Here is a 47,350-nt window from a genome sequence, read left to right as displayed (position 1 = left end):
ATAATAACCCAAATCTATGAGATCGAAATCACATAAAAACAAGATACACCTTAAATACAGTAACTTAAAATCAGCCTCTTGCAGTAAAAAACTTAAAGCCCCATCAAAAGCATTAGTTTAACTAATCTCACAATACAATTTTTCTCGTTTGATGAAATATAACGACTCGCCTAAAATGAGCACCAAGTTAAGGAGACGGTCTAGCCAATCCGGTGAAGTAGCCCGGTAAAGACTAACTCCGCTTAAATCATCAATCTATGTGGAGAAACTGTTATGACAAAATTATTCGAGCGTCTAGTTGTTAGCTATCAGCGTGTTTTCGTTGAACTTTATACTTCTAGAGAGCTATAAGTAAGACTTTCTAATGCAAGATTAATCTTGAAGTTTTGTTAGCGCAAAGCGGCCCTCCTTAGCAATAAGGAGGGCTTTTTTATGCCTGTTTGTTTATTCCACAACCCAAATATACGTTTACCACTAAGCTTGTTGATTATGGATAACTTCTGCTTATCCATAAAATGATGAATAGCGGCTTAAAACAATTAATTTAGCATTCAATGAACCACTAATCCCGTTGTAATCTATTGTTTAATCAACCTTGTTTGGCGAACTCTGCTGCTATCAAATATTTCAGGCAAAAAAAAGCCCCTAAAGATAGGGGCTTTTCGTTAGCAAGGCTAACGTCACATCAGCAATAAGTATATTAGCCGACTGACTTTCTCACATTGCGGAACATTCTCATCCAAGGGCTATCTTCACCCCAAGACTCAGGGTGCCATGAGTTAGCAACGGTTCTAAATACACGCTCAGGGTGCGGCATCATAATCGTCACTCGGCCGTCAGTTGAACTCAATGCAGTAATCGCATTTGGCGAACCATTCGGATTCTGTGGATACTGAGTAGCGATTTGGCCATTGCCATCAACATAACGCAGTGCAACCGTACCAGACGCTTCTGCAGCTGCTAACGCTTCAGGCGATGCAAACTCTGCGCGACCTTCACCGTGAGATACGGCGATTGGCATGCGAGAGCCTTCCATACCTTGGAAGAATAACGACGGGCTCTTCTGCACTTCAACTAAACTGAAACGCGCTTCAAAACGCTCAGAACGGTTACGTACGAAGTGTGGCCATAACTCAGTGCCAGGAATAATGTCTTTTAGGTTAGACAACATCTGACAACCATTACACACACCAAGCGAGAAGCTATCGTTACGTTCAAAGAATTGGCTAAACTGCTCACGAGCACGCTCGTTAAACAGAATTGACTTAGCCCAACCTTCACCCGCGCCCAGTACGTCACCGTAAGAGAAGCCACCACACGCCACTAGGCCTTGGAACTGCTCAAGACTAATACGACCGCTTAGGATGTCACTCATGTGTACGTCCATCGCCTCGAAACCGGCTCTGTCAAACGCTGCAGCCATTTCGATGTGCGAGTTAACGCCTTGCTCACGCAAGATAGCCATCTTAGGTGCAGCGCCTTTTAAGATAAATGGCGCGGCAACGTCTTCGCTTGGATCGAAGCTTAAATCAACCGTTAGACCTAAATCACTAGCGTCTTGCTTAAGCTCGAACTCTTCTTTAGCACACTCAGGGTTGTCACGTAACGCCTGCATGCGATATGTGGTTTCAGCCCAAATAGTACGTAGTGAAGTACGCGTTTCAGTGAGAACTTCACGCGCGCCATCAAAGATTGCAATGCTGTCATTGTCGGTCAGTTCAGCAACTTTATGGCAAGGCACGCCAGCAGCAGCAAATTTTTCGCTGATAATCGCAGCGTCTTGACGACGAACTTGAATAACAGCGCCTAGCTCTTCGTTAAACAGGCGTTCAACGTCAGTACCAGTCAGTGCACTTAAATCAACATTTAGACCTATGTGACCGGCAAACGCCATTTCAACCAATGTGGTATATAGACCGCCATCGCTTCTATCGTGATAAGCAATAATAGATTTATCGGCAATCATTGGCTGAATGGTTTCGAAGAAACCTTTAAGCGTTGCAGAGTTATCAAGATCTGGGGCGATATCACCTAGCTCGCTGTAAACCTGCGCTAAACAAGATCCGCCTAAACGGTTCTGGCCAAGACCAAGGTCAAGCAGTAACAAATCTGTGTCACCTTTATCGGTGCGAAGCTCTGGGGTTACTGTATTGCGAACATCTTGCACCACACCAAATGCAGTGATAACTAATGACATAGGAGAGGTCACAGCCTTTTGAACGCCGTTTTCTTCCCAAGCCGTTTTCATCGACATTGAGTCTTTACCTACTGGGATTGTCAGCGACAAATCAGGGCATAACTCTTCACCGATGGCTTTAACAGCCTCGTAAAGACCTGCATCTTCACCTGGGTGACCCGCTGGAGACATCCAGTTCGCAGATAGCTTAACACGCTTGAACGAACCAATGTCGGTACCAGCAATGTTCATAATTGACTCGGCAACCGCCATACGCGCCGATGCACCAAAGTCTAGTAATGCAAGCGGTGTACGCTCGCCAATAGACATAGCTTCACCTGTGTATGAGTCGTAGCTTGACGCAGTTACCGCGCAATCGGCTACCGGCACCTGCCATGGGCCAACCATTTGGTCACGATTAACCAGACCCGTTACCGTTCTATCACCAATGGTGATAAGGAAGGTCTTTTCAGCAATCGTTGGCAAACGCAGTAAACGATGCGCCGCTTCTTTAACTTCAATACCTGTTTGGTCAAGTGCTGCAGAGTTAGCTTTTGCGCTTACTACATCGCGGCTCATCTTAGGCGCTTTACCTAATAGCACTTCAAGTGGCAAATCGATTGGGTGGTTTTCAAAGTGCTCGTCACTAAGGACTAACTCTTTCTCTTCCGTCGCCACACCTACAATGGCAAACGGAGCACGCTCACGCTGACAAATTTGGGTAAACAACTCGATATTCTCTGGTGCAATTGACATCACATAACGCTCTTGTGATTCGTTACACCAAATCTCTAGCGGGCTCATACCTGGCTCATCAGACGGTACTTTACGTAGCTCAAACTTACCGCCACGCTCGCCATCATTAACCAGCTCAGGGAAAGCATTTGATAAACCGCCCGCGCCCACATCGTGAATAAACTGGATTGGGTTAGCATCACCCATCTGCCAGCAGCGGTCGATAACCTCTTGGCAACGACGCTCCATTTCTGGGTTTTCACGCTGCACAGAAGCAAAGTCCAAATCTTCACTCGACTGACCCGATGTCATTGATGACGCAGCGCCGCCGCCCAAACCGATGTTCATCGCAGGGCCGCCAAGAACTACAAGCTTCGCACCAACGGTAATTTCACCTTTTTGCACATGCTCTTCGCGGATATTACCTAAACCACCCGCCAGCATAATTGGCTTGTGGTAACCACGAACTTCAACGCCGTTGTGACTGTTAACTTCTTGCTCGTAAGTACGGAAGTAACCCACAAGTGCTGGGCGACCAAACTCGTTGTTAAATGCCGCGCCGCCTAATGGGCCTTCGGTCATAATATCAAGCGCAGTAACAATGCGATCTGGCTTACCGTAATCTGCTTCCCATGGTTGCACAAAACCTGGGATCTTAAGGTTTGATACGCTAAAGCCTGTTAGGCCCGCCTTTGGCTTAGAGCCACGGCCTGTAGCGCCCTCATCACGAATTTCACCACCGCTACCGGTTGCAGCACCTGGGTATGGGCTAATTGCAGTTGGGTGGTTATGAGTTTCAACCTTCATTAAGATATGCATTGGCTCAGTGTGGTAGCCATAAACGCCATCTTGTTTCGGGAAGAAACGACCGGCTGTAGAGCCTGTCATTACCGCAGCGTTATCTTTATAAGCAGATAACACGTTGTCAGGCGTCTTCTCGAAGGTATTTTTGATCATCTTGAACAATGACTTTGGCTGAACTTCACCGTCGATTGTCCAATCTGCGTTAAAGATTTTATGACGACAATGCTCTGAGTTTGCTTGAGCAAACATCATTAGCTCGATGTCATTTGGGTTACGACCTAATCGAGTAAAGTTCTCAACTAGGTAGTCAATTTCATCATCGGCCAAAGCCAAGCCAAGTTTAGTGTTGGCTTGCTCTAGTGCGACGCGTCCAGCGCAAAGTACATCAACGCTAGTGAACTTTGCAGGCTCTGTGCGAGCAAACAATACGCTTGCATCATCAAAGCTTGGTAAAATGACTTCTACCATACGGTCATGTAGCAATGCGTTTAACGTTTTTAGCTGTTCGCCAGTCAACTCATCGCTCACCACATAGTAAGCAAGACCACGCTCTAAACGTTTAACCTTATTCAGGCCGCAGTTGTGAGCGATATCAGTTGCTTTTGATGACCAAGGAGAGATGGTACCGGGACGGGGTGTAACGAAGTGGAGATGACCTTCTGGCGTGTGCGCTTCGATAGCGGGGCCGTAGGTGAGGATTTTTTCAAGCTGTTGACTTTCAGTGTCATTTAGGGATTCTTTTAAATCGGCTAAATGGATAAACTCGGCATAGATTTGGCGCACTGGCAGTGCTGCCGATTCACAAGCTTGCATCAGCTTCTGTACTCTAAACGCCGAAAGTGCAGGGGCTCCGCGGATGATCTCCATCACGTCTTTTCACCTTATATATTATAATTGCAGGGTCAGATCTGGGCGCTATTATAGGGAAATGTTTGTCACAAATCATCAGCAGTCGCTATTGAAAACAGTGTTTCCCGCACAGGAAAAAGTGGCTTAAAAACTTTTGCACTCCCAAGGGGATATTCCCAGCAAAAACTTCATTTAGGTTCATACTAAAATCAACACTTACCAATAAAATGTCAGTTTTTTTACGTCAACCAAGTTTGTGGTATAATCGACGACTATTTCATTATTTTTCTTATAATTTAAGTTAAGCGCTAACACTATATAATCGATGAAAAAACTCTTATTTGCTCTATGCTGTATCACCTTACTGGCTGCCTGCCAGAAGGTTGTCGTGGAGCAAACAAACACGACTCCCCCGCCTAAGCCCACTCAATTAGTGGTCGGTACTTTATATGGCCCACAAATTTACTTTACCTCAGGGCAAGGGGACTCAGGTTATGACTATGAGATGGCGGAGCGCTTTGCTGATTACTTAGATCTAGAATTAAAAATGAAGCCTTTCGCCAATATTAGCGAGCTGTATAACGCTATGCGCAGTGGCGAAATCGATATTATTGCAGCGGGCTTAGCCGATACACCAGCAAGACGCGAGCAGTTTAGACTCGGCCCGCCACTTTACCGAGTTAATCAAATATTGGTTTATCGCCAAGGTACCCCGATCCCAAGAAATATAGATACACTTAAAGGCGAGATCACGGTAACTACCGATTCCTCTTTTGTTGATACTTTAACCGAGCTGCAAAAATCCAACCCGAACCTTGTATGGAATCAAGAAAAAGACAAGGATGCCGAAGAGCTACTCACCATGATAGCCGCCGGAGAGATCCCTTACACCATTGCCGACTCGACCAGTTTAGATATCAACAGACGTTTTATGCCTGAGTTACGGGAAGGCCTAGTTTTAAAACGTAAACAGCCAGTTGTATGGTTATTGCCAGCCACCAACAGCGACAAGCTAATGAGTGAGTTACTGGCGTTTTGGCACATAGAGAAACGCAGTGGCACCTTGGCTCACCTCAATGAGAAATACTTTGCTCACGTTGAGCGCTTCGATTACGTCGACACCCGCGCCTTTATTCGTGCCATCGATAACAAGCTGCCTAAGTATCAAGCCACATTTGAAAAATACGCTGAGGGTATAGACTGGCGTAAACTTGCCGCAACCGCCTATCAGGAGTCTCATTGGAACCCAAATGCACGTTCGCCAACCGGTGTGCGCGGCTTGATGATGCTGACCCTGCCAACGGCGAAACAAGTGGGCATTAAAAACCGCCTAGATCCTCACCAGAGCATCAAGGGTGGTGCTAAATACCTTAACAGTATGCTTGAGCGTCTGCCTGATTCGATTCCTGAGAGTCAGCGTATGTGGTTTGCCCTCGCCTCTTATAATATTGGCTTAGGGCATGTGGAAGATGCACGGAAATTGGCGCAAGCTCAGGGATTGAACCCGAGTGCTTGGCGAGATGTAAAGTCGATATTACCGCTGCTGCAAAAACGTAAGTATTACAAGAAAACCCGTTATGGTTACGCCAGAGGCAATGAAGCGGTGCATTATGTCGATAGTATTCGTCGTTACTATGACACGCTTGTGTGGATCGATAATCAGAATATGCTGCTTGAGCTCAAGAAGAAGCCGCTTCAAACCGCCGAAGCCAATGAGACCGAACAAAATATAAAGAGCCAAGAACCTCTGGCCGATGCAAGCCAGCCACAACAGCCCTGAGCCAGTTTTTATATAGTAAACAGCCCTGAGCTTGTCTTTATATAAACAGCCCTGAGCTTGTCTTTATATAAACAGCCCTGAGCTTGTCTTTATATAAACAGCCCTGAGCTTGTCTTTATATAAACAGCCCTGAGCTTGTCTTTATATAAACAGCCCTGAGCCTGTCTTTATATAAACAGCCCTGAGCTTATCCTTATATAAACAGCCCTGAGCCTGCCTTTATATAAACAGCCCTGTAATAAGTGAATAAACCACCAAATTAAGCTAACAAACGCGCTAGCCCTTCCAGGTAAAGTAGTTCTCGATATAGAGCATTTTATCGCCAGCCGATAGCCTATTTAGCTATTTTTGAACGAATTCATCATAGATTAATCATACTCACGTAGACTTTTATGTAGTAAGTTGATAAAGGTCTTAAGTGAAAATACCAGTGAGGTCTATATGAGAAAAAAAACAATTAATAATGTTGCAGCGCGTCGTCGTAGCCAATTGAAAACACGCCACCTAAAAGTCCTTAACAGACACAAACAGTTCTTCGCATTTATTAAACCTTCGGATGACGCTTTTTTTTAACTCTTAGGAGTCGATAACAAGGCTTGTTGCTTAGCTAAGGCTTTGGCTGCCTTTTTCTCTTTTCTTCTACGCTTGAAAAATGCGCTTAGCTGTTCGCTACACTCGGTTTCAAGCACGCCAGAGCTAACATCAACTTGATGATTAAAAGCACTGAGTCGCACAATGTCGATCACAGTGCCTGCTGCACCAGTTTTTTCATCACGGGCGCCAAATACCAAGCGATTAATTCGAGAGTGTACAATAGCTCCTGCACACATTGCACAGGGCTCCAGCGTCACATACAGTGTGGTATCGAGTAAGCGGTAGTTTTGCATTATCTGCCCTGCTTGGCGCAAACACTGCATTTCGGCATGAGCACTTGGGTCGTGTAAACCTATACTAAAATTAAATCCAGCGCTGACCACTTCACCATTTTTAACCAACACGGCTCCAACAGGTACTTCCCCCTTCTCTTCCGCTTTTATCGCCATATCCATCGCCATTTTCATGAAATGGATATCCTGTTCCTGCTGTGACAATCTACGCCCCTAATATTTATCTATAACCGTTCGATATTGTTAACTTAACCCTGCTTGAAACATCGCATTTGAAATGCTTAACATTTGAAAACATATCATTTGAAAAACATAGCTAAGTAAAAACACTGTCAATCTATGACGCCAGATTATATCAAGCTTTATACTTAAACGAGCCATCAATCGCTCATTGTAGGGCTAAATCTTGCCTAACCAGTTAACCTTATCAACTCGCTCTCCAAAAAACATCGCCCCCGCAACCGTATGGTGTCCGTAATCATAGAAGTACTTCTGGTATTCGTTATCAATGGCATAACAGACTCGCTCGCGCTTATTACACACATAATCCATTCTATCGAGCAGTATCACATCTTGATATTGCCCAGCGAGAGCCGCTAACGTTAAATTAGCCTTTTGAGTAAACTGCTTAAATTCTCGATGAGAAAACTGTTCAAAATGCTTCTGATTAATCTTGAAAATATCTAGGTTAGAAATATTGTCAGTTCCATGTTCCTTAGCTAGGAGGTGAAATAGGAAGTCGGCATAGGTGCGCTGACCAAACTCTTCAAACTCATAGATGTTTTTCACTAAAATTGTTTTTTTATTGTCGGCTAATAGGCGAGCGACTAACACTTCAATCTGGCTAAGGTCCTGCGGTTTATATTGAGACGCCAACATAACAGCATCAGCCAAGCGATAATTCGGCGAACTAAAAAATGACTCGTCTATATGGCCAATTTCGGTGCCAAAGCGCGCAATTTGGAACTGTGCAAGGGTAGCCTCACTACTGGTGAGTACATTAAATAGATCTTTTGAGTGAGAATTGCCGACAATCAATAATTTTTGTCTGTCGTCCTCAACTTCGAACCATTGAGTTCTATCAAAGTTATTCTTATCCACGCCATAATCTTGATTGCCACTCAATGTTCGTAAGTATTGCCAACTATCAGCACCTAGCTCACGGTTATCAGGTTGGTAGGATTTGACCATCAAATCTAAGTAGGCGTCATTTGCCTTATAGAGCTGCTGATTATCAATCCATAGCCCACCTATAACCAATACAGCCGTTAATACTCCACCACTACTAAAGATGAACTGTCGACTGTAGGCCTGCTTGTTTCTAAAGGGGATCTCCACAAAACGCCAGCTTAAATAAGATAGTCCCACTACAGCGGCGCACAATGACAGCATCAGCCAAACCGAGGGCTCAGTAAAGCTGCGGTATTTTACAAACGCAAATACAGGTTGATGCCATAAATAGGCGCTATAACTTATCAAGCCTACACCGACTAGGGGCTTGAAGCTTAAGCAGCGCTGAACCCAGCTCCCCTCTTGGGCAAATACAATAATCAGTACCGTACCGATTGTTGGAACCAAAGCATAAACACTTGGGAACGGCACACTGGAATCGAAGATGAAAATTGAAAAAACAATCAATAACAACCCCAGAATACTGAGACTATTATTTAAGCTTGAAGTCATCCAGTGAGGCAATTGCTGATTTAGGAAAAATGCGGCAAATACACCAATTAGCAGCTCCCAGCCTCGAGTCGGTAACAAATAAAAATTAGCGCTAGGTGCATTGAAAGCCGCCCACTGGGCTAACGATAAACTCAACAAGAAAATAATCGCGAACGCCACTAAAATCACCCGCTTTCCCATACCCCATAGCATCATTAAAAGTAGTGGAAAGAAGATATAATATTGCTCCTCAACCGCCAGACTCCAGGTATGCAATAAAGGCTTAAGCTCCGCCGCGGTATCAAAATAATCACTCTCCAGCCAAAACAGGATATTGGAGGAGAACGTCGCTACCGCCACGATACTCTGAAAGAAATCTTGCAGATCCAGCGGCATTAACCAGAGCCAAGCAAATGGAATACAAACTAGGATAACAAAGAAGAGTACCGGTAAGATCCTTCTTGCGCGGCGCTCATAGAAGTTAAGGATGCTAAATTTTTCTTGCTCGAGCTCGTTTAAGATGATGCTAGTAATCAAATAGCCACTGATCACAAAAAACACATCGACCCCAACAAAACCGCCACTAAACTGGTTAAATCCGGCATGAAACAAGATCACTGGGATCACGGCTAAGGCTCTTAATCCATCAACTTCCGCTCTATAGCGCATAGGCAAACTCCCTTTAATGCTGTTCTAATCGATATAGTCCCTTTAACTATTTATAGTTGAATAACTTATTAACAAGCATAAAAAAACGCGTTCATATTGCTATGAACGCGTTTTTATTATCGATATAAATCAGACCCATGTAGGTCTTAACGTTAATGGGTTAGGCGTCAGCCATTATTCCCATTCAATCGTTGCAGGTGGCTTACCTGAAATGTCGTAAACCACGCGTGAAATACCATTTACTTCGTTAATGATACGGTTAGATACACGACCAAGGAAATCATAAGGTAGGTGTGCCCAATGCGCTGTCATAAAGTCGATAGTTTCTACTGCACGTAGTGATACAACCCAGTCGTACTTACGACCGTCGCCCATTACGCCAACAGAACGTACTGGCAGGAACACGGTAAATGCTTGGCTTACCTTGTTGTAAAGGTCAGCTTTGTGTAGCTCTTCGATGAAAATCGCATCAGCTAAACGTAGCAAGTCACAGTATTCTTTCTTCACTTCACCTAGAACACGTACACCAAGACCTGGTCCTGGGAACGGGTGACGGTAAAGCATGTCGTATGGCAGACCTAGCTCTAGACCAATCTTACGCACTTCATCTTTAAACAGTTCACGTAATGGCTCAACCAGACCCATTGCCATATCATCTGGTAAACCGCCAACGTTATGGTGTGACTTAATGCAGTGTGCCTTACCCGTTGCGCTACCAGCAGACTCAATAACGTCTGGGTAGATAGTGCCTTGTGCAAGCCATTTAGCATTAACGCACTTCTTAGATTCTTCATCGAAGATTTCTACGAATACACGGCCAATGATCTTACGCTTAGCTTCAGGTTCTGCTTCGCCAGCCATTGCATCTAAGAAACGGTTTTCAGCATCAACGTGAACGATGTTTAGACCGAAGTGGTCACCAAACATGTCCATAACTTGCTGCGCTTCGTTAAGACGAAGTAGACCGTTATCAACGAACACACATGTTAGCTTGTCACCAATTGCGCGGTGAAGCAGCATAGCAACCACTGATGAATCAACACCACCAGATAGACCTAAGATAACTTCGTCATCACCAATCTGCTCTTTTAAGCGCTCTACCGCATCTTCAATAATTGAAGCAGGTTTCCAGTTTGCTGGACAAGCACAGATCTCAAGGGCGAAATGCTCAAGCATACGCTTACCTTGACGAGTATGAGTCACTTCTGGGTGGAACTGCACGCCGTAGAACTGCTTGTCTTCATTTGCCATAGCTGCAAAAGGACACGTTTCAGTCTTAGCAACAGCCACAAAACCTGCTGGAATTTCAGAAACCTTGTCACCGTGGCTCATCCATACGTCAAGCAGTGGCTTGCCTGTTTCGCTTACCGCGTCTTCAATCGCTTTGAATAGTGCAGATTCAGTTTGTAATTCAACTTGTGCGTAGCCAAATTCACCTTCGCCTACACCTTGAATAACTTTACCACCAAGCTGCTCAGACATGGTTTGCATGCCGTAACAAATACCTAGTACAGGTACGCCAGCGTTAAACACATATTCTGGAGCACGAGGTGAGTTCTCAGCGGTAACACTTTCAGGGCCACCGGCTAAGATAATGCCGTTAGGAGCGAATTCACGAATTTGCTCTTCAGAAACATCCCAAGCCCAAAGTTCACAATACACACCGATTTCACGAATACGACGGGCGATCAGTTGAGTGTATTGCGATCCAAAATCTAATATGAGGATCTTATGCTCATGAATGTTGCTCATGGGGTACCTTATCTCTATTTTTCTTTATTGTTAACTAACTAAGCAGTGAGTGCTTTTTGACCTTTCTGCTTAGCTTAATTTAAGGGCGACATTATATGTCGCCCTTAAGATTTAAAACACTAATTAAGAACGAGTGCTGTAGTTAGGTGCTTCTTTACTAATCGTCACGTCGTGAACATGAGATTCACCCATGCCCGCTGCAGTGATTTTCACAAACTCAGCTTTCTCATTTAGCTCTTTAATCGTTGCACAACCTGTTAGGCCCATGCATGAACGTAGACCGCCCATGTGCTGGTGAATGATCTCTTTTAGCTTACCTTTGTAAGCTACGCGACCTTCAATACCTTCAGGTACTAGCTTGTCTGCTGCGTTATCACTTTGGAAGTAACGGTCAGATGAACCTTGAGTCTGAGTCATTGCACCTAGTGAGCCCATACCACGGTATGACTTATATGCACGACCGTTATAAAGCTCAGTTTCACCTGGCGCTTCATCAGTACCAGCAAACATAGAACCCGCCATGATGCACGATGCGCCAGCAGCTAATGCTTTAGCAAGGTCACCAGAGAAACGGATACCACCGTCAGCAATCACTGGAATGTCTAAGTGCTTAACCGCAGCTGCAGCGTCTGATACAGCAGTAATTTGCGGAACACCCACACCCGTTACGATACGTGTTGTACAGATAGAGCCAGGACCAATACCGACTTTAACTGCGTTAACGCCCGCTTCAACGAGTGCAATCGCACCTTCAGCTGTAGCGACGTTACCACCAACGATTTGTAAGTCTGGGTATTTAGCACGAGTATCACGAATGCGTTGTAGAACACCTTCAGAATGACCGTGAGACGAGTCGATAAGCAAGATATCAACGCCAGCTAATACTAGGGCGTCAACACGTTCTTCGTTACCTGGACCTGCACCAACAGCTGCACCAACACGTAAACGACCTAACTCGTCTTTACATGCGTTTGGTTTACGCTCTGCTTTTTGGAAATCTTTAACAGTGATAAGACCCTTAAGCTTGAAGTTGTCATCAACAACTAATACTTTCTCAACGCGGTGAGAATGCATCAACTTTTGAACTTCATCTAGCTTAGTGCCTTCAAGTACAGTCACTAGACGATCTTTTGGAGTCATCACTTGATCAACGGTGCGCGACCAATCAGTGATAAAACGTACGTCGCGGCCAGTGATAATACCCACTAACTCGTTAGCGTCGTTTACCACTGGGTAACCTGCGAAACCATTTTTTTCAGTTAGAACCTTAACATCGGCTAGTGTCGTTGCTGGGGTCACTGTCACTGGCTGCTGAACGATACCCGCTTCGTAAATTTTTACTTTGCGAACTTCTTCAGCTTGCTGCTCAATCGTCATGTTTTTATGGATAAAGCCTAGGCCACCTTCTTGAGCAATAGCAATTGCCAAGCGAGCTTCAGTAACTGTATCCATAGCAGCGGACACGATTGGAGTATTCAACTCAATCTTATTCGTCAGGCGTGTTTTTAAAACAGCTGTATTTGGGAGGACGGTAGAGTGCGCTGGAACCAGCAACACATCATCAAAAGTTAACGCTTCTTTTTTCAATCTTAACATGCAACATCTCCCCAAGAGAGTAGGAATTAGAGGTGAAATATTGCGGCGAGATTATACCTTGCATATCTGGGTTGGTAAATGGAAAATAGACACTAATTCGCATTTGTGTGTAAAAAAATTATGAAAACCCCAAAAAACGATGTTTATACCGTCTCCCGCCTCAACGGCGAAGTTAGACAACTTTTAGAGGGTCAGCTTGGCCGAATTTGGCTCAATGCTGAAATTTCAAACTTTGCGGCGCCGGGCTCTGGCCATTGGTATTTAACCCTCAAAGATAATTTCTCACAAATTCGCTGCGCTATGTTTAAAGGCCGTAATCAAGCGGTTACCTTTCGCCCCGCTAACGGCCAACAGGTTTTAGTTAAAGGCAATATCAGCGTCTACGAACCTCGTGGCGATTATCAATTGCTAATTGAGTCTATGTTGCCAGCTGGTGACGGTTTACTCGCACAGCAATATGAAGCGTTAAAGATGAAGCTTGCGGCCGAAGGCCTTTTTGCCAGTGATACTAAACGCCCGCTTCCCGCTAACATTCAAAAAATTGGTGTTGTCACCTCGCCTACTGGTGCTGCTATTCGCGATATTTTGCATGTGCTTGCCCGCCGTGATTCATCAATAGAAGTCATTATCTACCCTACTCCCGTACAAGGCACTGATGCCGCAAAAAGTATTTGCGATGCCATTAATCTAGCTAATTCGCGAGCCGAAGTTGACGTATTACTGGTGACTCGTGGTGGCGGTTCACTCGAAGATTTATGGAGCTTTAACGACGAAGGCTTAGCCCACACTATTTATAACAGTGGTATTCCTGTGGTGTCAGCCGTTGGCCATGAAGTGGATATGACCATCAGTGATTATGTGGCAGACCTTCGTGCGCCAACCCCCTCTGCAGGTGCTGAACTATTATCGAAAGATGCCGACAATAAGGCGCAAAAATTATTAGCACAGCTTTCACGCCTTAAACAGGCTTGGCAGCATTACCAACTAAAGAAACAAAGCCAAGTTCAAACCATAGAGCACCGCTTACAAAAACAAGATCCACAGCGTCGCCTGCAGATGTATGAGCAAAGTTTCGATGAAATGCAGCTACGCCTGCATCAAGCGATGCAAACCAAGTTACATGCTTCTACCTTAAAACAGCAAAACTTAAGTAATAGATTAGCCAATCAATCACCGCAGCATCGCCTGACGCTTGAAACGCAGCGGTTGAGCTACTTAAGCGCAAAGCTCAATGACGCCATCAATGATAAATTAAAGACGAGTGAACAGCGCCTTGCTCACCGCGCACAACAATTAGAAACCGTTAGCCCGCTCGCTACATTAAGCCGTGGTTACAGCATTACGCTTTCAGGTGATGGCAAAGTGGTGCAGTCTCCGTCTGATACCTGCATTGGCGATACACTGACTACTCGTCTGCGAGATGGCAGTGTCACTTCTACTGTGGTTGAGGTGGGTTAGATAACCTTAGGTTTAAGTTTCGCTTAAAGGATAGCGATTCAAACTTCGTTTGAAAATTAATGTCGTGGCACTTCGGCAATTTCGATGGTGAGTTGGTGTTTTCTGTATGCTTCATAACTCAGTTTTGCCCCAAAGTTGGTTAGCCTTTGAAGGAAGGCTGATTACATTTATTTTTGGATCGCTGCTACAGGAGTGCTCATTCTAAACTGTCACTTTAGAGTGGTTAATAGCCTGCCGCGGGTGCTCAACAGGATGTCAGAATGTCGTGTTCACAGGGATGTTAAGGAAGACCTTATGTGCAGACACTGCTGAAGCTCGCCGCTAGTACGTCCGTGTAGGCTCAACGAAAACATCCCTGTTTTCGACGGCTTCAACCGTATCTACACGGGATAATTGGTGTTTCATTTAAAACATCGTTATTTGATGCCTAAGTTGGTAAAACCAGAAGTATGCCCAAAGATAAAACTAAACAATAATTAATAGGTTAGATTTAATTACTTCTTTTATACCAAATGAATTAGTCACTAAAGATATTGCGCTAGACGACTGAAATATTTAGGGTAACCTAGCAACAAAGGTAATAAAGTAGCGAAAAAGGAATAGGCAAACATGGATGAAGTACTTTCAAGAATTGCAGCGATTCACCAACAGCATGCACTAAAATGCTACCTCGCTATTGAATCGCTAAAAGCCCAATTTGATTGGCCTGAAAAAGATTGGCTAAAAATTAACAAGCTAATTGAGTTAGAGGAACCTAGCTTTGACATAGCTATTCTTAAACCCGGTTCAATGCCCTTTGAACCAGTCGCACGCAGACGTCACTGGGTATTAGCGCATGCTATCTACCCCTACGCCTATTTCACCATGCAAGACTGGTTTAATCAAAGTGATACTAGTGAAATTTTTAGCTATTACGTCGAACAATGTGCAGAGAAAAATGAGTATCTCAGCCATAATATTTCAGTACTGATAGCTTTTAAGCTAGCTTGGCCATTAGTAAAAACAGAAAAGCAAAAACTGCGATTTATTGAGCGTTTCTGTGAGTTCGTAACGGCAACTTTCTACGGCAATAACCATCAATCATATCCAGTAGCAACTGATTACAATAAACCGAAGAGTATTGATGAGCAAACAGTACTGGCAAGCGCACTAAAACAACCTGGTTTTTGGGGACATAATCTCATTGCTTTAGCATCTATTTTACGAGTAAAAGACCAAATGCCTGTAGCTACTTTCCAGCAACTGCTAATAAATCTAGATGAACAGTGCTATTGGAAGTTTGAAGATGATACAGATAAACCTCAAATCAGCTATGCTTGTGCTAATCACATATCTAAACAGACTTTAGAGTCTGTCTGCTTTGAACTGCTAATTAACTCGCAGAGAAACTTACATCAAATAACTCTGGCGGAGTCTGCTTGTTACCTGTTCAACTTGGAGTGGGTTTCCACTAAACAGAAGTCACAACTGATAGACGTGATTAACCACTTCTCAAAAAGCAAACCCATTTAGAGTAAACAACTCTACTTCACTCCACAGAAAACACAGACTTCCTATCGAAATCACCAAAAAATCTAATCCATTAGGTAAGCGAAATAAAATACCGCATAGAGACCATGTAAACCTTGTTTTTACACAGACTTACGGTTGATTAATCGTGATATAATTGGCTGAACGTTCATCACTCTTAACACGAAAGTAAGCTTCTGGATAACGAAAGCTACAAAACAAAAGACAGATTAGATTACATGCGAACAAATATGAGCAAAACCATAAGATTGTCACTTGGCCTAGTTTTGGCAGCATTAAACTTCAACGCCTATGCAACACCAGAGAGTGAAGTTGTCATTTCAGACTCTTTTACCGCCGCAGCGATCAAGCATGGATTCAAACCAGAATTAGCCAATCGTTTATGCGAGCCTCTGCCTGATATTGTCAGTATTACTTGTCACCATTCAGGTGAAGACGGCCCCTTTGAAAGCTTAATTGTGCAGTATCGCTACAATACACGCACTACCCATAACGATATGTATAAGCATGTAGAGTTAAACGACATCCTAATTGATTTAAAACATAAACAAATTAACTTTTGGAGTGGTCATCAAATCACTACGCCAGACGGTATTAGCGTCAATCGAATTGAAGGCACCAGTAACTCTTATATTGAAACCGGTGGCATGCGCGGCTTTGTCAGTCGCACCGATAGACGTTTTCAACAACAAAGAGACACGGAATATGAGTTAAGTCATACTTCTGAATTCACCTACAAAGACCTAGGACGAAAAACAGCAATCGATGCGATAACACATTACCAAAAGATGGTGAGCGACAATGACTATGTTGTGGCTTACAAGGAAGATCAGGTGATTGAACCCGTAGCAATAATGCAAGGTGCCAGCTTTACGTTTCCGATAAGCGAGCCATTGAGACAACGACTCATAGATGTTATTCAACAAAGTACAAAATAAGAAAAAGGAACCCTAGGGTTCCTTTTTCAATATCATTCGGCTAGTTCAAGCAAGCTCAAACTAAAACACGAATTAATCTTTATTCTTGTCGCGAATATGGGCTGTCATACGTTTACGACGACGCTCCTGACTCACTGTTAGCTTCTTAGAGTTCATCCCCTCAAATGGGTTGCCACCCTCTTGGAAGCGTAACTGGATTGGCGTACCAATCACCTTCAATGAACGACGGAAGTAGTTCATCATATAACGCTTGTAAGAGTCTGGAAGCTTCTTAACCTGGTTACCGTGCACAACCACGATTGGTGGGTTGTAACCACCGGCGTGAGCGTATTTAAGCTTAACGCGGCGACCGTTAACCAATGGTGGCTGGTGATCGTCTTGTGACATCTGCATGATACGAGTCAGCATAGAGGTACTTACGCGGCGCGTTGCACTGTCGTAAGCTTCTTCGATTGACTCAAACAAGTGACCTACACCTGTACCATGAAGTGCAGAAATAAAGTGAATACGAGCAAAATCGATAAAGCCTAAACGACGATCAAGCTCAGTTTTCACTCTGTCTTTAACGTTTTGGTCGATACCGTCCCACTTGTTGACGGCAATAACTAATGCACGGCCAGCGTTAAGCACGAAACCTAATAGACCTAGATCTTGCTCGGCAATACCTTCACGGGCGTCGATAACAAGCAAGACTACGTTACTGTCTTCAACCGCTTTAAGAGTCTTAATAACAGAGAATTTCTCAACTGTTTCATGAACCTTACTACGACGACGTACACCCGCGGTGTCAATCAATACGTATTCTCGGCCCTGACGTTCCATAGGAATATAGATACTGTCACGGGTGGTGCCTGGCTCATCGTATACAACAACGCGCTCTTCACCCAAAATACGGTTAGTTAGCGTCGATTTACCTACGTTTGGCTTACCGATAATAGCAAGCTTGATTGGCAAGTCTTGCAGACGCTTTTGATCAGCTTCTGCTTGCTCTTCCGTGTACTCGCGCTCTTCTTCGTCGTCATCATTGTCTTCTTCTTTAGTGATCCCCATTGCTTCTGCATATGGCGCTAAAGAATATTCAATCATGTTGGTAACACCACGGCCCTGAGCCGCAGCCATCTGGTAGACTTCACCTAGACCCAATGACCAGAACTCTGCACAGGCAGAATCGGCATCGATACCGTCGACTTTGTTAGCCACAACGAAAGTGGTTTTTTCGCGACTACGTAAATGTTGAGCAATCGCAAGATCGGCAGCGGTTAAGCCCGCGCGAGCGTCAGTCAAAAATAGCACTACATCTGCTTCTTCAATCGCAGCTAGAGATTGCTCGGCCATGCGAGTTTCAATCCCTTCTTCAGTGCCGTCAATACCGCCGGTATCAACTACGATGAACTCATAACCTGCAAGATGTGCTCGGCCGTATTTACGATCCCGAGTTAGCCCAGGAAAGTCAGCGACAAGCGCGTCTCTGGTACGGGTAAGTCTGTTAAAAAGGGTCGACTTACCAACGTTTGGTCGCCCAACTAGGGCCACAACAGGAATCATTTAATTGCCTCTATTACTCATTTCTAATAACTAAAAAGCCCCCGGCATACACATCCAGGGGCCTTATCATCTCTAACGATTTGGCTTACGGAAGTGTGACTCGAACCACTTTTCCACCACGAGTCTGCACATATAAGTTGTCATTAACAACTAATGGCTGACTGTATAAACCTGAGCTATCAACTTCTACGCGTCCAACGATTTGACCGTCAGACTTATTTAAGAAGTGTAGATACCCCTCAAAATCCCCCACAACCACGTAATCTTTAAACGACACAGGTGCGGTTAAATTACGGTTAGCAAGTTCTGCATTATTCCATAACTCTAGACCATTTCGTCTATCAACAGAATAAATACGACTGTGATCGTCGACCACAAATAGGCTTACGCCAGAATAAGCTAACTCATTAAAGCTCGAATAACTGCGTGACCAAACGATACGACCAGTGCGCATCTCCATAGACACTAAGTTACCGTTGTAACTGACAGCATATAGGTTTTCACCTACAAGCAATGGCTTCATATCTATATCGGCCATACGCGAGAACTCATTGCCTCCCGTTGGTGTGTAGATAGCCTGTTCCCATGCAGCCTGGCCATTGTTCTTGATCACAACAGCAATTTTACCATCGGCGGTGCCAACAAAGAAACCACCTGCTTCATAAGAAGCGGCGCCAGTACCACGTAGGGTCAAGGTTGGTAGTTGGTTTTCATATACCCACTGCTGAGTACCGTCTTCCACGTCAAACGCTTCTAACGTACCCGCACCGGTATTAACCACTACCACATCTTCGCCTACCGTGGGGGCTGATAACAACTCTCCACCGGCAACGACATGCCAAACCGCTTCTCCAGTAGCTTCGTCAAAAGCCGCTAGAAGACCGCTTTCGCCGCCCACAAATACCTTGTTGCGTGACGCTGTTACACCGCCCGCTAAACGTGCACCTTTGTTTTTAGCTAACGCATTATCTCTAAATGCAGAGCTAAAATCATTTTGCCAAATACGCTCACCGGTTACTTCGTCGAATGCTTCAACTTTACCGTAACGGTCTGCAACAAACAGTTTGCCGTAATTAGCCGCAGGGCGTAAGCGAGAGTAGTAATCACCGACACCGTCGCCGACGTTTGCGCTCCAGTTTACCTCAGGAAACACGCTGGCTTCTATCTCGGTAAGTGGTGTAATCGGATCTTCCTCTACATCACTCGAAGAACAAGCAGACAAGATGCCTATGCTCATGCCACATGCTAGTAGTGTTTTGCACCAAGACTTCATGGGCAGATTCCTTATGCCTTGTTCAGATTATCAAGCTTCATTTGTAATGTTGGACTAGTCATAGTGCCACCATTGTCTACCGCAGTTTGATAGGCAACCTTTGCCTTCTCTGTTTCACCTTGGCGCACTAAGAAGTCACCCTTTAGCTCATCTTTTTGAGCCTTCGAGGCTGGATCTGTAATTTGTTCAAGGGTAGCAATCGCTGTAGCGTATTGACCTTGTTCTGCCTGTACACGTGCTAGACGCATAGTGGCAATCAACACAATGCTGTTATCAACATTGGTCGCGATAACATTTTTAAGGGTCACTTCTGCTTTAGCTAGATCGCCAGTTTCAACCGCAGACTTAGCCACTAATAGCTCAAGCAGTGATTGATAACCTTTTTGGCCATGCTCTTTGGCAAAATTTTCAGCCGCGGTTAACATTGCCGTATCGGCAGTGTTTTGGCTGCTCAGCGCCTGAAAAGACTCTGATGCTGCTTCAGCTTGCGCTACCTGATGGTCAGAATAATAATTCCAACCGAATAATCCACCTAAACCGACAACGGCGCCAACAACAACTGAGGTGCCGTAATCTTTCCAGAACTGTTTGATAGCATCTACTTGTTGATCTTCTGTGCTATAGATTTCCACTTAAGTCTTCCCCTTTTAAATCAGCTCTGCAATATATGTCGCCAATGCATCACGGGCAACCAATTCTTGTGCTTTATCTTCGCGAAGGTGTTTCACTGCAACTTGATTATTGGCTAGTTCATCTTCACCAATTACCAGTGCAACGCAGGCACCGCTCTTATCGGCTCGCTTCATCTGCTTCTTAAAGTTACCGCCACCACAATGGCTCATCACTTTAGCTGTAGGTAAGCTAGCTCTTAGTTCTTGCGCAATCTTAATCGCTTCAACTTTGCAGTTATCACCCATCGCCGTTACGTATACGTCAACAGCTGGGCCGATATCTTTGTCTAGTTCAAGCGTTTGCAGTAGTAATACGATGCGCTCAAGGCCCATAGCAAAACCAACTGCTGGCGTTGGCTTACCACCAAGTTGACCAACAAGACCGTCGTAACGACCACCGGCCAATACTGTGCCTTGTGAGCCTAGGCTTGATGTTACCCACTCAAAAACCGTGCGATTATAATAATCTAAACCGCGCACTAGGCGAGGATTGATTGTGTATTGGATGCCGACAGCCTCTAAGAGTTCACATAAATGTGAAAAATGTGAACGCGTGTCTTCACCGAAGTAATCCATTAGTACTGGTGCATCGGCTAGAAGTGCCTGCACATCGGCATTCTTAGAATCAAGTACACGTAGCGGATTCGAATACATACGGCGTTGGCTGTCTTCGTCTAATACGTCTTTATGCTGCTCTAAGAAAGCAATCAGGGCGTCACGGTAAGCAGCACGCTCTTCTGTATCACCTAAAGTATTTAGCTCTAGGGTCACATGCTCAGTGATCCCTAGTTTTTCCCACAGCTTGGCTGATAGCATCAAGACTTCTGCGTCGATATCTGCAGTAGGAATACCATAAACTTCAACACCAAACTGGTGGAATTGACGATAACGACCTTTCTGTGGGCGTTCGTGACGGAACATTGGTCCCATATACCACAGACGCTGTTCTTGGTTGTATAGCAAACCGTGCTCGTTACCCGCACGTACCGTTGAGGCTGTGCCTTCAGGACGTAGCGTTAAGCTGTCACCGTTTCTATCTTCAAAGGTATACATCTCTTTTTCAACGATATCAGTTACTTCACCGATAGAGCGCTTAAAGAGATCTGTACTTTCAACGATAGGAGTACGAATTTCGCTATAACCATATGACCCAACAGTGTCACGTAATACGGTTTCAAGTTTTTGCCATAAAGGACTTTGAGTAGGCAGAATGTCGTTCATTCCGCGAATCGCTTGGATCTGTTTTGCCACTATTCGACTCGTCAAATTTGCTATATAAAATTAAAAAACGCCTCGCATTATAGGCGTTTCGAGACTAAACGTACAACAGGTGCATTCACCCATAAAAAATCACAAGCCCACGCAGCAGGCTTGTGATGCAATTGTACTTACTTATTTAAATCTTGAGCCGGAATACGACCCGCTACGATAGCCGCTTTAGCGCGGATCTTCGCCTCTAACGAGTCAACAATATTGGTATTGTCAAAACGCTCTTTCTGGCGAACACCATCGTCGTAATAACCACTCATGCGGTTACCACCAGTAAGGCCAATATCCGACACTAATGCTTCGCCTGGGCCATTGACCACACAGCCAATGATAGAGACATCCATTGGTGTCACGATATCTTCGAGGCGCTGCTCAAGTTCGTTAACCGTTGAAATCACATCAAACTCTTGGCGTGAACACGATGGACAAGCGATAAAGTTAATACCGCGTGAGCGAATGCGTAGTGACTTAAGAATATCAAAGCCGACTTTGATCTCTTCCACTGGATCGGCCGCTAATGAAATACGTAGCGTATCACCAATACCATCGGCCAATAGCATACCTAGACCTACGGCTGATTTAACTGAACCAGCACGTGCACCGCCCGCCTCGGTAATACCAAGGTGAAGTGGCTGAATTATCTGCTTAGCCAGCAAGCGGTATGACTCAACCGCTAAGAATACGTCTGATGCTTTTACACTGACCTTAAATTGATCGAAGTTCATACGATCTAGAATATCCACATGGCGCATCGCAGATTCAAGCAAGGCTTGTGGTGTTGGCTCTTTGTATTTATCCATTAGATCTTTCTCTAATGAACCGCCGTTTACACCGATACGAATTGGAATATTCTTGTCGCGGGCACATTCAACTACGCTACGAATACGCTCTTCGTTACCAATATTACCTGGGTTAATACGTAAGCAATCGACACCGTATTCCGCCACTTTAAGTGCGATACGGTAGTCAAAATGAATATCTGCCACTAACGGCACTGTAGTTTGCTGCTTGATCAGTTTAAACGCTTCAGCGGCATCCATGGTTGGTACTGAAACGCGCACAATATCAGCACCAACATTTTCTAACGCCTTAATTTGCGCAACGGTCGCTTCAACATCTGTTGTGCGGGTGTTGGTCATCGACTGCACTGCAATCGGGGCGCCGTCACCAATAGGTACATTGCCAACATAAATGCGGCTTGATTTGCGTCTGATAATAGGAGATTCGTTATACATCGTTTTGTGCTCTGTGATCCGTTATTGTCCAGCGAGTGGTAACGTCAATCTCGCCACCTTACCGCTAGGATACTGCTCCAAACTAATCGCTTTACCATTAAGTTGGATATTGACTACTTGTGGGGCGCCTAAGGTCACCGAAAACGGCTCGGCCCCTACTAAGTTAATCTCGCTACCGGCTTTCTTAAGATCGCTGACTAAGGTCTTGCCTGTCGCATCAGCGACTTTAATCCAGCAGTCTCCGGTTAGACTTAGCTTAAGCGCTGAGCCTGTATTGCTCTCAGCCGTAACTGGCTCTGCCTGAATCGTTGTAGATGGCGCTATCTCTGCTGATGTAATGTCTGCTGAAGAATTATCTGTTTGAGACGTTTCAGCTAAAACTGGCTTTGAAATCGTCGCAGGAGAGTCAGCGACTTGGTTGTTTTCATTGGTCAGTTGCAAAGTCTCATCAACAGGCTCAGAGATTTGTTCAACACTCGCAGCTTGATTACCCACTAATAATGGCTCAGCTGGACTTGCCTCTGGCAACTGTTCCGATGCAGCAACCTCCTCAACCGTCGGTTGTGAATAGTCTATTGCAGTCTCTAATGACGACTTTTGAAACCACCACCAAACCATTAATGCTAACAGCGCAAACACGATAAGGTAGGTCAACGCCATCAAGCGGCCATCACGAGCCTGACGTGTCGTCTTACGAGAAAAGCTCTGCATCGATGGCTCATCGTCATTCGCAAGCTGCTTATTTAAGCACTCTTGTACGGAAAATGGGTCTGCCTGCACAGCGCGAGCGTAGTTTTTCACATACCCTCGCACATACGTTGCTGCGCCTACCGCCTCTAGATTATCAGCCTCAATCTCTTGCACGATAGTCGGTCGTAAATGCAACTGTGCTGCAATAGCCTCTATCGACAGTCCCTTACTTTCTCGGGCTGTTTTTAGCAAAACGCCCAGTGTGAGCGTCGGCTCATCCACTAGGCTTTCATTGTCTACATTGGGCTCTTGATTCTGTTCATTTTTCATTAATGCATACTAGCCCGATATTCTTTGGCTTGAACAGACTGCGGAAACTTTGCCAGTAGTAAAATACCGAATCGTCTAACCGCTTCTTGGTCATTCAAACCTTGTTCAATTTTAATCCCGAGTGCCAAACTGCCTGCAGATTCTGCAGCCACTCTATGATAACGAGAAAGTTGTTCTCTCGCCTCGGCATATTTGCCCTCTTCAAAATCGATCTCTGTCAGCTCGATTAATGAGGTGCGTCTTCTAGGATCGTAGTTTAGTGCCATCGCAAAATAAGACTGCGCTTTAATCATTTGTCCGGCTTTTCGGCTACAAATACCAAGGTTTTCGTAGGTTGAAGCAGAACGGGTATACAGAGGCTGATCAACCGCTTCTAGAAACATCTTCTCAGACTCGGCATATTTACCTTGCTGACATAAAAATGCACCGAAGTTATTGAATGAATCACCTGATGCATCACTCGCGTTAATCGCTTCTCTATATGCTTGCTCAGTTTTTTCTAATTCACCAACAGACTGGTAATAATAAGCAAAGGCAATGTGAACTTCTTCCAAGTCAGGCGCAAAAGCCAATGCTCGGTCGAGGTTAGCTTTCGCTTGCTCACTATTGCCTTTTTGTAGATAGGTCAGGCCAAGTTGCACTCGCTGACGTGCAGCGGCAACTTTATCCACTTTTCTTTCAGAGACAGGCGTATCGGTACCCGCATAGGTATCTTGGGTAACACACCCTGTTGTCATCACTGACGACAAGATTAATACCAGCGGCAATACCAGCTTACTCTGATTCATTTTTAAGCCCATCTAACAGTCATCTATCAGTAGATACAAAGAGTTAGTTTATTGTGACTGAAATTTGATTTTGTTGCATTTGTTTTTTTGCTAAACGTTTGGTTCTATCGCGAATATCACCCGCTAACTGACCACATGCAGCATCGATATCGTCACCACGTGTTTTACGAACGATAACGGTTAGGCCGTATTCCATCAAGACTTTGGAGAATCTATCTATACGCGAGTTCGATGAACGCCCATATGGAGACCCAGGGTATGGGTTAAACGGAATAAGGTTAACCTTACATGGCGTATCTTTCATTAGCTTAGCTAATTCATGAGCCTGATCAGTACTGTCATTAATATGATCTAACATCACGTATTCGACTGTTACTCGGCCACGGTTAGCATTAGATTTAGCAATATAACGGCGAATACCCGCTAAAAACTCTTCTAATGGATATTTTTTGTTAACTGGAACCAATACGTCACGCAGCTCATCATTTGGTGCATGAATACTCACAGCCAATGCAACGTCTAGTGCATCGCCCAACTTATCGAGTGCAGGAACAACACCTGAAGTTGATAAGGTTACGCGGCGCTTAGATAGGCTAAAACCAAAATCATCAAGCATGATATCCATCGCTGGGATCACATTCTTAAGGTTAAGCAAAGGCTCGCCCATGCCCATCATCACGACGTTTGTGATTGGACGCTCACCGGTATCTTTCACAAAACCAATGAAATCAGCAACGCGCCAAATTTGGCCAACAATTTCTGCAACCGTTAGGTTACGGTTAAAGCCTTGCTGCGCTGTTGAGCAGAAAGTACATTCAAGTGCACAACCCACTTGAGAAGACACACATAAGGTTGCGCGGTCATCTTCAGGGATGTAAACCGTTTCAACTTCTTGGCCATCACCAACGTTAATAGCAAACTTAATAGTGCCATCAGCAGACTTTTGATAACTTGAAATTTCAGGAGCGACGATTTCACATTTTGCGGCAAGTTTAGCGCGCAGTGCTTTGTTAATGTTCGTCATTTCTTCGAAGTCACTAACGCCAAAATGATAAATCCATTTCATCAATTGATCAGCACGGAATGGCTTTTCACCCATCTCGGTAAATAGCGCTCTTAATGCTTTACGATCAAGATCCAATAAATTGATCTTCTTTTCACTCATTTAGTCTAACCTCAAAAAAACCTAAAACCTGCCTGCGGGCGGCGAATTATACAGATCTTAACAAATATTAGCCAGCGGGCTATCACCAAAGTTAAAAACCTGTGCTAGAATCCGCGCAGACTACTTTTGGTCTGCCATTTGGAGGTGTAATTTCACCTTTATGATAACTCTTATCATTATAATATTTGTCGCGATAACTGTCTCTTTTCTTTGTAGTGTGTTTGAAGCTGTATTGCTTTCGGTAACACCTAGTTACATAGCCTCATTATCTAAAACCAATCCTGGTGCAGCTAATAGATTACGTAAGCAGAAAGAGAATGTTGAATCTCCACTCGTTTCGATCCTTACCTTAAACACTATCGCGCACACCGTAGGTGCTGCTGTTGCTGGTGCGCAAGCGGCTAAGGTTTTTGGCGATGAGATGTTAGGCGTATTTTCTGGTGTTCTTACCTTCTTAATTCTCTTCTTCTCGGAGATCATTCCTAAGACCTTAGGTGCAAACTACTGGCGCTCACTCGCTCCAACTGTATCTATCGCATTGGTTTGGATGGAACGTAGTACTTTGCCTCTTATTTGGATGTCTAATCAAGTTACTAAGCTGATGGGCAAAGGCGATGAAGGTCAGTACATTCGTCAAGAAATGAGTGCAATGGCAGAGATTGGTCGCGCATCTGGAGAACTTGATGAGCAAGAGTCGAAGATTTTGACTCAGATGCTGTCGGTTAAAGAGATGCCTGTAACCGCCATTATGACGCCAAGAACAGTGCTATTCAGACTGCCTACTGACTTGACCCAAGATGAGTTTACACGCCAGTATATGGCAAAGCCGTTTACTCGAATTCCAGTCTATGACGAAGAGCCAGATAACATTATTGGTTACGTTAATAGAAACGATATTTTGCTTGCCGAGCGAAACACTCCAAAAGAGTCTATCGCCGTGCTTAAAAAGAGCTTATTGGTGATCCCTGAGACCGCTAAGATTTTGCCTCTATTTGAGCTCATGATTAAGCGAAATACTAAGATTGCTATGGTTGTTGACGAATACGGTTCTCACGAAGGTATTGTAACCTTAGAAGATATCGTTGAATCATTACTTGGCCTTGAGATTGTCGATTCAAACGACCCTGTGGCAGACATGCAACAATTTGCACGTAAGTTATGGAGTCGTCGTATGAAAGATAAAGGCATAGTATTATCTGATGATGGCGATTTCGAAAAAGAAAACCGCTAAAAGCAGTTAATCATCCATAGGATGGCAAAAAAGGGAGCTTGGCTCCCTTTTTTAATACCTTGTTTTGATACCTTGTTTTGATACTTAGTTTTCAGCGCAAACAGACCGCTTTGCCTGCAGCGCAAAAAAGATTCTGCTTGGTATTATTTCATCTCTCCGTGCTATACTCCTCGTTTGGTCCAGAGGAATAAGATGACAACCACCCTACCTAAGTCAGTGCCTACAAAGGCGCAATATAAGTTAAAACTTACCCACATCAATGACACTCACTCACACTTTGATGCAAACCGTATTCAGTTTACGATTTGTGAGCAACAAAAAGAGCTGACTCTTTATAGCCACACCGGTGGTTACGCTCGTATCGCTTATCAGCTCAAACAAGCAAAATTAGCAGCCCAAGATAATCAACAGAGTTTTCTATTTCTACATGGCGGCGACAGTTTTCAAGGCACCCTTTACTACAATGAGTTTAAAGGTAAAGCCAACTCAGACTTGCTGAATATGCTCCAGCCTGATGCTATGGTACTAGGCAATCATGAAATCGACGCTGGTAACGAGCCAGTACTCGACTTTCTTAATGATATTCGCTTCCCATTGCTAGCTGGCAACATGGATCTGAGCCAAGAGTGTCAACAAAAACCGGCATGTCTTGCAAGGCATCCACGGTTACTCGATTTTGACTCGCTCACGCAAACAGCTAAAGTGCTGTTAAAGCCTCTGCAAGATAAGCAAGTGGCGATTATTGGTATCACTTTAGATCAAATGAAAGAGATTGCCCGTCCCGATGAAGACACTCATTTTGTTAGCGCAATTGATACCACACGCCGCACAGTTTCTCATCTGAAGGCTCAGGGCATCGACCACATTATCGTATTAAGTCATTTAGGGCTGGATCAAGATAAGGTCTTGGCCAGTGAGGTCGATGGCATCAGCCTGATTGTTGGTGGTCACTCACATACCCTGCAGGGCGACTTCAGCGAACTTGGCTTATCAAATATGTCCTATGGCGAGCGTATTAACAATACCGCTATATTGCACGCAGGGAAGTATGCTGAAACCTTAGGTATGGCCGACATCGTTTTTGATGAGAAAGGTAAAGTATTAAGCCTCTCTGGTGGCAATTACTTCATGTTAGATCAGCAATTTATTCTGCAAGCTTCCGATGATGTTAGTCCACAGGATTATTTAACGGTTCGCCAAAAATTACAGTCACATCCACTTATCTTATGGGATGAGGAAGACAGCCAAGTACAGACAAGGATCCAGACAAAATACCGTCCTAGTCTAGAAGCGTTAAATAATAAAATTTTAGGCTTTGTCCCTAAAAGTTTGGTTCATACGCGCCTGCCCAGTAAAGCCCTGCCCCATGGCAGCGAAATAGCACCTTGGGTCAGCCGCAGCATGTATCAAGAAACCCGAGAGCTAGGGATTGAGGTCGACTTCGCACTACATAATGCTGGCGGCGTACGTCAGTCTCTCGATAAAGGTGATGTGAGTTTAGCCGAAGTCTTAGGCCGTATTTTACCTTTCGATATCCCATTAGTGACGTACGAGATCCAGGGCCAGTACCTGTTTCAGATGCTAGAGTCTGCGATAAATGCCGCGACCAATAACAGTGTCATTGGCACTGGCGCAGGCAGTTTCCCATACACTTATGGCTTGAAATACTTTTACGATGGCAAGCAAGCTTTGGGGCAACGCATCATCAAGCTTGAAATTCTCAGCCTTGTAGAGGGTAAAAACCAGTGGCTAGAAGTTGATGCTAAGGCTCACTATAAAGGTGTTTCTTCTTCCTATACCGCTTCGGGTAAGGAAGGTTACTACCCAATATTAAAAGCGAATTGGCAAAAGGATATTGAAGGCTTAAGTCTACCAGAGGCGTTTATTCGCTTTATCAGTAAAGCTCAGAGCTTAGATGAAGTAATCGAACCACAGGTTCATTACACCAGCCATAATCTCGTGCCACTGTAATTATGTACTATCTAAGTGGGCAAGAGTCGACCTTTGGCTTTGGCCTTGCCCCAACAACTCCGTAAATAGTTTTAGGGTAATACCAATTGCATTAGTAATTTAATCAATTCAGAAGCGCTCAAGCTTTTCAATTCAAGGCGCATGGACGACAGAATGGTTATTCCCTTGTGAGACCATGCAAAGCAGAAGTGGAATGCTTGAGTGCTTCCCTCTGGGTGGGTTTCAAAGCACTGCATACTGCGCCAGAAACTCTCGATATAGAATAACTATTAGCTTCAAGTTCCCTGCTTGCCTTCAGTGCTTTGAATTCCCACTGAATGAACAGATTATTAATGCAATTGGTATAATTGCTTAATCATGCTGAAGTTCACCAACACTTGATCGCCTTTGTTGTGGCTGTTTTGGGTAATAGTTTCAAAGCCAAACCGCTCAAACACTGGCTTAGCTAAATATGAGGCCTGCACCGTTAACAGCTTAATCCCGAGTGTTAGTGCCTTGTTTTCCAGCTCAGCATATAAAGCCTTCGCGACTCCCATCCCCACAAATTCAGGATGAGTAAACAAGCAATCAACCTCAGCTTCCGCCAAAGAGCCTGCAATTGCCTGTGCGATATCGCTATCGCAATCAACATCGCTAGGTTTCTTGAGGTTAATAAAACCGATAATACCGCAGCTTGTTTCAGCGACCCAAGTTAACGTCCCAGATAAACGCTCAAGCCAAACCTCATCGCTACGCAAGTTTGGTGACCAAACTTTTCGTTGCATCTCACTATAATGAGAAGCGGCACCTTGATTGATACTCAAGTGAAATACCTGAGCGAGCTCTGTGACATCCTTAACCGCAAATGGTCTGACGCTGATTACTGGGGGTTTCATTGGATAAATCCTTTTAATTCGGTAATAAATTGACTCGCTACTTGCAAGACTGACGAACTAAGGCAAAGTTAATTACGCACTCCTAAATCAATTCCTTAAGCATGTAATAACCCATTATGACCACACCTCGTTTCTCTTGATAGCTACGGTGTCTAACTTTAAACCCCACAGACTCGAAGAGCGGCTTCGACACTTTTGAAGCATCGACAGATAGCTCATCAATCTTTTGCAGGCTGGCCCATTGCTCTAACGCTGCATATAACTGCTTTGCAATACCGCGCCGCTGATAGTCTGGATGCACATATAAACTATCGATATAGCCACGACTGTTAAATTGAGTCTCAAGATTGATAAAGCCGCAGCAAACAGCTTTTTCAGCCTCTACATGCTTGTCATACACCATTAACCAAGTTTGAGATTTAGATAGCCTCTTATGCCAGTGATATGCAGATCTTGGCGCAAAAGACCAAGCCGACTTTTCTTCCTCGCTATAAACGCCATCACTTACGTCACAGATAGCAATGTGCGCCAATGTAGCGACTTCTGCTGCATAACTCTTTTGGTATGGGATCAGTTTAAGCATTGGTATTATTCACTTACTTAGGCGATTGAGAATTACGATGGATAAGGCTTTAGCTAGATTTTGCAGCAGTGCTACACAAAAGAAAATGGCGTAGACTCAGTCTACGCCATTTAACACTCTTTGCGAAAGTTCACTCTTAAAAGCCAAGCAGTTCTGCTTAAGGCATAAAGTGACAATTACTTCTTGTCGATACGACCAACGAATAACAGCTCATCGAAAGTACGATTTAGAGTTTTGCTGCTGAAATCGTTCATCCACATCTGCTCTTGAACAACAACAGTGTCGCCTTTCTTAACTTCAATTTGTGGACCAGCAGCCCAAAAAGTCTTGTCAGCTTCTTTGATCTGAACGTAGGTATAACCGCCGCCATTCATGGTATCCATGACTGTACCTTCATGCATAACACCTTGTGCCCATGCGCTTGAGATACCGAGTGCTAGAGTTGCAGCTGCAGCCAATTTCACTAATTTAGCTATCATCGGAAGTTTCCTTTAAATAAGTTATCAATTCACAAGTATTAAAGCATGCAATAGGTGATAAATCTCTAATTAGTCACAAGTATAAGCCTCGGATCTCCAACAATTAGATCCAACTCTCATAACCAAGTATTTTAATCTCTATCACGGAACTTTATTAATTACAGTAGATTTATTGCTCAAATAGATTAATGAGCCAGTTAAGAACGCTTTGCCTCATCTAATATTGGCTGCAACATTCCTTCAAGACCATTTAACTTAACCTCATACATTAACGCTAGTTGCTGGCCCAACTTTCCTTCCGGGAAGCCTTTTGAGTGGAACCAAACTAAGTAGGGTTCAGGCAGTTCAAGTAAACGTCTGCCTGCATATTTACCAAATGGCATCTTCTGAGTAATGGCTTCAAGTAGAAGTTTTTCATCCATCACAAACTAACCTCATTATTAAGATGTTTAACTCATCAACAGTTCTAGTGCCGCATTCTATCAAGTTCTCATAGAAATACTGCACTTTAACTCGCGCAGACTACCGCTGTGACACAATAATTATCTGCTCAGATGTAAAACCATATATATCAATTATAAATATTAAGGTTATCAATTATATCCCATTGGAATAAATAAACATGCTAACAAGCTATAACAACTGCAAACCAAAACAATATTTATGCAGTGAAAACGATTATTTATAAACACGACAAAGCTAAACACCTAATTAAACAAACAAATAACCAGCGAACACAACAATCTCAACTCGGCGTCAACAAAACATCCTTGCAACTCTAACCGTCAAATACATGGCGGTAGTCAAAAGCAATAAAAACGTCAAAAATCATACTGTTGACGGATGATAAGTATCGACCTAAATTAACCTTACAGTAACAGCAGGATAAATATGGATTCCGTTATTAACAAATCCAATGTCATAAGTACGCAAACTGTTACTTACCTCCATTCATATAATAAGAAAGATAAATTCACCGCGTACAAGAGGAAAACAATATGATCATACTCGTCGGTGGCGAAAAAGGTGGTAGTGGTAAAAGTTGCCTAGCCCAAAATATCGCTGTATTTCTAACAGCAGAATGCCAAGCCTCAGTAATTATGGTTGATTGCGACCCCCAACGTACGACCTCAGATTGGATCCATGCTCGCAATAATAATTCAGATTTACCCAGCATTAATTGTGTACAACTTTACGGGAAAATCCGTAATGATCTCCTTAGTTTAGAACAACACTATGACTATGTAATCGTCGATTGTGGTGGCCAAGATAACCTAGCATTACGTGCAACAATGTCAGTCGCTTCACACGTACTTATGCCTCTTCGCCCTAAGCGCCGAGATTTAAAAACAGTCAGCCATATGGATGATATCGTCGCTACTTGTATGATGATAAACCCCAAAATGCGTGCCACATTTGTTATTACCCAATGCCCTAGCCTACCTAACCAGGCCAACCGTATTTTTGAAGCTAAAGAAGTATGTAAGACATATGACATCAATGTGTTAGACGCGATTACCTATAGCCGAAATATTTACGATGACAGCGAAGAGTCTGGTCTGTCGGTACTCGAGATTGAGCCTAAAGGAAAAGCTGCAGGAGAAATAAGAGGCATTGCCTGTGAAATGCTACAGGTAAATAATGCCACTGAAATTCGCAATCGCCTTGCTGAAAAACAGATGAACAAGATGAGAGGTAATTATGGGTCTGGCAGATCTCAAGAAAAACTCTACGCCGTCTAGTTCAACTCATAGGCAGATCCAAACAAGCCAGCTGGCACTCGATGATCTAATTGATGACTTCATTAACGATGCGAGCCGTTATGCTTCAGGGCAAGAAGTACTCGCGTCTAACAAACATAAAGTCATTGACTTAGAAAGTCAGAAAGCTCGCTTTCAGCCTGAATATAGAAGTCATTTACTTAACAGCCAACAAAGCGAAACAGTTTTAACCGTGAAAAAAGGTAATTGCCCAGTCAGAAAGGCGACCTTCACCTTAACTGAATCAGCGATTGCTCACTTAGCCACATTAGCCGATGACTGCGATGTAGCAAAATCAAAGCTTATTCGCTTTTTGATTGAGCATCACTTTAATTTAAGCCCCGAGCAAAGAAAGCTAAAAGAAAAAAGTATCATAGTTGAATAAGTATAAACCTCCCTCCCCCTCCCTTAGCTGGCAGTAAACCGACAATTTAGAATTATTGCACTGCCAGCATTTTTTTACCTTTTTACAAGTCCATTTCCATAAGTAACAAAAACTTTGTAGCCAATAGATAAACGGTAATGGTTGAATTTTGCACTTAAGATCCGCATATCAAAGTTAACTCATTACAAAAATAAAAGGCGCACTATGTTAGCGATCTTTCTTATCCTACTGTTCAGTATCAGCGCCATCGCATGGATTGCTAGTGCGTCATGGCGTGCTCGCTATAGACGCAAATTAATTAGCCAGCAACCCTTCCCTCATGAATGGCGAGAGATCTTAAAACGTCGTATTCCTTTCTTCAGGACATTACCCGCCGATTTACAGCTACAACTTAAGAAACATATACAAGTTTTTATCGCTGAAAAGCGCTTTGTCGGCTGCGATGGTTTGAGAATTAATGATGACATTCGTGTCACCGTAGCCGCGCAAGCCTGTTTGTTATTACTCAATAGAACAACCGATTTTTATCCTAGGTTAAAAGAGATCCTGATTTATCCATCGGTGTTTATTGTCGAAAACCAGCAGCATCACGGTGCAGGAGTTGTGTCTGATCAGCGAAGAGTTCTATCGGGTGAATCATGGCAACATGGCCGTGTAATATTGTCTTGGCAAACAACTAAACACGACGCGGCGGTACCTGATGACGGTAGCAATGTGGTCATCCATGAGTTTGCCCACCAATTAGATCAAGAAGATGGCAATGCAAATGGAGCTCCCATTCTGCAACATAGCAAAGATTACGCTTCTTGGTCTGAAGTATTAATGCGGGAATACCAGGCTTTAGTAAGGGCAAGTCAATACGGCGAGCATTCACTTTTTAGCTACTATGGTGCAACTAACCCTGCGGAATTTTTTGCCGTTGTGAGTGAAGTATTTTTCGAACAACCCCATGACTTTGTTGCCTTACACCCAGCGCTATATCAAGAGTTGAGCTCCTTTTATCAACTCGATCCTGTGAATTGGCACTAACCTTTAAACAAGTATTGGTGTCAGTAAAGCGCCTATATAATGACATGGATAGATATCTTCAATCTAAGTGCCTCTAAAGCCTTAATCAAAACCGCACATGGCTGGAAAATAGCTCAATATCACTTAAGCTTTCCTATCCCTAACGCTATAGCAATTACCCAGCAGATAATCACTGCCCCTAACGAACTCACTCATGGTGTGACAAGGGTTGAAGCTGGCCAATGCCTAAAATTTAAAAGTGCTTTAGCAATTTAACGAGTTAATCAGTTAGCCCGTTATTTCGTTGAGGTAGTAAAACAGACATTTGCCATATCAACCAAATGACTAAAGCTAGTAAAATCATCTTGGGATAAACGCCTTCCTGAACTAGCCCTATCGGCGTACACCACACCAATTGCGGTTTGATCCACAATAAGTGGCGCAAGCATAAAGCCAGTGGCAGAGGTGATGGCTCTAATGTCATCGTCCATAAATAATCGCCATTTAGATGAGCCAGGGTTATCAATAAACAGAGCATGCTTCAGTGAAATACAATCTTGAAATACACTTTTAGTACTGTTCAATGAAATCTTAAACGACGCTTTCATTTGCTCAACATCCTCACCGTGAACAATACGAGGCTGCAATGACTTTCGATTTGGAGCCATTAACAACACGCAGCAGCGGTCTACTCCAACACCGGTTAAGATCCCATTTAATGTAATGGAAAGAACCTGATTGAAATCTTGTTTATTTAATGCGCATTGAGTGAGCTGTCGCAAACACTGCAACTGACGATTAGCATCGCTAACATAAATAATAGGGGCTGGCTGACTCTCCTCAGTTTGCTCTTGAAGGTATTTAGGCTCAGGTAAATGCTCAACTAATATTCTGGCACCATAAGCATCAGCCATAGTTTTAGTCGCTTTATGGCAGCGAATGATCCGCCCTTTTAGCTCGTCAACTTCAAGCCCTAACATAGTAGCTGTCTGCTGTAGCCGTTTCGACAATTCCGCCATGTTAGGAGTTTGCTGACACAATATCTCGCTGAGTTTATTAGCGAGAAAAATACTGCGGATCTCAGGGGTACGCAGATCTGGTTGGCTTAATGATTTTATCAGCAAATGACCGAGTCCCCAGCTCCTTGCAAGCCCTAAGGATAACTGTTCAAACGTGGTACCAAGCAGCTCGCGAACAATGTGATTCATATCTTGCGACGAATCACATTGATTGAGTTTATTATCAAGCACTATGGTTTCGGTGCAGCCTGTACTCCAAAAAGCACTTTCTCCTAAGTGATACAGCAAAGAGGCAATAAACACCTCCTCTTGTAATTCTTCGTCGTAGTCCTTGAGTAACATTTTTGTTAGCATTGCAGCTTGAAAAGCTTGAGCCATCAGCTTGAGCATTCTGTGGTAAACCCCTTCAGAGAGTCCTTCCGCTTCAAGCAAACTACTAAGTAATTTAGCTGTAATACAAATATTCTTAATTGTATCAAAACCTAGTACCACAGCAGCACGGCTTACCGTAGTGACCTGGCTAACGCCTTTACTGTAGGTCACGCTATTTGCCACTCGCAAGATCCTAGAGGTCAATGCATTATCATGCATGACACTTTTACCTAAGATAGATAAAGAGGAGACGTCGTCCTTTGCAAGCTTTTCGAGGGTTTTCACTGTAGAGCAAAGAGCTGGCATCTCTTGGTCACTGATGCGATTAGTCCAGTATTCAACGCCCTTATATCGACTATTTTCTATATTACTTACTTTCAAGTCACTCTCATCTTATGATGGTTTTCCACATCAGGCTATGCATGCTACTTATGTCATGCTCTGTTCTCTTGCCTAAAAATACACCATGCTCATTATGGCACTTATCACTAAGATAAGTACTCAAACATAAGTGAGCAATCTATAACTACATTCTATACGTTAATAGCTAACAATAAAGCCATTACAGTTCGTTAACACTCAATACCTGCACCAAACTCTATTGGTTTTCAAAAAAAAACGACTCCGAAGAGTCGCCAATCACAACCAAGCCACTCACTGGAAAGATGAGCAGCGAAATTAAAAACCCGCACAGCACGTAGGAATACTGTGCGGGGGACACAAGCTACAAGATGTAGCCAAACTTTTTCAAAAGAAGTTTTATAACAAATATGCTCGATATGTTACTGGTATTACTCAACCAGCAGTTGATAACCCGGCTCAGTTAAGAAGTCGACTAACTCGTCTGATGTGGTGATCTGCTCTAGCAAGACTGCCGCCTGAGTAAAACAGCCATGGGTAAAACGATCGGCCCCAACTTCATCTTTAACCTGAGCAAGCTCCTCTACCAATATCTCTTTAAACAGCGCCTGAGTAACCACAACCCCTGAGGTGAGTTGCTGGCGATGCTTAATCCACTGCCAGATTGAAGTACGAGATATTTCAGCCGTAGCCGCATCTTCCATTAAGCCATAGATAGGAACGCAACCATTGCCGTTAATCCATGATTCTATGTATTGCAGTGCAATGCGGATATTGAGACGCATACCCGCTTCTGTACACTCACCCCTTGCTGGTTCAAGTAACTCTCTAGCATGAATAGGGGCATCAACATCACGGGTAATGTGTCGTTGATTAATATGATCTTCACCTATGTATTCATTAAAAATGGCCATCGCAGTATTGGCGAGTCCAGGATGCGCCACCCAGGTGCCATCATGGCCATTTCGCGCTTCGAGTTGCTTATCCTGCTTAACCTTTTCTAACACTTGTTGATTGAGTTCTGTATCTTTTGCAGGGATAAAGGCCGCCATTCCGCCCATAGCTAACGCGCCGCGTTTGTGGCAGGTTTTAATCAACAAACGTGAATAAGCACTTAAAAAAGGCTTGTCCATGGTGAGTGATGTCCTATCAGGCAGCACTCTGTCGCTATGGTTATTTAGGGTTTTAATGTAGCTAAATATATAATCCCAACGCCCACAATTAAGTGCAACAATGTTAGAGCGCAGCTCATACAAGATCTCATCCATCTCAAAGACCGCAGGCAGGGTTTCAATTAAGCAGGTACACTTAATGGTGCCAGGCTGTAAACAGAAACGCGCCTCAACAAAGGCAAAGACTCTGGCCCACCATTTCGCCTCTAGGTGGCTTTCCAGCTTAGGAATATAAAAATACGGACCACTGCCCTTACTCAATAACTTACGGTAGTTATTATAGAAATAGACGCAAAAATCGAACAGACTGGCTGGAATAGCCTCTCCAGCAAACTGCACATGCTGCTCTTGCATATGTAGCCCACGGACTCGACAAATAAGCACCGCGGGGTTGTCATTTAATGAATAATGCTTGCCTGTTTCAGGCGTCGTATAGCTAATGTCACCATTCACCGCGTCGCGCAAATTGATTTGACCTTGCACTACCTTCTGCCAGCTTGGCGCCAGTGAATCCTCAAAATCTGCCATAAATACTTTTGCATTGGCATTAAGTGCATTGATCACCATCTTGCGCTCGACAGGTCCGGTGATCTCCACGCGTCTATCTTGCAAGTCTTGAGGAATGCCTCGGATCTGCCAATTTTGCTGACGGATCTCTTTGGTCTGCTCCAAAAAGTCAGGCAACTCACCTAAATCAATGCGCTTTTGCTTTGCCTGCCTCTTAGCAAGTAAATCTGGCACCTCTGGCGCAAACTGCTTACACAATGCCTTTAACAAACACAGTGTACCTTCAGTTAATACCTGCTCCTGACCAACAACTGCGTGGCCCTTAATCCGTAATTCTTGATCCGATGTTGATACTTGTGAGTCAAAAGTCGCTAGCGCTGTTAATTGCTCTGTCATCATTTTATCTCCCAAAACTTTGCTCATATCCTTGATGACACCTAGCATTGCTTGCTTTAGGCCGTCAGCGCTTAATTAATCAAGTTCCCTAGCATGCTTTTCATATAGTCGTGCTTAACTTGAATATTCAAACTTATGACTTAATTAGCGGTAAGATTGCTAAGTAAGCATATGTTGATTTACAACAAAACCTACTGATTAAAAGTTTCGGTTGCAAGCATACGCCAAGTCGATCTCCTCCATTCCCAAATGTCTAAAATGAGCTAAACCCATACCTAACCATGAACAAATAACCGAACAAGCCACTGATAAATAATAAAATTAAAACCCTACCAATGAATGTATTATTTTTGAGTTTTAACTTGTAAGACAAATTGACCATATAAAACCACCTGAGAATTAGTTCGTTATTATATTTCATACTGTTAACATATATTTCCAGCGAAAAGGTGAACCTGGTACGATATAAATCTGGTGCAATGTTTATGACTCTCGCTAGCGACAAGCCTTAAAAACACATTAAAACAGACACTTAGACTCAAGATACCAAAGCCCAGCTTCAAACAAGCGTTTTAATCTTACGTTTACGACAACGTAAACCTGTAAGTACAACCTTTTGATAAGATCCTTAACGATAAATATTGACCAACATAAGAAAAAATATTGGTTAAACCGTAAAAAAGTTTATTTTTAGACGAAAAAGGCGTTACAACAGGGCGTATTTGAAATATCAGCTGGGGTTATTATCCATGCAAGTTGATCAACCCAGAGCAGTTTTTGGCAAACTAATCCGTGGCGAATAACAGAAAGAACGGTTACTTGCTTTTGAAGTTGTTCAACGTAGAAGTGCCCAGCCCAAAACGCTCCAGAATGACGACTAAATCTTTATACTGATTGGCATCACTAGCCGATGTCTGCGAAGTGAATGTAACCTAAGCCTCTTTTTTCGTAGATGTGAGTAAACACAATGACTCAGTTCAACAACCTAGAAGCAATGAAGAAGAGCTAAACAAAAGCACTTAATGCTTCAATAGTTCATCAAATCCGAGTTAGGAATGGAACTAAGAGTGGAGTTAAGAGTTTAATAACAATCAGTATTAGAAGGATGGGAAAATTAAAAGCTTGTGCATAAGCAAAGCTCAAACCATCTATAATGCTGTTAAGACTTGGGTTGATAAGCAGCCTTAATAGGTTGACTTACAAACGCCAATGATTAGAAAATAGTTAGCTCTAGCCCAAGTTAAGCCCGCTAATACACTAAATAATTTGAACTTTTGTCTAATTAAAAACGAGTGACCGCTGAGTCTCATCTGTCGGACGCTGTAGCTCAGAGTTGTATAGCGTCACTCTATTACGGCCCGAGTGTTTCGATGCGTAGAGCGCAATATCTGCGCGTTTTAATAACGGATCTAAACTTAGATCCTCACGAGTGCTACACGATACGCCAAAGCTTGCAGTAATGTGAAACACATGGCCAGAATACTTAGTATCGATTGCGGCTATCGCCAGCTTACAGCGTTCGGCTATTTTAACTGCGGTCTGCTCGCTAGAATAAGGTAAGAATAATGCAAACTCTTCACCTCCCATTCGAGTGAAAATATCGCTATCGCGAATAAGCGGCCTGATCACCGACACCACATGTTTTAACGTCCAGTCGCCAGTTGCATGGCCGAAACTATCATTAATATTTTTAAATAGATCTAAATCAAACACTATCACTGAGTAGTCAGCTTTACGCATACTGACCTGTATGAACTCATTCTCGGCAAAATCTTGCCCAGCCCCGCGATTATAAACACTGGTTAATCTATCTGTTAATGCCAACCTACGGTAACGTAATTTCTGTCTATGGCTGTAGAGCAAAAATAACGATAAGAAAATCACACTGCCAGCCAACATGGTCATAATCATGACATTATTGGTACGGGCAGATTGGTCTAGTTCTTTCTGAGTCTCTACTAACTGCCGCTCTTGATTGAGCAAAGTGATCTCACGCGCCTGCTCTTGATGTTTAAACTTGGCCATCAGATAAGCATTCGCTTTAGCTTTAGTGTCGTCGAGGATTAAATTACTGTATTGCTGATGCGACTTTAAATAATCATAAGCAAGTTTGTACTGCTTTGACTCAAAGTATCGCTGCGACAGCACTTTCGCCGCAATAGCTTTATATTCAATATGACTGGACTCATCACTTAAAACCATCACCTTATTGGCAAACTCTTCCGCTCGTAAATAATCAGCTAAACCAAAGTAAACTTGAGTTAGTAGTGCATGAACATGATTGATTTCACTTTGAAAATTAAATTTTTGATAGCCTATTAACACAGGCTCTAACAAATCTTTAGCCGACTGATAATTCTCATTCTTAATAGTAATTAATCCCAAACCTTTTTGGGACATCAAACCAATCAGAGGCAATTGATTTGCTTCACAAAAAGTCTGGCTACGTTGAAAACCACTCTCTGCACTTTGATATTGTTGCTGCTTTAAGTCTGCAACAGCGACATACAGCAAAGCGAAGCAATGCTGTCTATTATCATGGTCTAGACTAAGTCTCATGGCTTGTAACGCATATTCACGTAGATCTTGATAGGCATCCAACTCTAACGCGAGGTTTGCCAAGCGCACATATGAGCCCACCTTAATATCGATATCAGTTATTTTATCAATACGCTCTAAATTTTCCGTCATTAAATCAAGCGCTGCGGGATAGTCCTTCAAACCGATATAGCTTGTAGATAAATATTGATAAATTTTGTTAAGTATTTCAGTACTTGGTTTTAATCTCTCTGCTTCTCTTAATAGCTGTATCGAAGCTTGATAATCCCCGCCATAGATTTTTCTTATCGCTATATATATTTTTAATCGAGCTTGTTGCTCGTTAGAAAGCTCAGCCCAGGAAGTTAACAAAGACTCAATAATGACTTCGGCCTCTAACTGGGAAGAACTACTTGCCTTATCAAGCTCATTTAAAGTTTCATCAAATGATTTTTCGTTAGCATTTCCCACAAGAGGAAATGCTAAACAAAAAAAGAGCCCCACGATGGCAACCCAGCGCATTATCGTTTTACTTCTTATTGGCATGCACAACCATAAATCCTTTAACGCTCTTACCACCCGACAATGATTTAAGCTTGTTATCATCGCCCGACATCACCGTCTGGATTTCTTCATCACTTAGACCGTGAGCCTGCATCACTCCTTGAGGATCTTGCTTATACTCCTCTAACAATTTGGCATCAGAACCTAACTTCTCGAAAAATTGATTAAACTTTGACATTTTTATTCCCTTAAATTAAATGAACATCTTTGGTTTGGTTTGTTTTGCTTTTTACATCTTATTTTGGTTACTTTTGTTTAACTGCTAACCATCTAACGGCTGGCTTTACCTTTTAAAACGCTAGATTGCTTCAGGCTCAACACTACAGCTCTTAATTTCAATCTCATAACGGCGAGCTCATTAACCTAGCTCTTCAGCGGTGATCCCAAGTTTAGCCAAAACCTCATGGTTAAACTCAAGCTCCCGTGAAGGCGGAATGAGCAAGGTAGTAATAGATGAAAGCAGTGCAAACGGCAGTTGCTTCAAGGCTATTTTCTCTATTCTCGGAGATTGAGTCGGCAAATTTGGCGCCTCATAGAGCACTACTTCATGTTCAAGCGGGTACCACTCACTAAGTTGATCAACTAACACCTGTAACCTGTCTGATGACGTATGAAATTCGGTCAGAGTGTGCTCGCCGGCAATGCCTATTTGCCACAGCAAAAGATGGGTGGTTGGGTCAGGTGTGTGCTTATAGAACATAAACTGGCTGGCTTCGAAGCTTTGATGGCCTGAAGCGCCAGGATCTATACCTACGTCGGCCCATAAACAGGCCTCGGCAGAAATACCCGGCTCCATTTGTGCGCTATAGCCCTCTTCTCTTGCCTGAGCAATCGCAAAGTGAGAAACACAAGCAAATACCCCTGGATGACCATAAAGCGCGCAGACAACTTGCTTGCCTAGGCGCACTTGATCCAAAATAGCACCCACCATCTGATCATAGGTATCGCGGCGATTTTTAACTTCGCCGTCTTGCGCATAATAGGGTTGCAGACTGCGCACATCTTGATTAAGTGACTCCAGCCAATGCTGGGCAAATCCATCCGGTACCAGAGAAAACACCACGTCGGCATGCTCTATGTAGCTTTTACTCAATACGCTAATTTGTCCGGCTAAATTGAGCCCTGTGCCGACACAAACCAAAGTTCCTTTTTCTGTTGTCATCTACTCTATGCCTATCTATGTAAGTTTTAATCTCGCTCTAACTCAATGTTTATCACGCCTGCTTTCCATTTTTAAAGGCTTAAATTTAAAGGCTTAAACTTGATGAGAAAACAATGTTAAGTTAACACAACATTTTAGTAACTTAAACCAGAATTAGACTGGTGGGTCTTCTTTCTCTAAGCAGCATGACTTGATTTCAGTTACAGCTTTCATATCAGTGAGATAAAGTGAATTAGTTGAGCTGAATTACAAAGTCGTCTTATCTAAAATTAAAAGATAAAACTAAGCCGTTAATCAGTTAAATAACCATAGAGAATGAACTTATTAGCCTTTTACTACTCCATATATTGACTAATTAGGCTTTAATGTTAAAACCTGTAATCAACTAAAGAATTACATTCGAAGCACGCCTTAGCGCAATAGCCCTTGTCATAAGGGGGATCGCTTGGGTATTATGACCGACAGATTTTTATGAAGTAGCGCATTCAATGACAATTAAAAAGAAAAGTCTTACCCTTTTGGGCGCTGCTGCGCTCTCGTTATCACTAAGTGGCTGTGGTGTTTTTGACTATTTGATCTATAAGCCTGATATCCCTCAGGGTAACTATATGGAAAAACAACAAGTCGAAAAATTGCGCATAGATATGACTAAAGAGCAGGTTGAATACGTGCTTGGTCGTCCGGTACTACGTGACAGCTTCTCTGATGATACCTGGTATTATGTCTACCACTATAAGAGTGGTCGTGACGCGAGCATCATACATAAAGAGCTTATTATTAACTTCAATGGCGATAAACTTGCAGAAGTAAAAGGTGATTACGATTTAAGCACCGAATTTAATACGCCATTGGAAGAGAGCAAGTTACCAGAGATCAATACGCCAGAAGGTGAGCCACTGATCCCAGAGCAACGCCCTCAAGCTGAACCTTTGGTAGAAGAGCAAGAAACCCAACCAGAGACACTTTCTGAAAAGTTTGAATAACTTTTGAATACAAGCGATTGTTCAACTGATTAAGCTTAGATAAATGGCGAGTTCCTATTGGAAACTCGCCATTTTTTATACACTTTAATAAATCTTACAGATTGCTAGGATTACAGCTTACCGCCAGTAATCTTATTGATCCTGCCATCTTCTTTGGCTTTTTCAGCCCGCTTGCGGCGCACATCTTTAGGGTCGGCAATTAAGGGGCGATAAATCTCGACTCTTTGACCCGGTAGTAACACTTCATCATGTTTAACTAAGCGACTAAAAATTCCGAGCTTTGCCGTTTCTAAGTCAATCTCAGGAAAGTAAAGCTGCATGTCACTTAACTTGACCGCCTCAATACATGTGGTTCCTGGCGTAACATTCACTTTAATCAGCTTTTGCTGATTAGGCAGCGCATAGATAACTTCAACCAGAAATGAAGCTTGCTCAGTACTCATTGATATATCACCTTTGCACGACTAGTAAATGCCGTGACCATTGAAGCCATCAGCTCTTTAAATACTTTACCGAAGGCTAAATCGGCAATCGAATTTGAAAATTCAAAACTCAATTCAAACTCAACCTTACAGGCATCTTCAGTTAACTCTGTAAACTTCCACTCACCGACCAGCTCTTTAAAAGGACCGTTCTCTAGCTGCAACTGAATACTTTTACCTGGAACGACCTGATTACGGGTAGTAAAGGTCTTACTAATCCCTGCTTTTGCAACATCAACCGAGGCCACCATAGTTTTTCCATCAAACTCTAGCACTTTGCCACCCACACAACCGGGCAAGAACTCTTTATAAGACTCAACATCGTTGACTAGCTCATACATCTGCATCGCGCTGAAGCGAACTAATACACTGCGGGAAATTTGCGGCATCTGACGATTGGTACTCAGTAATTAAATTCGAAGTGTAGATTTTAACATGAACACAAAAAAACGCATCTTTGATACAGCCCCAGCGTATTGAGCGGCTAAAAAGCAGACAAACTCACTCAGCAAAGTGATAAAATCTGTAATAAATTGATTTGCCCAATTCCATATTTGTTTGGCGCGGGTATAATGACTGCCTATGGCTAAGAAAAACGCAAAAAATTCAAAGAACAGTTCAGCTTCCATTGCACGCAATAAGCGCGCAACTTTCGACTATAAGTTTGAAGAGAAGCTAGAAGCAGGCTTATCCCTTATGGGATGGGAAGTGAAGTCTATTCGCATGGGCAAGGTAAACTTGTCTGAGAGCTATGTGTTTCTAAGAGAAGGCGAAGCTTATCTTTTTGGTTGCACCATCGCGCCACTTAATACTGCATCTTCCCATGTAGTATGTGATCCGCTGCGCTCGCGTAAACTACTACTTAAACGAAAAGAGCTTGATAAGCTTGAAGGTTTAGTTGAACGTAAAGGTTACTCAATCGTACCTATTTCCATGTATTGGCAGAAAGGTGCTTGGGTTAAAATCGAAATTGGTTTAGGTAAAGGTAAGAAAGATCACGACAAACGTGAAGATACCAAAGACCGTGAATGGCAAATTGAAAAGTCTCGAACTATGAAAAAGGCCGTTCAACAGTAATTTCAGCAACGTATGTGGTCAATAACGTACGTATAACGAACAATCGGTTGTAAATGCAATTTTTATGCTTGGTAAAACAAGAAAGGTCGCGTTACAATCACATTGTACTTGGGGGCGATTCTGGATTCGACAAGATTCTCGAAACCCTGGGAGCATGCCGAGGGGCGGTTGGCCTCGTAAAAAGCCGCACAGTTATAGTTGCAAACGACGATAACTACGCTCTAGCAGCTTAGGCTAGCTAGCCATCTTGCTCACGTTTCTCAAATGGGCAGAGTAATAAGATGGTCACCTTTACATTTGATAGCGAGGGAACCACGTTCAGGGGTGAACCGCGAAATAGTACTGAACTCGCCAATTGCAATCCTGTCTTTCGGAGTGTACTTGGTTAACCAAAAGAGAGACTAAGCATGTAGCGCCTTGGATGTAGGCTTTTTGGACGCGGGTTCGAGCCCCGCCGCCTCCACCAATACTAGGTTAGCAGTAACCTTCAAAGGCCGCTAAATCCCTACCAGACGGATTTAGCGGCTTTTTTGTATCTGCTGTTTACTCACCTTAAAACCATACAACAGAAAACCAAGTAAGCCACTGATGAACATAAAGTTTTAACAGAACACTAAGACTTTAAAATATGGCACTTAAGTATGCATGCTAAGGCGTTCTAGGTACTGCTATAGCCTACTATCAATTTCAGCTACAAAAAAACCTGCACTTGGCAGGTCTTTTCATATCAAAGCAGCTTATATTTCAAAGCGATTAGCTTTGCTTTCTTACAAACTTAGACTTAAGCATCATCTGGCCGTGACCATCTACTTTACAGTCAATATCGTGGTCCGCATCGACAAAACGCTTAATAACCGCTTTAGTACCTACTTTCAGAATTAGCGATGAACCTTTAACTTTAAGGTCTTTGATTAGCGTAACCTTGTCTTCTTCAGCCAATAGGTTGCCTACAGCATCTTTTAAGATGATTGCATCTGGATCAACGATAACTTCGTTCGGGTTCCATTCATGAGCACATTCTGGGCAAACTAGGTTTGAGCCGTCTTCGTAAACATATTCAGACTCACATTTTGGGCATGGTGGCATTGCGCTCATGGTATTTTCTCTTTAATAAGTAATCTACTGAGCCATACTTAATACGCCACTTGTAAAAGTGAGCATCAATACGACTCGCATTTCAAAGACATATTATAATCAAAATTTTGAATACCAGCTAGGTTCAAACCGCCATCCTGTGAGCACGCCTCTATTTGCCACGAGCCAGATATGATCAAGTTATCATTTCCACCTCGAAAAACTCAGCTTTTGCCCATAAACGAGTAATAAGTGTTACTAAGCTCTCAATTTCACCAGCCATTAATGGCCCATGACTATCGCAAACATCTTACTTTTAGCTCTAGGTTCAGACTCAAGCTCTAGACTCGGTGCTTAAGTTATAGACGCGATGCTTAAACTCATTTTCCGACACTGAAGACTCATCACTCATTGAGCTAAGATGAGAGATCAAGACTTTGCAATCTTCCTTATAATAGCCGTTAGTAAAGAGCCTATTCGAGTTGTGACTATATTGGCTCTGTAAAGCGCTGCAACAACAACCCAGCTAGCTCCTTGCTCATTCAAGCTTAACACCATTCAGGGTTAAGACGATTGGATGTCGATAAATGAGACTGAGACTTTGTGACCGAGTTGTTGAGACAGGACTATTAATACTAAGCTATTAATACTGATGTTGAGACAGAGCTACTGAGACAGGCTATTAAGACTTGGATATTGAAATTAGGTTCTGGCTACTGAGAATTCACGCTTTGTGGCAAACAGCTGATATAAAAAGCTTTGCTGGAGGTTGGACACAAAAAAGCTCGCTAATTAGCGAGCCTTAAGAATGAGTGAAAAGCGCGTCGGGGTAGCTATACTGTCACACAGGGTTATGCTGTTTCCCTCGTTGACCGCGCTATAAGCCCAGAAACTAACACGGTTGCTGCTCTTAGAGCCATGACCTTTTACTTACTCACAATAGCTAACTTCACACTTACAAACACACAAACCAAAATGTTTGGTTAGCCGACTTACTACTTACTTACGCAATAGTCATTGTCTAAAATACGCTTTTCATTGTTAATTATAGTCTATATTGAGGCCACTACTAAGCTAGCTGTTTAATATTTTTCGCTGAAAGCATGGTAATTGTCGCCCCGATTTACACCATTATTTAAACTACTTTTCAAAGAAGGCCTTACTCACTGATTGTCTTCATATATTGCTTTAATGAGATCCCAAACTGTGTTTTAAAACGTTGACTAAAACGTGCTTCAGATTGATACCCACAACGTATTGCTAACTCTAGTTGTGACAGTGGTACGCCATTTCGAGCCGAAATCGATTGCATCACGCCTATTGCACATAGCATTCTAACTTCAGCCAAGATCACTCGAAATGAGGTCCCTTCTTTGCTTAGGTGACGCATAAAGGTAGCTTGGCTCATGGCAAAATGACTACAGGTATTATCAATCGTATGGTTAGCGGCAGGTTCGGCTGACAAGTAACGGCTCACCTTTTCTCTTAGAGAAAGCAAGTCTCCTTCAAATAAGCTAGATAGTGCTCCTAGCTCCTTAAGCTGTAAGTAG

Annotated in this window: 37 protein-coding genes, 1 other RNA gene and 2 pseudogenes (1 of these 40 running past the window's edge); 14 read left to right on the top strand and 26 right to left on the bottom strand. The window is 43.2% G+C overall.

The features are described 5' to 3' along the window. Positions 1-700 precede the first annotated feature (700 nt). Entirely contained in the window at positions 701-4,582 is a 3,882-nt protein-coding gene (purL, locus tag K5Q73_RS11530) for a phosphoribosylformylglycinamidine synthase (RefSeq protein ID WP_220760198.1), read from the bottom strand. A gap of 307 nt (positions 4,583-4,889) precedes the next feature. On the opposite strand from purL, the gene mltF reads away from it, so the two are divergent. Then, positions 4,890-6,344: a membrane-bound lytic murein transglycosylase MltF gene (gene mltF / locus K5Q73_RS11525; protein ID WP_220760064.1), complete on the top strand. Its 1,455-nt coding sequence runs from the start codon at positions 4,890-4,892 to the stop codon at positions 6,342-6,344. A gap of 569 nt (positions 6,345-6,913) precedes the next feature. On the opposite strand, the gene tadA is transcribed toward mltF, so the two are convergent. From tadA to guaB, 4 genes are all read right to left on the bottom strand, one after another. Then, positions 6,914-7,435 carry a tRNA adenosine(34) deaminase TadA gene (tadA, locus tag K5Q73_RS11520; protein WP_220760062.1) on the bottom strand — a complete coding sequence of 174 codons (522 nt, stop codon included), beginning with the start codon at positions 7,433-7,435 and terminating at the stop codon, positions 6,914-6,916. A gap of 195 nt (positions 7,436-7,630) precedes the next feature. Further along, on the bottom strand, positions 7,631-9,562 hold the full coding sequence (locus K5Q73_RS11515) for an acyltransferase family protein (RefSeq protein WP_220760060.1): 1,932 nt from the start codon (positions 9,560-9,562) through the stop codon (positions 7,631-7,633). 174 nt (positions 9,563-9,736) lie between these two features. Next, positions 9,737-11,314 carry a glutamine-hydrolyzing GMP synthase gene (guaA, locus tag K5Q73_RS11510; RefSeq protein ID WP_220760058.1) on the bottom strand — a complete coding sequence of 526 codons (1,578 nt, stop codon included), beginning with the start codon at positions 11,312-11,314 and terminating at the stop codon, positions 9,737-9,739. A gap of 123 nt (positions 11,315-11,437) precedes the next feature. Continuing rightward, positions 11,438-12,910 carry an IMP dehydrogenase gene (gene guaB / locus K5Q73_RS11505; RefSeq protein WP_220760056.1) on the bottom strand — a complete coding sequence of 491 codons (1,473 nt, stop codon included), beginning with the start codon at positions 12,908-12,910 and terminating at the stop codon, positions 11,438-11,440. A 120-nt stretch (positions 12,911-13,030) separates the two neighbouring features. Between guaB and xseA the strand changes: the two genes are divergently transcribed. The 3 genes from xseA to K5Q73_RS11490 all read left to right on the top strand — a co-directional run bounded on the left by xseA (position 13,031) and on the right by K5Q73_RS11490 (position 16,836). Beyond that, positions 13,031-14,368, top strand: coding sequence for an exodeoxyribonuclease VII large subunit (xseA, locus tag K5Q73_RS11500; RefSeq protein ID WP_220760054.1), 1,338 nt, complete (start codon positions 13,031-13,033; stop codon positions 14,366-14,368). A gap of 609 nt (positions 14,369-14,977) precedes the next feature. Continuing rightward, positions 14,978-15,880, top strand: a complete 903-nt coding sequence (locus tag K5Q73_RS11495) for a hypothetical protein (protein WP_220760052.1) — start codon at positions 14,978-14,980, stop codon at positions 15,878-15,880. Positions 15,881-16,128: 248 nt separating this feature from the next. Next, on the top strand, positions 16,129-16,836 hold the full coding sequence (locus K5Q73_RS11490; protein ID WP_220760050.1) for a hypothetical protein: 708 nt from the start codon (positions 16,129-16,131) through the stop codon (positions 16,834-16,836). A 72-nt stretch (positions 16,837-16,908) separates the two neighbouring features. On the opposite strand, the gene der is transcribed toward K5Q73_RS11490, so the two are convergent. From der to K5Q73_RS11450, 8 genes are all read right to left on the bottom strand, one after another. Further along, the gene (gene der / locus K5Q73_RS11485) at positions 16,909-18,381 is read right to left on the bottom strand and encodes a ribosome biogenesis GTPase Der (protein WP_220760048.1); all 1,473 of its coding nucleotides are present in this window, start codon (positions 18,379-18,381) and stop codon (positions 16,909-16,911) included. A gap of 85 nt (positions 18,382-18,466) precedes the next feature. Beyond that, positions 18,467-19,654 (bottom strand): outer membrane protein assembly factor BamB, encoded by a 1,188-nt coding sequence (gene bamB / locus K5Q73_RS11480; RefSeq protein ID WP_220760046.1) that lies wholly within the window; start codon positions 19,652-19,654, stop codon positions 18,467-18,469. A gap of 11 nt (positions 19,655-19,665) precedes the next feature. Then, positions 19,666-20,286, bottom strand: coding sequence for a tetratricopeptide repeat protein (locus K5Q73_RS11475; protein WP_220760044.1), 621 nt, complete (start codon positions 20,284-20,286; stop codon positions 19,666-19,668). Between the two features lie 15 nt (positions 20,287-20,301). Beyond that, positions 20,302-21,576 carry a histidine--tRNA ligase gene (hisS, locus tag K5Q73_RS11470; RefSeq protein WP_220760042.1) on the bottom strand — a complete coding sequence of 425 codons (1,275 nt, stop codon included), beginning with the start codon at positions 21,574-21,576 and terminating at the stop codon, positions 20,302-20,304. Positions 21,577-21,713: 137 nt separating this feature from the next. Beyond that, positions 21,714-22,829 carry a flavodoxin-dependent (E)-4-hydroxy-3-methylbut-2-enyl-diphosphate synthase gene (ispG, locus tag K5Q73_RS11465; RefSeq protein ID WP_220760039.1) on the bottom strand — a complete coding sequence of 372 codons (1,116 nt, stop codon included), beginning with the start codon at positions 22,827-22,829 and terminating at the stop codon, positions 21,714-21,716. Between the two features lie 21 nt (positions 22,830-22,850). Next, positions 22,851-23,849, bottom strand: coding sequence for a RodZ domain-containing protein (locus tag K5Q73_RS11460; protein ID WP_220760037.1), 999 nt, complete (start codon positions 23,847-23,849; stop codon positions 22,851-22,853). Next, positions 23,849-24,637, bottom strand: a complete 789-nt coding sequence (gene pilW, locus K5Q73_RS11455) for a type IV pilus biogenesis/stability protein PilW (RefSeq protein ID WP_259650722.1) — start codon at positions 24,635-24,637, stop codon at positions 23,849-23,851. Before pilW ends, K5Q73_RS11460 begins: the two co-directional genes overlap by 1 nt. Before the next feature lie 43 nt (positions 24,638-24,680). Further along, positions 24,681-25,802 (bottom strand): bifunctional tRNA (adenosine(37)-C2)-methyltransferase TrmG/ribosomal RNA large subunit methyltransferase RlmN, encoded by a 1,122-nt coding sequence (locus K5Q73_RS11450; RefSeq protein ID WP_220760033.1) that lies wholly within the window; start codon positions 25,800-25,802, stop codon positions 24,681-24,683. 160 nt (positions 25,803-25,962) lie between these two features. Here K5Q73_RS11450 and K5Q73_RS11445 point away from each other — a divergent pair, with 160 nt between their 5' ends. Together K5Q73_RS11445 and K5Q73_RS11440 are read left to right on the top strand one after the other, a co-directional pair. After that, positions 25,963-27,033 carry a CNNM domain-containing protein gene (locus tag K5Q73_RS11445; protein ID WP_220760031.1) on the top strand — a complete coding sequence of 357 codons (1,071 nt, stop codon included), beginning with the start codon at positions 25,963-25,965 and terminating at the stop codon, positions 27,031-27,033. A 192-nt stretch (positions 27,034-27,225) separates the two neighbouring features. Further along, positions 27,226-29,004 (top strand): bifunctional UDP-sugar hydrolase/5'-nucleotidase, encoded by a 1,779-nt coding sequence (locus tag K5Q73_RS11440; protein ID WP_220760029.1) that lies wholly within the window; start codon positions 27,226-27,228, stop codon positions 29,002-29,004. Between the two features lie 329 nt (positions 29,005-29,333). On the opposite strand, the gene K5Q73_RS11435 is transcribed toward K5Q73_RS11440, so the two are convergent. The 4 genes from K5Q73_RS11435 to K5Q73_RS11420 form a co-directional block, all read right to left on the bottom strand. Beyond that, on the bottom strand, positions 29,334-29,879 hold the full coding sequence (locus K5Q73_RS11435; protein WP_220760027.1) for a GNAT family N-acetyltransferase: 546 nt from the start codon (positions 29,877-29,879) through the stop codon (positions 29,334-29,336). Between the two features lie 82 nt (positions 29,880-29,961). Next, complete coding sequence (locus K5Q73_RS11430) at positions 29,962-30,462, bottom strand: GNAT family N-acetyltransferase (protein WP_220760025.1); 501 nt, start codon at positions 30,460-30,462, stop codon at positions 29,962-29,964. 176 nt (positions 30,463-30,638) lie between these two features. Further along, a complete protein-coding gene (locus tag K5Q73_RS11425) occupies positions 30,639-30,941 on the bottom strand; it encodes a hypothetical protein (protein ID WP_012154550.1) in 303 nt (100 codons plus the stop codon). Between the two features lie 197 nt (positions 30,942-31,138). After that, entirely contained in the window at positions 31,139-31,363 is a 225-nt protein-coding gene (locus tag K5Q73_RS11420) for a DUF3820 family protein (RefSeq protein WP_108944029.1), read from the bottom strand. 576 nt (positions 31,364-31,939) lie between these two features. Here K5Q73_RS11420 and K5Q73_RS11415 point away from each other — a divergent pair. From K5Q73_RS11415 to K5Q73_RS21875, 4 genes and pseudogenes are all read left to right on the top strand, one after another. Further along, complete coding sequence (locus K5Q73_RS11415; RefSeq protein ID WP_220760023.1) at positions 31,940-32,683, top strand: AAA family ATPase; 744 nt, start codon at positions 31,940-31,942, stop codon at positions 32,681-32,683. Continuing rightward, a complete protein-coding gene (locus K5Q73_RS11410; protein ID WP_220760022.1) occupies positions 32,643-33,086 on the top strand; it encodes a CopG family transcriptional regulator in 444 nt (147 codons plus the stop codon). The genes K5Q73_RS11415 and K5Q73_RS11410 overlap by 41 nt, the downstream gene beginning before the upstream one ends. A gap of 204 nt (positions 33,087-33,290) precedes the next feature. Next, positions 33,291-34,115 (top strand): zinc-dependent peptidase, encoded by an 825-nt coding sequence (locus tag K5Q73_RS11405; RefSeq protein ID WP_220760020.1) that lies wholly within the window; start codon positions 33,291-33,293, stop codon positions 34,113-34,115. A 39-nt stretch (positions 34,116-34,154) separates the two neighbouring features. Next, positions 34,155-34,292, top strand: a pseudogene (locus K5Q73_RS21875) (nuclear transport factor 2 family protein); the annotation flags it as partial. Positions 34,293-34,390: 98 nt separating this feature from the next. On the opposite strand, the gene K5Q73_RS11395 reads toward K5Q73_RS21875, so the two are convergent. From K5Q73_RS11395 to K5Q73_RS11375, 5 genes are all read right to left on the bottom strand, one after another. Beyond that, positions 34,391-35,866 carry an HDOD domain-containing protein gene (locus tag K5Q73_RS11395; RefSeq protein WP_220760018.1) on the bottom strand — a complete coding sequence of 492 codons (1,476 nt, stop codon included), beginning with the start codon at positions 35,864-35,866 and terminating at the stop codon, positions 34,391-34,393. 410 nt (positions 35,867-36,276) lie between these two features. Beyond that, complete coding sequence (gene aceB / locus K5Q73_RS11390; RefSeq protein WP_259650721.1) at positions 36,277-37,947, bottom strand: malate synthase A; 1,671 nt, start codon at positions 37,945-37,947, stop codon at positions 36,277-36,279. A gap of 1,251 nt (positions 37,948-39,198) precedes the next feature. Continuing rightward, positions 39,199-41,004: a GGDEF domain-containing protein gene (locus tag K5Q73_RS11385; protein WP_220760016.1), complete on the bottom strand. Its 1,806-nt coding sequence runs from the start codon at positions 41,002-41,004 to the stop codon at positions 39,199-39,201. Continuing rightward, complete coding sequence (locus tag K5Q73_RS11380; RefSeq protein WP_220760014.1) at positions 40,988-41,200, bottom strand: hypothetical protein; 213 nt, start codon at positions 41,198-41,200, stop codon at positions 40,988-40,990. Before K5Q73_RS11380 ends, K5Q73_RS11385 begins: the two co-directional genes overlap by 17 nt. A 180-nt stretch (positions 41,201-41,380) precedes the next feature. Further along, the gene (locus K5Q73_RS11375) at positions 41,381-42,184 is read right to left on the bottom strand and encodes an SAM-dependent methyltransferase (protein ID WP_220760012.1); all 804 of its coding nucleotides are present in this window, start codon (positions 42,182-42,184) and stop codon (positions 41,381-41,383) included. 488 nt (positions 42,185-42,672) lie between these two features. Here K5Q73_RS11375 and K5Q73_RS11370 point away from each other — a divergent pair, with 488 nt between their 5' ends. After that, positions 42,673-43,167: an outer membrane protein assembly factor BamE gene (locus K5Q73_RS11370; protein ID WP_220760011.1), complete on the top strand. Its 495-nt coding sequence runs from the start codon at positions 42,673-42,675 to the stop codon at positions 43,165-43,167. 110 nt (positions 43,168-43,277) lie between these two features. Here K5Q73_RS11370 and K5Q73_RS11365 read toward each other — a convergent pair whose 3' ends face one another. Together K5Q73_RS11365 and K5Q73_RS11360 are read right to left on the bottom strand one after the other, a co-directional pair. After that, positions 43,278-43,610, bottom strand: a complete 333-nt coding sequence (locus K5Q73_RS11365) for an RnfH family protein (RefSeq protein WP_220760009.1) — start codon at positions 43,608-43,610, stop codon at positions 43,278-43,280. Then, the gene (locus tag K5Q73_RS11360) at positions 43,607-44,038 is read right to left on the bottom strand and encodes an SRPBCC family protein (protein ID WP_220760007.1); all 432 of its coding nucleotides are present in this window, start codon (positions 44,036-44,038) and stop codon (positions 43,607-43,609) included. The genes K5Q73_RS11365 and K5Q73_RS11360 overlap by 4 nt, the downstream gene beginning before the upstream one ends. 91 nt (positions 44,039-44,129) lie before the next feature. Here K5Q73_RS11360 and K5Q73_RS21870 point away from each other — a divergent pair. The 3 genes and pseudogenes from K5Q73_RS21870 to ssrA form a co-directional block, all read left to right on the top strand. Continuing rightward, positions 44,130-44,186, top strand: a pseudogene (locus K5Q73_RS21870) (hypothetical protein); the annotation flags it as partial. Positions 44,187-44,231: 45 nt separating this feature from the next. Beyond that, a complete protein-coding gene (gene smpB, locus K5Q73_RS11355) occupies positions 44,232-44,726 on the top strand; it encodes an SsrA-binding protein SmpB (protein ID WP_220760005.1) in 495 nt (164 codons plus the stop codon). 110 nt (positions 44,727-44,836) lie between these two features. Further along, positions 44,837-45,192, top strand: a transfer-messenger RNA (tmRNA) gene (gene ssrA / locus K5Q73_RS11350). A 287-nt stretch (positions 45,193-45,479) separates the two neighbouring features. Here ssrA and K5Q73_RS11345 read toward each other — a convergent pair. Further along, on the bottom strand, positions 45,480-45,821 hold the full coding sequence (locus K5Q73_RS11345) for a zinc ribbon domain-containing protein YjdM (RefSeq protein WP_220760003.1): 342 nt from the start codon (positions 45,819-45,821) through the stop codon (positions 45,480-45,482). A gap of 1,138 nt (positions 45,822-46,959) precedes the next feature. Next, positions 46,960-47,350 carry the 3' end of a helix-turn-helix domain-containing protein gene (locus K5Q73_RS11340; protein ID WP_220760001.1) on the bottom strand. It continues 419 nt past the right edge of the window, so only the last 391 of its 810 coding nucleotides appear in the window; its start codon lies beyond the right edge, outside the window — the gene reads right to left on this strand; its stop codon occupies positions 46,960-46,962.

Origin of the sequence: Shewanella sp. MBTL60-112-B2 (genome assembly GCF_019655055.1) — a bacterium.
Taxonomy (GTDB): Bacteria; Pseudomonadota; Gammaproteobacteria; order Enterobacterales; family Shewanellaceae; genus Shewanella.
This window is presented reverse-complemented; position numbering and strand designations above follow the sequence as displayed.

Excerpts from the sequence above, each read along its gene's own strand:
- K5Q73_RS11370 (WP_220760011.1), top strand. The coding sequence starts at position 42,673 with ATGACAATTAAAAAGAAAAGTCTTACCCTTTTGGGCGCTGCTGCGCTC.
- pilW (WP_259650722.1), bottom strand. The coding sequence starts at position 24,637 with ATGAATCAGAGTAAGCTGGTATTGCCGCTGGTATTAATCTTGTCGTCA.
- K5Q73_RS11410 (WP_220760022.1), top strand. The coding sequence starts at position 32,643 with ATGGGTCTGGCAGATCTCAAGAAAAACTCTACGCCGTCTAGTTCAACT.
- K5Q73_RS11360 (WP_220760007.1), bottom strand. The coding sequence starts at position 44,038 with ATGCCGCAAATTTCCCGCAGTGTATTAGTTCGCTTCAGCGCGATGCAG.
- K5Q73_RS11490 (WP_220760050.1), top strand. The coding sequence starts at position 16,129 with ATGAGCAAAACCATAAGATTGTCACTTGGCCTAGTTTTGGCAGCATTA.
- K5Q73_RS11425 (WP_012154550.1), bottom strand. The coding sequence starts at position 30,941 with ATGATAGCTAAATTAGTGAAATTGGCTGCAGCTGCAACTCTAGCACTC.
- guaB (WP_220760056.1), bottom strand. The coding sequence starts at position 12,910 with ATGTTAAGATTGAAAAAAGAAGCGTTAACTTTTGATGATGTGTTGCTG.
- K5Q73_RS11440 (WP_220760029.1), top strand. The coding sequence starts at position 27,226 with ATGACAACCACCCTACCTAAGTCAGTGCCTACAAAGGCGCAATATAAG.
- purL (WP_220760198.1), bottom strand. The coding sequence starts at position 4,582 with ATGGAGATCATCCGCGGAGCCCCTGCACTTTCGGCGTTTAGAGTACAG.
- K5Q73_RS11450 (WP_220760033.1), bottom strand. The coding sequence starts at position 25,802 with ATGAGTGAAAAGAAGATCAATTTATTGGATCTTGATCGTAAAGCATTA.
- bamB (WP_220760046.1), bottom strand. The coding sequence starts at position 19,654 with ATGAAGTCTTGGTGCAAAACACTACTAGCATGTGGCATGAGCATAGGC.
- K5Q73_RS11385 (WP_220760016.1), bottom strand. The coding sequence starts at position 41,004 with ATGCCAATAAGAAGTAAAACGATAATGCGCTGGGTTGCCATCGTGGGG.
- smpB (WP_220760005.1), top strand. The coding sequence starts at position 44,232 with ATGGCTAAGAAAAACGCAAAAAATTCAAAGAACAGTTCAGCTTCCATT.
- xseA (WP_220760054.1), top strand. The coding sequence starts at position 13,031 with ATGAAAACCCCAAAAAACGATGTTTATACCGTCTCCCGCCTCAACGGC.
- der (WP_220760048.1), bottom strand. The coding sequence starts at position 18,381 with ATGATTCCTGTTGTGGCCCTAGTTGGGCGACCAAACGTTGGTAAGTCG.
- K5Q73_RS11415 (WP_220760023.1), top strand. The coding sequence starts at position 31,940 with ATGATCATACTCGTCGGTGGCGAAAAAGGTGGTAGTGGTAAAAGTTGC.
- K5Q73_RS11365 (WP_220760009.1), bottom strand. The coding sequence starts at position 43,610 with ATGAGTACTGAGCAAGCTTCATTTCTGGTTGAAGTTATCTATGCGCTG.
- K5Q73_RS11495 (WP_220760052.1), top strand. The coding sequence starts at position 14,978 with ATGGATGAAGTACTTTCAAGAATTGCAGCGATTCACCAACAGCATGCA.
- K5Q73_RS11460 (WP_220760037.1), bottom strand. The coding sequence starts at position 23,849 with ATGAAAAATGAACAGAATCAAGAGCCCAATGTAGACAATGAAAGCCTA.
- K5Q73_RS11420 (WP_108944029.1), bottom strand. The coding sequence starts at position 31,363 with ATGGATGAAAAACTTCTACTTGAAGCCATTACTCAGAAGATGCCATTT.
- K5Q73_RS11435 (WP_220760027.1), bottom strand. The coding sequence starts at position 29,879 with ATGAAACCCCCAGTAATCAGCGTCAGACCATTTGCGGTTAAGGATGTC.
- K5Q73_RS11375 (WP_220760012.1), bottom strand. The coding sequence starts at position 42,184 with ATGACAACAGAAAAAGGAACTTTGGTTTGTGTCGGCACAGGGCTCAAT.
- K5Q73_RS11380 (WP_220760014.1), bottom strand. The coding sequence starts at position 41,200 with ATGTCAAAGTTTAATCAATTTTTCGAGAAGTTAGGTTCTGATGCCAAA.
- K5Q73_RS11515 (WP_220760060.1), bottom strand. The coding sequence starts at position 9,562 with ATGCGCTATAGAGCGGAAGTTGATGGATTAAGAGCCTTAGCCGTGATC.
- K5Q73_RS11445 (WP_220760031.1), top strand. The coding sequence starts at position 25,963 with ATGATAACTCTTATCATTATAATATTTGTCGCGATAACTGTCTCTTTT.
- K5Q73_RS11405 (WP_220760020.1), top strand. The coding sequence starts at position 33,291 with ATGTTAGCGATCTTTCTTATCCTACTGTTCAGTATCAGCGCCATCGCA.
- mltF (WP_220760064.1), top strand. The coding sequence starts at position 4,890 with ATGAAAAAACTCTTATTTGCTCTATGCTGTATCACCTTACTGGCTGCC.
- K5Q73_RS11345 (WP_220760003.1), bottom strand. The coding sequence starts at position 45,821 with ATGAGCGCAATGCCACCATGCCCAAAATGTGAGTCTGAATATGTTTAC.
- K5Q73_RS11430 (WP_220760025.1), bottom strand. The coding sequence starts at position 30,462 with ATGCTTAAACTGATCCCATACCAAAAGAGTTATGCAGCAGAAGTCGCT.
- ispG (WP_220760039.1), bottom strand. The coding sequence starts at position 22,829 with ATGTATAACGAATCTCCTATTATCAGACGCAAATCAAGCCGCATTTAT.
- guaA (WP_220760058.1), bottom strand. The coding sequence starts at position 11,314 with ATGAGCAACATTCATGAGCATAAGATCCTCATATTAGATTTTGGATCG.
- aceB (WP_259650721.1), bottom strand. The coding sequence starts at position 37,947 with ATGAGCAAAGTTTTGGGAGATAAAATGATGACAGAGCAATTAACAGCG.